This is a genomic window from Acidimicrobiia bacterium (genome assembly GCA_012959995.1).
GTDB lineage: Bacteria > Actinomycetota > Acidimicrobiia > Acidimicrobiales > MedAcidi-G1 > MedAcidi-G2B.
In genome coordinates this window covers 1-57,671 of record DUCC01000029.1, presented here as the reverse complement: position 1 = coordinate 57,671, position 57,671 = coordinate 1, and the positions used below count along the sequence as shown (strand labels likewise).

Annotated in this window: 45 protein-coding genes and 1 pseudogene (1 of these 46 running past the window's edge); 23 read left to right on the top strand and 23 right to left on the bottom strand. The window is 55.3% G+C overall.

What is annotated here, in order from left to right; genetic code table 11:
* On the bottom strand, nt 1-1,913 hold the 5' portion of the coding sequence (locus EYQ49_08365) for an aldehyde dehydrogenase family protein (protein ID HIG25886.1). It extends 1,342 nt beyond the left edge of the window; only the first 1,913 of its 3,255 coding nucleotides appear in the window; it begins with the start codon at nt 1,911-1,913; its stop codon lies off the left edge, out of view.
* 64 nt (nt 1,914-1,977) lie between these two features.
* Here EYQ49_08365 and EYQ49_08360 point away from each other — a divergent pair, with 64 nt between their 5' ends.
* Nucleotides 1,978-2,712: an AraC family transcriptional regulator gene (locus EYQ49_08360; protein HIG25885.1), complete on the top strand. Its 735-nt coding sequence runs from the start codon at nt 1,978-1,980 to the stop codon at nt 2,710-2,712.
* Here the strand turns inward: EYQ49_08360 and EYQ49_08355 are convergent.
* Both EYQ49_08355 and EYQ49_08350 read right to left on the bottom strand, forming a co-directional pair.
* Complete coding sequence (locus EYQ49_08355) at nt 2,709-3,335, bottom strand: GNAT family N-acetyltransferase (GenBank protein ID HIG25884.1); 627 nt, start codon at nt 3,333-3,335, stop codon at nt 2,709-2,711. The two genes, EYQ49_08360 and EYQ49_08355, sit on opposite strands and share 4 nt — an antisense overlap.
* Complete coding sequence (locus tag EYQ49_08350) at nt 3,328-4,422, bottom strand: hypothetical protein (protein HIG25883.1); 1,095 nt, start codon at nt 4,420-4,422, stop codon at nt 3,328-3,330. Before EYQ49_08350 ends, EYQ49_08355 begins: the two co-directional genes overlap by 8 nt.
* Nucleotides 4,423-4,549: 127 nt before the next feature.
* Here EYQ49_08350 and EYQ49_08345 point away from each other — a divergent pair, with 127 nt between their 5' ends.
* Complete coding sequence (locus EYQ49_08345) at nt 4,550-5,467, top strand: pseudouridine-5'-phosphate glycosidase (protein HIG25882.1); 918 nt, start codon at nt 4,550-4,552, stop codon at nt 5,465-5,467.
* On the opposite strand, the gene EYQ49_08340 is transcribed toward EYQ49_08345, so the two are convergent.
* From EYQ49_08340 to EYQ49_08330, 3 genes are read right to left on the bottom strand one after another with little or no spacing between them, the layout of a single operon-like run.
* On the bottom strand, nt 5,455-6,168 hold the full coding sequence (locus tag EYQ49_08340; protein ID HIG25881.1) for a sulfotransferase family protein: 714 nt from the start codon (nt 6,166-6,168) through the stop codon (nt 5,455-5,457). The two genes, EYQ49_08345 and EYQ49_08340, sit on opposite strands and share 13 nt — an antisense overlap.
* Nucleotides 6,165-7,079, bottom strand: coding sequence for an aminotransferase class IV (locus EYQ49_08335; protein ID HIG25880.1), 915 nt, complete (start codon nt 7,077-7,079; stop codon nt 6,165-6,167). Before EYQ49_08335 ends, EYQ49_08340 begins: the two co-directional genes overlap by 4 nt.
* A gap of 9 nt (nt 7,080-7,088) precedes the next feature.
* Nucleotides 7,089-8,732: a thiamine pyrophosphate-binding protein gene (locus tag EYQ49_08330; protein HIG25879.1), complete on the bottom strand. Its 1,644-nt coding sequence runs from the start codon at nt 8,730-8,732 to the stop codon at nt 7,089-7,091.
* 215 nt (nt 8,733-8,947) lie between these two features.
* On the opposite strand from EYQ49_08330, the gene EYQ49_08325 reads away from it, so the two are divergent.
* The 4 genes from EYQ49_08325 to EYQ49_08310 are packed head-to-tail and all read left to right on the top strand — an operon-like array spanning nt 8,948 to nt 12,911.
* The gene (locus EYQ49_08325) at nt 8,948-9,892 is read left to right on the top strand and encodes an acyl dehydratase (protein HIG25878.1); all 945 of its coding nucleotides are present in this window, start codon (nt 8,948-8,950) and stop codon (nt 9,890-9,892) included.
* The gene (locus EYQ49_08320) at nt 9,889-10,590 is read left to right on the top strand and encodes a gamma-glutamyl-gamma-aminobutyrate hydrolase family protein (GenBank protein HIG25877.1); all 702 of its coding nucleotides are present in this window, start codon (nt 9,889-9,891) and stop codon (nt 10,588-10,590) included. The genes EYQ49_08325 and EYQ49_08320 overlap by 4 nt, the downstream gene beginning before the upstream one ends.
* The gene (locus tag EYQ49_08315; protein HIG25876.1) at nt 10,587-11,621 is read left to right on the top strand and encodes a 6-phosphofructokinase; all 1,035 of its coding nucleotides are present in this window, start codon (nt 10,587-10,589) and stop codon (nt 11,619-11,621) included. The genes EYQ49_08320 and EYQ49_08315 overlap by 4 nt, the downstream gene beginning before the upstream one ends.
* A gap of 42 nt (nt 11,622-11,663) precedes the next feature.
* Entirely contained in the window at nt 11,664-12,911 is a 1,248-nt protein-coding gene (locus EYQ49_08310; GenBank protein ID HIG25875.1) for a cytochrome P450, read from the top strand.
* Nucleotides 12,912-12,932: 21 nt separating this feature from the next.
* On the opposite strand, the gene EYQ49_08305 is transcribed toward EYQ49_08310, so the two are convergent.
* The 5 genes from EYQ49_08305 to EYQ49_08285 form a co-directional block, all read right to left on the bottom strand.
* Complete coding sequence (locus tag EYQ49_08305) at nt 12,933-14,279, bottom strand: glutamine synthetase (protein ID HIG25874.1); 1,347 nt, start codon at nt 14,277-14,279, stop codon at nt 12,933-12,935.
* Nucleotides 14,280-14,285: 6 nt separating this feature from the next.
* Entirely contained in the window at nt 14,286-15,455 is a 1,170-nt protein-coding gene (locus tag EYQ49_08300) for an iron-containing alcohol dehydrogenase (protein ID HIG25873.1), read from the bottom strand.
* Between the two features lie 27 nt (nt 15,456-15,482).
* Nucleotides 15,483-17,240, bottom strand: a complete 1,758-nt coding sequence (gene xsc, locus EYQ49_08295; GenBank protein HIG25872.1) for a sulfoacetaldehyde acetyltransferase — start codon at nt 17,238-17,240, stop codon at nt 15,483-15,485.
* A 61-nt stretch (nt 17,241-17,301) separates the two neighbouring features.
* The gene (argE, locus tag EYQ49_08290; GenBank protein HIG25871.1) at nt 17,302-18,462 is read right to left on the bottom strand and encodes an acetylornithine deacetylase; all 1,161 of its coding nucleotides are present in this window, start codon (nt 18,460-18,462) and stop codon (nt 17,302-17,304) included.
* 2 nt (nt 18,463-18,464) lie between these two features.
* Nucleotides 18,465-19,646 carry a M24 family metallopeptidase gene (locus EYQ49_08285; protein ID HIG25870.1) on the bottom strand — a complete coding sequence of 394 codons (1,182 nt, stop codon included), beginning with the start codon at nt 19,644-19,646 and terminating at the stop codon, nt 18,465-18,467.
* Between the two features lie 165 nt (nt 19,647-19,811).
* Between EYQ49_08285 and EYQ49_08280 the strand changes: the two are divergent.
* Together EYQ49_08280 and EYQ49_08275 are read left to right on the top strand one after the other, a co-directional pair.
* Nucleotides 19,812-19,916 (top strand): annotated as a pseudogene (locus EYQ49_08280) (arylmalonate decarboxylase).
* Nucleotides 19,916-23,515 carry a 5-oxoprolinase gene (locus tag EYQ49_08275; GenBank protein ID HIG25869.1) on the top strand — a complete coding sequence of 1,200 codons (3,600 nt, stop codon included), beginning with the start codon at nt 19,916-19,918 and terminating at the stop codon, nt 23,513-23,515. Before EYQ49_08280 ends, EYQ49_08275 begins: the two are co-directional and overlap by 1 nt.
* Here the strand turns inward: EYQ49_08275 and EYQ49_08270 are convergent.
* Nucleotides 23,512-24,741 (bottom strand): M24 family metallopeptidase, encoded by a 1,230-nt coding sequence (locus EYQ49_08270; GenBank protein HIG25868.1) that lies wholly within the window; start codon nt 24,739-24,741, stop codon nt 23,512-23,514. The genes EYQ49_08275 and EYQ49_08270 overlap by 4 nt on opposite strands.
* 92 nt (nt 24,742-24,833) lie before the next feature.
* Between EYQ49_08270 and EYQ49_08265 the strand changes: the two genes are divergently transcribed.
* The 5 genes from EYQ49_08265 (at nt 24,834) to EYQ49_08245 (ending at nt 31,779) form a co-directional block, all read left to right on the top strand.
* Complete coding sequence (locus EYQ49_08265; GenBank protein ID HIG25867.1) at nt 24,834-26,420, top strand: glycerol-3-phosphate dehydrogenase/oxidase; 1,587 nt, start codon at nt 24,834-24,836, stop codon at nt 26,418-26,420.
* Between the two features lie 8 nt (nt 26,421-26,428).
* Nucleotides 26,429-27,838 (top strand): FAD-binding oxidoreductase, encoded by a 1,410-nt coding sequence (locus tag EYQ49_08260; GenBank protein HIG25866.1) that lies wholly within the window; start codon nt 26,429-26,431, stop codon nt 27,836-27,838.
* A complete protein-coding gene (locus tag EYQ49_08255) occupies nt 27,831-29,282 on the top strand; it encodes a hypothetical protein (GenBank protein HIG25865.1) in 1,452 nt (483 codons plus the stop codon). Before EYQ49_08260 ends, EYQ49_08255 begins: the two co-directional genes overlap by 8 nt.
* Nucleotides 29,279-31,018, top strand: a complete 1,740-nt coding sequence (locus EYQ49_08250; GenBank protein ID HIG25864.1) for an MBL fold metallo-hydrolase — start codon at nt 29,279-29,281, stop codon at nt 31,016-31,018. Before EYQ49_08255 ends, EYQ49_08250 begins: the two co-directional genes overlap by 4 nt.
* Nucleotides 31,019-31,212: 194 nt before the next feature.
* Nucleotides 31,213-31,779 carry a biotin transporter BioY gene (locus EYQ49_08245; protein ID HIG25863.1) on the top strand — a complete coding sequence of 189 codons (567 nt, stop codon included), beginning with the start codon at nt 31,213-31,215 and terminating at the stop codon, nt 31,777-31,779.
* Between the two features lie 15 nt (nt 31,780-31,794).
* Here the strand turns inward: EYQ49_08245 and EYQ49_08240 are convergent, their stop codons facing one another.
* From EYQ49_08240 to EYQ49_08225, 4 genes are all read right to left on the bottom strand, one after another.
* A complete protein-coding gene (locus EYQ49_08240; protein ID HIG25862.1) occupies nt 31,795-32,661 on the bottom strand; it encodes a tryptophan 2,3-dioxygenase in 867 nt (288 codons plus the stop codon).
* Nucleotides 32,662-32,753: 92 nt separating this feature from the next.
* Entirely contained in the window at nt 32,754-33,605 is an 852-nt protein-coding gene (locus EYQ49_08235; GenBank protein ID HIG25861.1) for an alpha/beta hydrolase, read from the bottom strand.
* The gene (locus EYQ49_08230; GenBank protein HIG25860.1) at nt 33,605-34,714 is read right to left on the bottom strand and encodes an acyl-CoA dehydrogenase; all 1,110 of its coding nucleotides are present in this window, start codon (nt 34,712-34,714) and stop codon (nt 33,605-33,607) included. The genes EYQ49_08235 and EYQ49_08230 overlap by 1 nt, the downstream gene beginning before the upstream one ends.
* Nucleotides 34,715-34,759: 45 nt before the next feature.
* A complete protein-coding gene (locus EYQ49_08225) occupies nt 34,760-36,238 on the bottom strand; it encodes a multicopper oxidase family protein (protein HIG25859.1) in 1,479 nt (492 codons plus the stop codon).
* 137 nt (nt 36,239-36,375) lie between these two features.
* Here EYQ49_08225 and EYQ49_08220 point away from each other — a divergent pair, with 137 nt between their 5' ends.
* Nucleotides 36,376-37,350, top strand: a complete 975-nt coding sequence (locus EYQ49_08220; GenBank protein ID HIG25858.1) for an isopenicillin N synthase family oxygenase — start codon at nt 36,376-36,378, stop codon at nt 37,348-37,350.
* A 195-nt stretch (nt 37,351-37,545) separates the two neighbouring features.
* Here EYQ49_08220 and EYQ49_08215 read toward each other — a convergent pair whose 3' ends face one another.
* Nucleotides 37,546-38,265, bottom strand: coding sequence for a pirin family protein (locus EYQ49_08215; protein ID HIG25857.1), 720 nt, complete (start codon nt 38,263-38,265; stop codon nt 37,546-37,548).
* 100 nt (nt 38,266-38,365) lie between these two features.
* On the bottom strand, nt 38,366-40,057 hold the full coding sequence (locus EYQ49_08210; protein ID HIG25856.1) for a GMC family oxidoreductase: 1,692 nt from the start codon (nt 40,055-40,057) through the stop codon (nt 38,366-38,368).
* Nucleotides 40,058-40,171: 114 nt separating this feature from the next.
* On the opposite strand from EYQ49_08210, the gene EYQ49_08205 reads away from it, so the two are divergent.
* The 3 genes from EYQ49_08205 (at nt 40,172) to EYQ49_08195 (ending at nt 44,117) form a co-directional block, all read left to right on the top strand.
* Nucleotides 40,172-41,704 carry a hypothetical protein gene (locus EYQ49_08205; GenBank protein HIG25855.1) on the top strand — a complete coding sequence of 511 codons (1,533 nt, stop codon included), beginning with the start codon at nt 40,172-40,174 and terminating at the stop codon, nt 41,702-41,704.
* Between the two features lie 91 nt (nt 41,705-41,795).
* Nucleotides 41,796-43,031, top strand: a complete 1,236-nt coding sequence (locus EYQ49_08200) for a YHYH protein (protein HIG25854.1) — start codon at nt 41,796-41,798, stop codon at nt 43,029-43,031.
* Nucleotides 43,032-43,160: 129 nt separating this feature from the next.
* On the top strand, nt 43,161-44,117 hold the full coding sequence (locus EYQ49_08195; GenBank protein HIG25853.1) for a hypothetical protein: 957 nt from the start codon (nt 43,161-43,163) through the stop codon (nt 44,115-44,117).
* A gap of 13 nt (nt 44,118-44,130) precedes the next feature.
* Here the strand turns inward: EYQ49_08195 and EYQ49_08190 are convergent, their stop codons facing one another.
* On the bottom strand, nt 44,131-44,802 hold the full coding sequence (locus EYQ49_08190) for an MgtC/SapB family protein (protein HIG25852.1): 672 nt from the start codon (nt 44,800-44,802) through the stop codon (nt 44,131-44,133).
* A gap of 41 nt (nt 44,803-44,843) precedes the next feature.
* The gene (locus EYQ49_08185) at nt 44,844-45,527 is read right to left on the bottom strand and encodes a pyridoxamine 5'-phosphate oxidase family protein (protein HIG25851.1); all 684 of its coding nucleotides are present in this window, start codon (nt 45,525-45,527) and stop codon (nt 44,844-44,846) included.
* A 95-nt stretch (nt 45,528-45,622) separates the two neighbouring features.
* On the opposite strand from EYQ49_08185, the gene EYQ49_08180 reads away from it, so the two are divergent.
* The 3 genes from EYQ49_08180 to EYQ49_08170 all read left to right on the top strand — a co-directional run bounded on the left by EYQ49_08180 (nt 45,623) and on the right by EYQ49_08170 (nt 47,943).
* Entirely contained in the window at nt 45,623-46,447 is an 825-nt protein-coding gene (locus tag EYQ49_08180) for a phytanoyl-CoA dioxygenase (GenBank protein ID HIG25850.1), read from the top strand.
* Nucleotides 46,448-46,513: 66 nt separating this feature from the next.
* Complete coding sequence (locus EYQ49_08175; protein ID HIG25849.1) at nt 46,514-47,083, top strand: class I SAM-dependent methyltransferase; 570 nt, start codon at nt 46,514-46,516, stop codon at nt 47,081-47,083.
* A gap of 47 nt (nt 47,084-47,130) precedes the next feature.
* A complete protein-coding gene (locus EYQ49_08170; protein HIG25848.1) occupies nt 47,131-47,943 on the top strand; it encodes a phytanoyl-CoA dioxygenase in 813 nt (270 codons plus the stop codon).
* Nucleotides 47,944-48,254: 311 nt separating this feature from the next.
* Here EYQ49_08170 and EYQ49_08165 read toward each other — a convergent pair whose 3' ends face one another.
* Nucleotides 48,255-49,271: a sugar dehydrogenase gene (locus EYQ49_08165; protein ID HIG25847.1), complete on the bottom strand. Its 1,017-nt coding sequence runs from the start codon at nt 49,269-49,271 to the stop codon at nt 48,255-48,257.
* Between EYQ49_08165 and EYQ49_08160 the strand changes: the two genes are divergently transcribed.
* Together EYQ49_08160 and EYQ49_08155 are read left to right on the top strand one after the other, a co-directional pair.
* Entirely contained in the window at nt 49,270-49,575 is a 306-nt protein-coding gene (locus EYQ49_08160; GenBank protein HIG25846.1) for a hypothetical protein, read from the top strand. The genes EYQ49_08165 and EYQ49_08160 overlap by 2 nt on opposite strands.
* A 215-nt stretch (nt 49,576-49,790) precedes the next feature.
* On the top strand, nt 49,791-50,651 hold the full coding sequence (locus EYQ49_08155) for a DUF1989 domain-containing protein (protein HIG25845.1): 861 nt from the start codon (nt 49,791-49,793) through the stop codon (nt 50,649-50,651).
* A 13-nt stretch (nt 50,652-50,664) separates the two neighbouring features.
* Here EYQ49_08155 and EYQ49_08150 read toward each other — a convergent pair whose 3' ends face one another.
* Together EYQ49_08150 and EYQ49_08145 are read right to left on the bottom strand one after the other, a co-directional pair.
* Complete coding sequence (locus tag EYQ49_08150; GenBank protein HIG25844.1) at nt 50,665-51,345, bottom strand: nitroreductase; 681 nt, start codon at nt 51,343-51,345, stop codon at nt 50,665-50,667.
* Between the two features lie 157 nt (nt 51,346-51,502).
* Nucleotides 51,503-53,035 carry a glucan biosynthesis protein gene (locus EYQ49_08145; protein HIG25843.1) on the bottom strand — a complete coding sequence of 511 codons (1,533 nt, stop codon included), beginning with the start codon at nt 53,033-53,035 and terminating at the stop codon, nt 51,503-51,505.
* Nucleotides 53,036-53,445: 410 nt separating this feature from the next.
* On the opposite strand from EYQ49_08145, the gene EYQ49_08140 reads away from it, so the two are divergent.
* Nucleotides 53,446-54,015: a hypothetical protein gene (locus EYQ49_08140; protein ID HIG25842.1), complete on the top strand. Its 570-nt coding sequence runs from the start codon at nt 53,446-53,448 to the stop codon at nt 54,013-54,015.
* The last annotated feature ends 3,656 nt before the right edge of the window (nt 54,016-57,671 follow it).

Sequence of the window (57,671 nt, the reverse complement as noted above, 5' to 3'; positions counted from 1 at the left end):
CAGCGAGGGGTTTCGGGTGCTGGTTTAAAGATCACTCCGTTTCCGGCGGCCAAGGCCGCCAGCACTCCGCCGGCGGGGATGGCTACCGGGAAGTTCCAGGGAGGGATGACCGCTATTACCCCTAGGGGGGTAAAGCGAGCGTGGTCTGTTTGTTCTAGTTCGCTGCTTTGTTGGGCGTACCAGCGCACAAAGTCAATGGCTTCGCTGATTTCCCCGTCGGCTTCAGCCCGGGTTTTTTCTGCTTCGTGGGCCATGGTGACCATGAGTTCTGCGTGGCGGGCCAATAGTTCTTCGGCTACGGCAGCCAATGTTTTTTTTCTTTCGCTTAGTGGCCGTGCTATCCATTCTTTTTGTGCATTTTTGGCGACGTCGATGATGCGCGTTATTTCTTCACGTTTCGTGGTGACTGGGGCTTGAACCGGTTGAGGTTGTTGGTCAACAAGTTGCTCTAACCATTTTTGGGTGGCCGGTAGTGACGGGTCAAGGTCGGGTTGGTTTACGAATGTGGCGTTTTGCCTTGGCTGCATGTTGGTGGCTCGTCGCGGGGCAGAACCTGCGTCGTGGCGTTGGGCGATGGCTTGGCGGAAGAGCTCTGCTTGTTGAACAAACTCTGGGCTTTGGGGGTGCAGGGTGAAGAGGTGGCGTAAAAAATTCTCGTCTGAGGCGTTTTCTTCGAGGCGGCGAAAGAGGTAACTGATGGCTACGTCGAAGTCTTTTTTACCTACTACTGGGGTGTAGAGCAGCAGTCCTTCGGTGTCGCTTTGTACTTGCCGGGCTTGGGCGGGCGCCATGCCTTGGAGCATTTCGAACTCTATGCGGTGGGCGACTTGCCGCTCTTGGGCCAGCAGGTGGGCCCAGGCCACATCAAACAAATTGTGGCTGGCTAAACCTATGCGTACTGCATCAAGTCGCTCGGGGTGGAATGCCCAGTCCACGCATCGTTTGTAGTTGGCGTCTACTTCTGCTTTGCTGGCGTAGGGGGCGGGTTGCCAACCGTGGAGCGCTGCTTCGACTTTTTCCATGGCCAAGTTGGCCCCTTTGACCAGGCGTATCTTTATGTCGCCGCCGCCGTTTTCTTTTCGTTGGGCGGCCCAGGTGGTGAGGTTTTGCATCACGGCGTAAGTGTCGGGCAGGTAGGTCTGTAAAACAATGCCGGCGTTAAGTGAACGTAACTCTGGTTCAACGAGCAGTTCGGTAAAGGCTCTAACCGTGAGATGTAGGTCGCGGTATTCTTCCATGTCGAGGTTGATGAAGGTGGGTGGCTGTGAGGCGGCGGCTTGGCGGTATATCTCTCGTAGTTGGGCTTTGATTCGCTCCAGTGTGTGGTCAAATGCCCACAGGTTTATTTGGCTGGTGATCGATGAAACTTTGATGGAGACGTAGTTGACTTCGGGGTCGTTTATTAACCCGAGGGTTTGTTCATAACGGTGGGTGGCTTCTTGGTCGCCCAGCACCGCTTCACCTAATAGGTTGACGTTGCAGGCATAACCTTCTGCGCTGCGAGCTTCGAGGTGGGCACGCATGGCTTCTGGTTCGGCGTCTACTACCAAGTGGCCCACCAAACTGCGCATGCGTAAACGGGCTAACGGTAAAACTATTCCTGGTAATACCGGGGCCAGGCGTGCCCCTATTTGTAGAAGCAGTCGATCGACCGGGCTCAGAAACTTGGGGAGTTTTTGTTCGGCAACCAAGCGGCGTAGTTGGATGGCTGCTGATTTGTTGCTGCGGTGACGGGCTACTCGGTCGACGAAACGCATGGTGAAGGCCACCCCGTCGGGGTCTTCGATCAGTGTGGCGAGGCGGGCGTTGAGTTTTTGTTCGCTTTTCGTTTCAGTTTTTTGTGCTGCGGTGAGCCACTGGGCGACCAGTTCTACGGCCTGGTCGGTAAGTAGGTCGATGCTCTGAGGCGACATTTTTTCTTCCATTTGGTAAGTTTGCTGAAATAACTTGCTGAGGTCTTGTACGATTTCCCTTGTTATGACGGACGAATTAAACAATCAGTCACTTTTTTCTGCCGGGTCTACTTCTGCTCTGGTTGAATTGTTTGATGCACTCCCCCATGTCATGTTTTGCATGAAGGGAGCCGATGATCGTTACTTGGCGGTTAATGACGCTTTTGTTCGGCGTTCGGGCCGAACTTCAAAGCGTGAGGTCATTGGTGCTCGGGCGATTGACCTTTTTCCTACTCAACTCGCCGAACGCTACGAAGAACAAGACGCACTGGTGTTGGCTACCGGCGAACCGTTGCGTAATGAGTTGGAGTTGATTCGCCGCCCCGATGGTTCGTTCGGCTGGTACATGACCGTAAAACTCCCGGTGATGGAGGGTTCGCAAGTTTCTGCTTTGGTGAGCGTAAGCCGAGATTTGGCGACGCCCAGCGAAGAGAGTATCTCTTTTGAGTCGCTCACCCGGGTGGTTGAGTTGGTGCAACAACGGTTGTCGTCCCCGCTGCGGGTTGCTGATTTAGCGGAGGCTGCTGGTTGTTCAGAAAAACAGTTAGAGCGGCGCATGAAAAAAGTGTTTGGGTTGAGCGCTACGCAATATGTGTTGCGGGTGCGGGTCGACCGGGCCACATCGTTGTTGTTGAACTCTGAGGAGCCGATTGCTTCGGTGGCTGTTTCTTGTGGTTTTTACGATCAGGCGAGCTTTACCCGGCAGTTTGCTCGGTTGGCCGGTGAAACCCCGGCTCGTTTTCGTACGCTGTCTGCTTAAGGCTGGTAGTCGGTGTTTTCCCAAACGATGAGCACAGCGTTGTTACCTACCGTGGGGTCGTCAAGGTAGTCGGGTATAGCCCCGCGGGCTTGAAAACCGTTGGCGATTTGAAAGCTTAAGGTTGGGTCGTGGAGGGTGCCGGCCACTACTTGGTCGATGTATTGGTCGGCGGTCATGTCGTGGAGGTGTTTGGCGTAGCCGGGTATTACCCCGCCGGCCACTATGCCTTTTTTGTTTAGCGTGCGTACTACTTCTTTGCGTAGTTCGTAAAGACGATTGCCGATGCCTTGTTTGCGGTATTGCGGGTTGACGGCGATGGTTACTCCGTAATACCAGTCGCCGTCGGGGTTGTGGTTGCCGCAGTCTTCTTCACCGGTCAGATCATCTAGTGAGTGGCTGGTGTCTTCGAAGTCGAAGTCCAGCAAAATGCCGAGGCCGAAACCAACTGGGGTGTCGTCGTCGAGAGCCACGAAGCCGCCTTCGGGAAACACCCGGCAATAGGCCTCCATGTCACGCAAACTGAGTAGGTCTTCAATGTCAATACTGGCGAACACGGTGTGCTCAATCTCGGTGAGTTGTTCGGCCCACTTGGGGTGAAGGTTGGTGTAGGTGAGGTCAGCCATGGAACGGGATGTGGAGGTAGTCGTTGTGGCTGGGTACTCCCCATACCGCCCAGAAGTCACCGGTGGAGGGCCGCATGATGGCTCCGCCGCTGGATTCCAGGTGGAAGGGTTCTGACGAGATTTGGCAGATTGCTTCGGGGTGGCGGGTTACGGCCATGAGGTCTTGGGGGGTCAGGTCGTGGCGGTCGAGGAGTTTGGTGGCTTCATGGTGTCGTTTTTCTGAGTTGGCTTTAAGCAATGGGTTTTTGGGCCCTTCGTGGTTTTGTGCCTCAAGCCATAAGGCGTGGTTGGTGTGGATTAAAGCGTCTTGGTCTAAGGACACGTAGGGTCGTTTAGTGGGCATGGCTTCGATCATGTAACCCACCCCGCTTTTGTCGAAGACCAGAAAACTATGGGCGCCGGCCAGGTCGGCGGTGAGTATTTCTTGCAATGCTTGATCGGCGGTTTCGGTAGCGAGGGCTGCCCGCACCACGGAGGGCCACATGACGCCGGGGCCGCCGTCAAGGGCGGTCAGGTTGTTGATGCCTATGCAGACTCCGGCTTCGTTCATGCCGATTTGTCCGAGGCAGCCCACGGTAGAAAAAACTAGGGCGGCGGGTGCGTCTTGGGGACGAAGACGCAGCAGCACAACGTGTTCGGTGGCTGTGTCGTGCATGTCCCAGGTTTGGCCGTAGAGGCCTTGGTCGTTGACGCCTCGCTGGTTGGGGACAATAAAGGCGGTGCAGTCGTCTTCGACTACGGGGTCGGGGTGGGCGCCGGTGACCACGCTGCGCACGGTGTCTACGAAATCGGTGAAACCACCAACCACTACTGCTTCGGCGGGGGTGATGCCGGCGCCTTCGGCTAGGGCGCACATTTCTGCGTAGAGGTCGGGTGAGTGGGTCTGGTGGGCGGGCAGGGTGGACTCGGCGATCTCTAAGACGGTTGCTTTGTCTATTTCTCCGCCGGCCCAGAATTCGGTGCCTGCTAAAGCGATGCGATCTTCGGCGTAGGCCTGTATTTCTTCAGCGTAGGTTTTTCCGTGGGTGTGGCCCATGGCTTCGGGGCTACCGGTGAGGTCAAGGATGCGCATGGGAGGTCGTTGCATAGAGCCATTGTTGCCGCTTTGCGCTCTTTGCACAACCAAGTTGGTCGCCGTTTTCTTTTTTTGCGACTAATTGCGTTGCTGCCTGAGGGTCGGTGGGGTCTGGCTGTTCGCCGGGCAAACTAAACGAGTGACCGCCTCTGACTTTTTACTGATTGCTCCTGAAGTAGCCGACGCTTTGGCCGAGCAACGTCCGGTGGTGGCTTTAGAGTCCACCATCATTAGCCACGGTATGCCGCATCCCCGTAATGTGGCCACGGCTTTAACGGTGGAAGACACGGTTCGCCAGCAGGGGGCGGTGCCGGCCACCGTGGCTTTGTTGGAAGGCTGTTTGGTGGTGGGTCTCACCGCCGACCAAATCGAGCGGTTGGGTTCTGCGCCCGACGTAGCCAAGGTGAGTTGGCGTGACGTGGGCGCCACTTTGGCCAACAAAACCTTAGGGGCCACCACGGTGGCTACCACCATGTTTGCTGCCCATCAGGCGGGTATTCGCCTTTTTGCGACCGGCGGTTTGGGTGGGGTGCATCGCGGCGATACCGGTGACGTTTCTGCTGATCTCACCGCTTTGGGTTCTCTGCCGGTGGCGGTGGTGAGTGCCGGGGTCAAAGCCGTGCTGGATTTGCCTCGTACGTTGGAAGCCTTAGAGACTTTGGGGGTTCCGGTTTTGGGTTGGCAGACCGAAATTTTCCCCGAGTTTTGGACGCGCGGTCTTGACTTGCCGGTCACTGCCTCGGTTTCTGATGCCTCTCATGCGGCGGCCATTCTTCATGCCCATTGGTCGGTTGGGCTGACCACCGGGGTGGTTCTCGCTGCACCGGTTCCGGCGGAATACGAAGCCGACCAAGTCATTATTGAGGCTGCTATTGAAGCGGGTTTAGCGGCGGCCCATGATCAAGGTGTTTCTGGGGCGGAGATCACCCCGTTTTTGTTGGCCCATATTGTGGAGACCACCGGCGGAGCCAGTTTGGATACCAACGTTGCTTTGGTAACCCACAACGCCACGGTGGCTGCCCAAGTGGCGGTGGCTTTAGCCGGTTACGAAGCGTAAGCGCAGAGCCGTTGGTAGAGCGGCTGTGCTTGGTCAATAACCGGTTGTAGGTGTTTCGCCACGGTGGCGGTGCTGGGTTGGTAAGGCAAAAAGCCATTGGAGGCATGCACCCCGGCGTACCAGTGTTTTTCCCATACCCCGTCTTCGGGTTTTGGGCCGGCGGGCCAGGCCAGCATTGCTTCGTCGAAGGGCAAACCCAGTTGGCTGCAGAACGCTTCTAATGCTTGGCGGGGGTTGCGCCGCAGGGTGGTGGCGTCCAGAACAATCGGGGTTTCTCCGTTGGCTAATATTTCTTCGAGCAGCATCACTTGGGCTTCTAGACCGGTATCGGCCAAAGTAGCGTCAGTCATTTTTACCGAATAAGAGGCCAACATTTCTGTGGGGTCTCGTACAAGCAACACGTTGGCGCATTGGGTCAAAAATGATCGATCCATTTCGATGAGGTGATGGGCCATTTGTTTAAAAAACACCACCGGGGTGCCGTGGTCACCCGACATTATTTCTTCAGTTACCTGGCCGGGGTCGGTGCTTTGACTGGCTAGTACTTCGTCTCGGCCGGGGTGTTGGCGCCCGGTGACCTTTAGGTAGTGGGCGTAGAAAGGTTCGTCAAAAACTGTGGTGTCGCTGCGTTGACGAAACGAATACATCAAAGCAGTAGAGAGGTTTCGGGGCCCCGAACAGCAGTTGATGCGCAGGGTCATTGCCCCACCGAAGTTGCTACCGCCTCGGCGTAGAGGCTGCGCAAGCGTTGGGTCATCGACCCCGGGGTAGGGCCGGGCACGGTGCGGCCGTCTATTTCAGTTACCGGGGTGAGCCCACCGAAGGTACCGGTAACGAACACTTCTTGGGCGGCGTACACATCGGTCAAAGTAAACGGTGCTTCTTTGGTAGGGATGCCCGCCGCCCGGGCTACTTCGAGCACCATCTGGCGGGTGATGCCGTTGAGGTTGTATTGACCGGTGGAGGTGTGCAGCACCCCGTTGCGGACAATAAAAAAGTTGGTGGCGTTACAGGTGGCCACCGCTCCGGTGGGGTCCAACATGAGTGCTTCGTCGGCGCCGGCGTGCACCGCTTGAATCAGGGCGATCACTTCGTGCAGTTTGGAATGGCAGTTAAGTTGTTGGTCCAACATGTCGGGAGCGGGGCGTCGCACGGTGGCGGTAAATAGGGTTATTCCTTGGTCGGCTACCGCCGGGTCGGCGGCTTTGTGTTCGGCAATGATCACCATGTTGGGCCCACCCACCACGTTGGAGGGGTGTTGAGAAGGAGTTTTTTTGTCGCCCCGGGTGATCATGAGCCGCACATGTACCCCGTCGTGCATGTCGTTGTGGTCCACCGTGGCTTGCAAGGCGGCCGTTACTTCGTCTTTGGTCAAGCCTAGGTTTATGTCGGTGGCCGCTAAGCCGGCGAACAACCGGTCAAGATGCAGGTCTAGAAAAGCGAACTTGTCGTGGTGGAGGCGTAGCCCTTCCCAAACCCCATCACCTACTAAAAAGCCACTGTCGAACACCGACACTTTGGCTTCGTGTCGGGGAAAGAACTCGCCATTTATATAAATCTCTACCGTGGCGTTTCGTTCGTCGGCTAAGGCTTGATGGGTGCTGCGGGTCATGGGCAGAACCTACTGGCCTTCACGCAACGATGCCACCGTGGACCACGGGGTTACCTGGTTGGGGTCCACCATAAGGTTCAGTAGCGCCCCGGTGGTTGAGGCGGAAGCTCGTTCAAATGCGCCAGCAAAATCTTGTGTGTTGGTTACTTGCTCGGCATAAAAACCGTAGGCCTGGGCCAGGGTCACGAAGTCGGGGTTGACAATGTCGGTACCCACCACCCGTCCCGGATGACGGCGCTCTTGATGCATACGGATGGTTCCGTAAGTGCTGTTGTTAACCACCAGCACTATGGGTTGCGCTGCTTCTTGTTGGGCGCTGCCGAGTTCTTGAATATTCATTTGCAAATCACCGTCACCGGCAAAACACACCACGGTGCGGTCAGGGTGCACCACTTTGGCGGCCACCGCAGCGGGCAGGCCATAGCCCATGGTGCCGTTTTGGGGGGCCAACAAAGTGGCCTCAGCCCCGTAGAGAAAAAACTTGTTGGGCCATACGGCAAAGTTGCCCGCCCCGTTGGTGATGATGACGTCAGCGGGCAGCACTGCTTGCAGGTGAGTGGTGACGGCTGCCATGTCGACCCCGGTGGCTGGGGCGGTTACTTGGTGGGTGCTTAAGAATCGTTGCCGGGCTTCGTTGCGCCAAATAGTTTTTGGCTGGTTTATTTTTGGTTCAGCAAGCAAAGCGGCCAGCAGAGCGTTGGGTCCGGCGTGCAAAGCCAGCGTGGGGACCACTACTTTGCCGAGTTCTTCTTGGGCGGCGTGGGCGTGCACTATTTTTTGATCAGGGTCGTTAAACAAGGTGTAGGCGCTGGTGGTCATTTCGCCAAAACGCACCCCAAGGGCCATCACCAGGTCGGCTTGGGCCAAAGTCTGACGTACCGGGCCGGGCATAGCTACCCCGGCTTCTCCGGCGTAACAGTCGCTGTTGTTGTCCATCAGGTCGTGGCGGCGAAAGGCCGCTACTACCGGGAGTTCGTTTTGTTCGGCCCATTGGCGCAGATGCTCCCGAGCCATGGTGGTCCATCCTCCCCCGCCAGCCAAGACCACCGGGCGTTGGGCTTGGTTGAGTAACTCTTGCCAGGCAGCAAGGTCTGCTGCGGTGGGCTGGGCTTGGTGAACTTCCAGAGGAGCCAGCGTGCTTACGGTGGTTTCGGCTCGTAAAACGTTTTCGGGGAGCGCCACCACCACCGGGCCGGGCCGACCCTCGGTGGCCACGGCAAATGCTTGGTTCATTATTTCTGGCAGGTCATCAACATTTTTTACTTCAACCACCCATTTGGCGAGGTCGGCAAAAAACGAGCAGTAATCCACTTCTTGAAAAGCTTCTTTGCCTTGATGATCGGTGGGTACCTGGCCGACGAGCAACACCATTGGGGTGGATCCTTGGTCAGCGGTGTGCACGCCGATTGATGCGTTGGTCGCCCCCGGGCCTCGGGTTACCAAACACACCCCGGGCCGGCCAGTTAGGCGACCGTAGGCTTCGGCCATGTAGGCGGCCCCTCCTTCTTGGCGGCAACCCACCAAACGAATGCTGGGCTGGTCGTGTAAAGCATCAAGTACTTCAAGGTATGACTCGCCGGGTACACAAAAGGCGGTGTCCACCCCGTGGGCTACTAAAGCGTCGACCACCAAACGGCCGCCATTAACTGTCATTTTTTCGTCCTATTAAATACACCACACATGCTGCAGCAAAAAGCCCGGCCGCGATGAGGTCTACAAGGTCGCCGTGACGCAGGGCCCCTAAAACAAAAAACCCAGAGCTCGCCAGAAACAGCCACCATGAAGTTCCTTCGGTTCGTGCACTCATTTCGTTAGTCTGGCACGGCCCAAACCACTTGAAGTGCTTCGCCTGCCCTAGATTTAACGTCATGACCGACGGCCCCTTTTTTGACGACCTGACTTCTGGAGACATCATTGCTCCGTTGCCGGCTCTGACGGTCACCCAAGCCGACAACGCTGTTTACCGGGCCATTACCGGAGACCAGCATTTAGCGACCGCCGACCATGGTCTTTATCAGCAAATGTCTGGCCGCTCAGCGGCCTTGGTCAACCCGGGTTTGGTTATGCAGATAGCTATTGGACAAACCACCAATGCCACACGAAAAGCTATCGCTAACCTTTATTACCGGTCGGTGGAGATTCTGCGGCCCGTTGAGGTCGGAGAAACCTTGGCGACCACCACCACGGTGTTGGGTTTACGTGATGCTTCTCCCAAGGGCGAACTCAATCGAGGCAAAGTATGGCTGGGCATTGAGACCCGGGCGGGTGCCGAGTTGGTGGTGCGCTACGAACGGGTGGCGTTGTTGCCTTGCCGAGCGGATGCTCCGGGCCACCAGGATGAAATCCCGGGCCCTGTTGACCCGGCTTCGTTAGATTCGTGGTCCAGCCTGGTGCCCGAGTGGGATCTTTCCGCTTTGCCGGTGACCGCTTGGGAGGTGGGCCAAGAGTGCATTGACCCACTGGCCGATCATGTTGATCTGGCTCCTGCTTTGGCTCGTTTGACCTTTAACCAGGCTGCTATTCATCGTGATGCGGAAGCCACAGTTTTTGACCAGCGGTTGGTCTACGGCGGGCACACCCAAGGGTTAGCTCAGGCTTCTCTGACCCGCATGTTGCCGGGTTTGGCCACCGTGGTCGGGTGGGATGGTTGCGACCATTTGGGCCCGGTTTTTGAAAGCGACCGTTTGGCTTTTCGCCACCGGTTAGTAGGTGCGCTGGATTTACCAGCCGGACGTTTATTGCGTTTTGAGGTGCGAGCCAGCCGCGACGGCGACGACCTGTTGTTGTGGACCCCTATCGTGGTGGCGGTATGACGAAACCACTTATTGGCATTTCTGGCAAGCAGGTCTTCGGGCGCGATGTGGCGGGCAATATTCCCAGTTTGTACGAGGCACCCGCCCACGTGTATTGGACAAATTATTCACAGGGCATCTTGTCCGCTGGAGGTATCCCGGTTTATCTGCCACTCAACATGGACCCTGCCGATGCCGTTGAACGCTGCGATGGTCTGCTCATGACCGGTGGTACCGACATTTCTCCTGATCTTTATGGCCAAGAGTCAACAACCGATGCCTTTGCCAAAGAACCACTCCGTGACTCGTTTGAGTTGGCTTTAATGGATGCCGCGGTGGAAGCGGCTTTACCGGTGTTGGGTATTTGCCGCGGGCATCAAATCATCAACGTGCACGCTGGTGGTTCGTTAAATCAGGACGTGCCCGAGCACGGGGCTTTCGACTTGCCCATAACTACCGAACGCCATGAGGTGGCTTTTGCTGAGGGTTCCGTTTTAGAAAGCATCTACCCGAAGCACCACAAGGTCAACTCGCTGCACCATCAAACGGTGGCTGATTTGGGTGATGGTGTGGTGGCTACCGCTTTTGACGAAGAGGGTTCGGTGGAGGGTTTAGAACGCCCGGGGTTACCGATTGTTTCGGTGCAGTGGCACCCGGAGATGATGACTACCCGCGATACGGACCCAGTTTTTGGATGGCTTATTAGCCGGTCCTCTTGAAGTTAGGCATTCTGACTGGCGGCGGCGATTGCCCCGGTTTGAACGCGGTTATTCGTGCTGTGGTGCGCAAAGCGGAGCGCGGCTTTGGCGACACCGTGGTGGGTTTTATGGATGGCTGGCGTGGGGTGATCGAGGACGACACCATGGTGTTAGATATTGAAACTTGCCGTGGCTTGCTGCCTCGTGGCGGCACCATTTTAGGCACCACGCGTCTCCAACCTTTTGGGGTGGATAATGGGGTAGAACGCTGCCGGGCCACCCTCCAAGCCCATGGGGTAGATGTCCTGTTGGTGATCGGTGGCGAGGGCACGCTTTCGGTTGCTCAAGGTCTTTACGAATTAGGTTTTCCGGTTATCGGTATTCCCAAAACCATTGATAACGACATTGGAGCCACCGAAATGACGTTCGGTTTTCAAACGGCGGTTGAGATTGCTACCGATGCCATTGACCGTCTGCACACCACGGCCGAGTCGCATGACCGGGTCATGGTGGTTGAGGTTATGGGCCGCCATGTGGGTCATATCGCTACCTGGGCGGGTATCGCCGGTGGAGCCACCGCTATTTTGATCCCCGAAGAACCGTTTGACATTGAAGAGATCAGTGCCGATGTGCGGGCCCGCCATGCCACGGGCCGTTTCGCTTCTACCATTGTGGTGGCCGAGGGGGCATTGCCGAAAGAAGGCACCTTGGAGGTTTCTCCCCCGGAGGTTGACCAGTTCGGCCATCAACGTTTGGGAGGTATTGCCAACGTGGTGGCGGCGGGCATTGAGGCTCGCACCAAGTTTGAAACTCGGGTCACCATTTTGGGGCATGTGCAGCGCGGCGGGACCCCCAATGCTTTTGATCGGGTGTTGTCTTCTCGTTACGGGGTGGCCGCCGTAGAGGCCGCTCATGATCAGGATTTTGGTTCTATGGTGGCTCTTCAAGCGAACCGCATGGTGCGGGTGCCTTTGGTCGAAGCGGTGGCCGAGTTGAAGTTTGTTGATGCCGGCTTGTGGTCCACCGCTAAAGATTTGTTCCGCGGTGCTTAGCCGACTTCTGATCGGCCTTCAGTTTCCGTCTACGCTGCATTTATGAAGCGTTCCCCTTTGGTCCACGATTTTGTAGATGTTGATTTGTGGGATCCCGCTACTTTTTCGGTGGGTCCTCCTTATGAAGCGTTCGCTGCCTTGCGTCAAAAAGCGCCGGTGGCTTTTCACCCAGAGCCGCCGCGTCGAGCGGGCGGCAAAGAGGGGCCGGGGTTTTGGTGCGTGACTCGCCATGCCGACATTGTGGAGATCTCTAAAGATGCTGGCACCTTTTCGTCGTGGGCCGGTGGTTTTACCGGGGCCGATATTAGCGGGGCGATACTTGAAGAAACCCGGTTGAACCTGATGGGTATGGACCCACCGGATCACACGGCTTTTCGGCGTTCTGTTCGAGCTCCTTTTGGTCCGGCGGTAACTCGGGACTTGGGTCAGCATGTGCAGCGTTTTGCTACCCAAATTGTTGATGCGGTGTCCGGCCAGAATGAAGTGGATTTTGTTGACAATGTTGCTTCAGAAATGCCTTTGTTGACTTTGTCGCACATGTTGGGGGTGGCGCCGGAAGATCGCCGCAAGTTTTATCATTGGTCAAACGCCATTATTGGCAACCATGACCCGGAGTTCGGGGGCACGGTCACCGATTTTTTAACGGCTAAAAATGAGTTGTTTGCTTACGGCCGTGAGGTCATTGCCGCCAAGCGTCAAAACCCTGATCACGGTTTGGTGTCTACGTTTATTTCTTCGAAAGTTGATGGTGTCCCTCTCGATGACGAGAAGATCATCTTGTTGTGGTTCTTGTTACTCATTGCCGGCAATGAAACCACTCGTTCGTCGTTAACTGGGGCTATGGAAATGCTGTCGGCCTTTCCCGAGCAGCGTGCCTTGCTGCTGAGTGACCTTGATGCCCACTTGCCGGGGTTCATTGAGGAGTCGTTGCGCTTCACTAACCCAGTGCTGCATTTTCGTCGTACCGCTACCAAAGATGTTGACCTCAACGGAGCACAGATAAAAGCCGGCGACAAGGTGATCTTGTGGTACCCGTCGGCTAACCGGGACGAAGCGGTTTTTGACCGACCAGAAGAGTTTGATTTAACTCGTTCACCGAATCTTCATGTGGCCTTCGGGTTTGGGGTGCACTTTTGTTTGGGGGCTCGGGTGGGCCGGTTGCAGATTGAAACCATGTTGCGAGAGTTACTAACCCGTTTGCCCGACATTGAGGTCAACGTGCCGGCGCAGCGTGCCCATTCCACTTTTTTGAACAGTCCGAAATCTTTAGGTGTTTGCTTTTCGGGCTAAAAACCTTTTCGAACTAAAAATCTAGATGCGTTCGAAGTAGCGGCGGTGTTCCCAGTCGGTTACCGCTTTTTGGTGGGCGGCGACTTCGCTGGCAAAAAAGTGGTGGTAGTGGTCGACTACCACGTCACCTAATAGTCGGCGGGCTTCGCTGCTGGCTCCAAATTGTGTATTAGCGGCTTCGAGGCTGTGGGGCACGGTGGGCAAATCGGTGGCGGCGTAAACGTCGCCTTTGAACTCATCGGGTGGCTCTATTTGGTTGGCTATGCCGTCGAGGCCGCTGGCTAGGGCCGCCGCAAACGCTAGGTAGGGGTTGACGTCGCCGCCGGGAATACGGTTTTCGATGCGTAGCCCTGAACCGGTTCCCACGATGCGAAAACCGGCGGTGCGGTTGTCGGTAGACCAGGCAATGCGGGTGGGTGCCCAAGAGGCATCTTGGTAACGCTTGTACGAGTTAACCGTGGGGGCGTAGCAGGGCATCAGGTCGGCGCAGTGGCGCATCCATCCACCGAGGAACCAGCGAAACAGGTCCGAGCGACCGTCGGGGCCGTCGCCTACAAAAGCGTTGGTGTCGCCTTGCCACAAGCTGAGATGCAGGTGGCAACTGTTGCCGGGTTGGTCGGCATCGGGTTTGGCCATGAAGGTCACGCTGACTCCTTGTTGGTCAGCGAGTTCTTTCATGGCTTGTTTCATGACTACGTGGCGGTCGGCCATGGTCAGCACGTCGGTGTAGCGAATGTTGAGTTCGTGTTGGCCAATGGCTGCTTCGCCTTTGGAGTTTTCTACTGGTACGCCCGAGGCGGTCAGTACTCGGCGGGCGGCTCCGACGTAATCTTCTACTCGGGCTCCTTGTAAGAGGTGGTAGTCCTCGACGTACCAGCCGGCGGCTTGTAGGTCTCGGTATCCCTTGGTGTGGGCTTCTTGGTAGGAGTCTCGGTAGAGAAAGAATTCCAGTTCGGAGGCGGCGGCGATGGTGAAGCCTGCTTGGGCTGCGGCGTCTACTTGGCGGCGCAAAATAGATCGGGGGGCTACTTCAACGAGTTGGTGGTCGTCGCCTTGGTGAATGTCGCACAATACAAATGCTGTGCCTTCGGTCCAGGCGGCTCGGCGCAAAGTGTCGAGGTCGGGCACTAGGTGAAAATCGCCGTATCCGCCGGCCCAGTTGGCGTAGTCGTAGCCTTCTACGGGTTCCATTTCCATGTCAACGGTGAGCAAATAGTCGCAGGCGTGGGTGCCGTCTTCGATGACTTCGCAGAAAAATTCGGCGTCGAATCGTTTGCCCATGGTGCGGCCGTAGTGGTCGGTGAAGCCCATTACTACGGTGTGGATGGTGCCGTCGGCTACGGAAACTTGGAGTTCGTCGGGGGTCATGGCGTTTTATCCTACGGCTAATGTGCCGTTACAGGCTGCGGTGAACACTTGGGCGGCAAATTCGGGGGTGCAAGGCAGCGGGTTGGTGCCCGCTGAGGGGTCTACGGCGGCCGCGGCAGAAATGGCGTCTACGGCGTTGGCGTCTACGCCGAGGTCCACCAAAGTGTGGGGCACGTCGAGGGCGGACCGCAGAGCCAAGAGGTGTTCCATGAACCCGTCGAAGCCGCCGGTGATGCCTGCGTAGGCGGCTAGGGACGCTATTTTTTCTTCTATGGCGGGTCGGTTGACTTCTAATACGTAGGGCATCACTACGGCGTTGGTCATGCCGTGGTGGGTGTCAAAGGTGGCGCCGATGGGGTGCGCTAAGGCGTGCATGGCTCCTAAACCTTTTTGGAAGGCCACGGCTCCCATGGCGGCGGCGGCCAGCATGGCGGTGCGGCTGTCGAGGTCTTCGGGGTTGGCGGCGACGCGGGGCAGGTGTTCGAGCACCAGGCGGCTGCCTTCGAGGCCGATGCCGTGAGCCATGGGGTGAAAGGTGGGGGCGCTTATCGCTTCGAGGGAATGCGAGAGTGCGTCGAGGCCGGTGCCGACGGTGAGCATGCGGGGTAGTCCGACCGTTAGTTCGGGGTCGCAGATGACTGCTTTGGGTAGCAATGCCGGGTGGAAGACAATGACTTTGCGGCCTTGAGTTTCGTTGATGACTACCCCGGCGCGTCCTACTTCGGACCCGGTGCCCGCGGTGGTGGGTACCGCTACTACTGGTGCGATGAGTTCCGCGTCGGCTCGAGTCCACCAGTCGTCGATGTCTTCGAAGTCCCAGAGGGGGCGGGTTTGGCCCGCCATGAGGGCCACTAATTTGCCAACGTCTAGGGCTGAACCACCGCCCAAGGCCACTACTCCGTTGTGGTCGCCACTTTTGTAGGCCGCTACGCCGGCGTCCACGTTGGCCCCCACGGGGTTGGCCCGGACATCGGTGAACACCCCGGCGGTTATCCCGTCGGCGGCCAGTGCTGCTTGGACCACGCCTAAGAGGGGTAGTTGGGCAATCCCGGGGTCGGTGACGATGAGTGGCCGGGTCATGCCAGCCGCTACACAGGCTTGGGGTAGTTCGCTAATGCGGCCCGCACCGATGCGTATTTGGGTGGGGAAACCCCAGGTTGCGTTAAGTTCAGTCATCCCCAAACGGTACCGGAGATAACTCGCCTACACGTAGTCGATGTATTGTTCGAGGTTGCGTACTGGTGTCGACAGGGCGTCTTTGCGAAACGGCGCACCGAGTTCTTTGGTGCACATGATTTCGATGACCGTGGTGACTCCGTCGTTCATTTGTGCTTCTATGGCTGCGGTGAGTGCGGGGCCTACTTCTTCAAGTTCGTTGACCCGTACGCCTTGGGCACCCATGGCTCGGGCGATTTCTGAGTAGTCTTCGCCGCCGTCGAGTTCTCCGGCTACGAAACGGCGACCGTAGAAGTCCACTTGATTTTTCTTTTCGGCGCCCCATTGGCGGTTGTGAAATACCACGGCGGTCACGGGAATGTCGTGGCGTACGGCGGTCATTAGTTCGCTCATGCTCATGGCCCAAGCTCCGTCGCCGGCGTAAGAAATGGCGGGGCGGTCGGGGGCGGCTGCTTTGGCGCCGATGATGGTGGGTAGGGCGTAGCCGCAGTTGCCCCAACTCATGGCGGCAAAGAAGGAGCGTGGTTCTTCGAAGCGCAGGTAACTGTTGGCTACCGAGTTGATGTTGCCAATGTCGGTGGACACCATGGCTCGGGCTGGCATGGCTTTTTCAAGTTCACGCAATACTTGGCGGGGGTGCAGCCAGTTGTCTGGTTCGTCGATGGCTTCTTTAATCATTTCGATGCTGAAGTCATCAGTTTCATGGGTCCAGTCGTCGAGTTCGGCTTCCCATGTTTCTTTTTCTTGGGCGGTGCGGGCAGCGCGTTCTTCTCGGGTGGCGTCGCAGGCCAACGTGCGGTCGGCTAAGCGATCGGTTAGTGCTCGGGCCGAGGCACCGGCGTCGCCGCAGATACCGACGGAGATTTTCTTTACCAGGCCCAGCATTTTTTGGTCGGCGTCCACTTGGATGATTTTGGCGTTGGCGGGCCAGTAGTCCATGTCGTGTTGGGGCAGGGTGCCGAAGGGGCCTAAGCGGGTACCGAGGGCCAGTACTACGTCGGCTTGGGCAATGAGTTTCATGGCGGCTTTGGAGCCTTGGTAGCCGAGAGGGCCACACCATTGTGGGTGGCTGGCGGGGAAGGAGTCGTTGTGGAGGTAACTGTTTACAACTGGGCAACCGAGGCGTTCGGCCAGCGCTATGGCGTCGTCCATGGCATCGCCCATCACTACCCCGCCGCCAGAAATAAGTACCGGGAATTCTGCTTGGGCCAAAAGGTCGGCGGCTTCGTTGAGGGTGCGTTCGCCGCCGGGGCCACGATCGAGGCGCATGGGTTCGGCGATTTCTACATCAATGTCGCCGTAGAAGCGGTCGCGGGGAATGTTGAGTTGGGTGGGGCCCATTTCTGACATGGCCCGGTCGAAGCAGCGGGCGGTTATTTCGGCCATGCGGTGTTCGTTGTTGATGTGGCCTTGGTATTTGGTGAATTCTTGAAACATGGGGAGTTGGTTGGCTTCTTGGAAGCCGCCCAGGCCGATGCCCATGGTGCCGGTTTCGGGGGTGACGATAACTACCGGGCTGTGGGCCCAGAAGGCGGCGGCGATGGCCGTAACGCAGTTGGAGATGCCGGGGCCGTTTTGGCCGACCACTACACCGTGGCGGCCGCTTACTCGGGCGTAGCCGTCTGCCATGTGGGCGGCGCCTTGTTCGTGCACTACGGGGACGAGGCGAATGCCAGCGGGGGCAAAAATGTCCATGGCGTCCATGAAAGCTGAACCCATGATGCCAAAGGTGGTGTCAACGCCGTTTGCCACCATGGTCTCGACGAAGGCTTCGCTGGGGGTCATTTTGGTCATGGGTTTCTCCGAGGTTGATCAACTATGTTGGCAAATCGCCGTAAGTGAGAGACTATAACGTTTTCGTGAGGATATCTAGTCCTAGTTTTTCTAAGGCCTCAAGGCACGCTTCGAGGTCACTCAAAGCCACCGATTCGTCAGGCTTATGGGCCACCTCAATGTCACCTGGCCCCCACACCACTGCCGGCACCCCCGCTGCTTGAAAAAGCCCTGCTTCGGTTCCGTAAGACACCACCTCAACCGGGTTTTCCCCCAACAACTCCCCCATAAGCAACAAAGCGGGGGAACCCTCGGCGAACTCCAACCCGCGCACCTCGCACACTGTTTCAGTTTCTATGGCCGCCTCAGGGTGCGTCTGACGCATCTCAGCCACCAATACTTCTGTAGCGGCCGCCAGTTCGGTACGCACAAAGTCGGCATCAGAATCTTGGATAGGGCGCATTTCCCACTCCACCACGCAGTCTCCGGCCACCGTGCAGCGGGCTATACCCCCAGAAATAACCCCCGCGTTTACCGTGCTCGAGGGCGGATGATAAGGGCTGTCGGTTGGTGCCAAGGCCGGCAAGGCTGCACCAAGTTCAAGAAGTCGAGCAATAAAGCGCACCGCATAATGCACGGCGCTGACTGCTTCGTCGGGCAGTGAACTATGGCCATTTATTCCGGTAAAGGTGGTGGTGTATTCAAAGCACCCTTTATGAGCACCAACCACTCGGAGGCCGGTTGGCTCACCAATGATGACCGCCGCTGGGGTGGGCCCGTTGCGCACCAATTCTTCTAAAAGGATGGGTGCCCCATGAAAGCCGTCTTCTTCGTCGAAGGTCAAAGCAATGTGCAGCGGTCGTTTTAGGTCCAATGCCGCATAGCGAGGCGCCATAGCCAACACGCAAGCAATAAACCCTTTCATGTCGGCCGTACCTCGCCCGTAAACACGGCCTTGGCGATAGTCGGTAGTAAACGGTGGGGTGGCCCAGTCGGCGGGGTCTACCGGCACCACGTCACTGTGCCCAGAGAGCACTATCCCTCCGTTGCCTTCTGGCCCCAAAGTGGCGAAGAGGTTTGCCTTGGTTTGGTCTGGGCTGTGCGTCAAGGTAAGGCGCGCCCCCAAAGGTTCAAGGTAGTTCACCACATAATCAATGAGATCCAAATTGGGGGTCAAAGCCACCGACTCAAAAGCGATCAAGTCATCAAGAATTTTTAGCGTGTCGTCCAGCATGGCTATTTCACAAAGAGTTTGCGCGGCAGGTCGGCAAACACTTCAGGGGCCCCTTCAGCAGAGACGGCGAAACTTTCGGTTATTTCTAGCCCCCAGTCGTCCATCCAGATACCGGGCATGAAATGAAAAGTCATGCCCGGTTTCAAAATGGATTCGTCGGTACCCCGTAATGAAATGGTGCGCTCTCCCCAGTCGGGTGGGTAACTCAAACCAATGGGGTAACCGCAGCGGGCGTCGCGCTCAATGCCGGCTTTGGCTAACTCGTCGTGTAGGGCATTCGCTATATCGCATGCCCGGTTGCCGGGTAGAGCGACTGCTAGCCCGGCTTCTAGCCCTGACACCAGCGCTTTTTCAGCTTCGACCATTTTTTGCGGCGGCGTACCCAAATACACCGACCGACACAGCGGCACGTGGTAGCGGCGGTGGCAGCCGGCCAATTCAAAAAAGGTCCCCGCCTCGTTTTCGAACGGTTTGTCGTTCCAGGTGAGGTGCGCTGCCGAAGCGTCAGCCCCAGTGGGCATGAGCGGAACCATGGCCGGGTAGTCGCCGCCAAATTCATCGGTGCCAGAGATTGCTGTGTGGTACACCTCAGCCACCAAATCGTTTTTTCGTAATCCAGGCTCAACCAGTTCAAGAATTCGGTTATGCATATTTTCGACAATGGTGGCAGCGCGACGCATATAAACCAGTTCTTGCGCCGACTTCACGGCCCGTTGCCAGTTAATAAGCGCCGTAGCGTCAACCACGGTGGCTTCGGGCAAACCAGCCAACAAATGGCCATGGGAAGCCGCCGAATAATAGTAATTGTCAAGTTCCACCCCAATGGTGGCCTGACTAAAACGAGAGGCGACCAATAAGGCCGCCAAGTGTTGGAAAGCGTGGCGTTCGGTGGACATCACGTGATCGTCGGAGTAAGCCACGATGTGACGTTCGTCCATGTAGACAGTGCGGAGTGCCCCTTTGGCGTCCATGCCTCGACCCCACCAGATGGGGTCATCGTCGAGGGTAACGATGACGGCTTGGGGCGTATAAAAAGACCAGCCGTCGTACCCGGTTAGCCAAGACATGTTGGAAGGGTCCGTGGTTACCACCACATCAAGGCCGTGGTTTTCCATGGACTGGCGTACCTTGGTTAACCGAGCGGCGTACTCTTCTCGGCTAAAATTTAGTTCAACATCTGGCATCGCTCTACCCCTTCGGCCTTTACCGGCAATCATGGCAACGTAGTGCATCCCCGTCAATATCGCCAGCAAAGACAAATATTCCGGTCAAACCAACCCGCGCTGACCTTCGTGCTTTTTACCTTTGTTGCACTTGTGCCCTCGGGATTGGTAACTCTGTGCGAGGACAGGCCTTGCGTGTCGTCTAACCAAGCCATGTTGTGGCATTGTTTACGCTTGGCCGGCATAGATGACCGGCTTGAGGGTTTAGGCGTTTTGTTTCGGGAGCATTGATGAGCGGTTGGCAATTTTGGATAGATCGAGGCGGGACCTTTACCGATGTGGTAGCGCGCCGCCCCGATGGCACCACGGTGACTCATAAGTTGTTGTCGGAAAATCCTCGTCATTATGACGATGCGGCTATTGCTGGCATTCGCCATTTGTTGGGTGTAGGCCACGGCGAACCCTTGCCCGCCGAAGCCATTGATGCCGTAAAAATGGGTACCACGGTAGCCACCAATGCCTTGTTGGAACGCCAAGGTGAGCCCACTGTTTTGTTTACCACCAAGGGCTTTGCTGATGCCCTGCGTATCGGTTACCAAGCGCGGCCTGAGTTGTTTGCCTTAGACATTGTTTTACCCGAAATGCTTTACCAAGAAGTTGTTGAAGTTGATGAGCGGGTGACGGCTCAGGGCGAGGTTCTTACGGCCCTTGATTTAGCTGCAGCACGTGTTGCCCTGCAAGCCGCCCAAGATGCTGGCTTTGACTCAATAGCTATTGCTTTGTTGCATGGCTATCGCTACACCGAACACGAAGCGGCGCTTGGAGCTTTGGCTCGCCAATTGGGCTTTAGTCAGGTGTCGGTTAGCCACGAGGTGAGCCCGTTGATGAAGCTGGTTTCTCGAGGCGACACCACGGTGGTCGATGCTTACTTGTCCCCCATTTTGCGTCGTTACGTCAACCAAGTTGATAGCCAACTGCGTCCCGATGGGCAAGGGCCGCGGCTCATGTTTATGCAGTCCAACGGTGGCCTGACCGATGCTCACCATTTTCAAGGCAAAGATGCTTTGCTTTCTGGGCCGGCGGGTGGTGTGGTGGGCATGGTGCGTACCGCTGAAGCAGCGGGTTTTGATCGACTGATCGGTTTCGACATGGGCGGTACTTCCACCGACGTGTCGCATTACGCCGGTGAGCTTGAGCGCACTCATGAAACGCAGGTGGCGGGGGTGCGGGTGCGGGCTCCCATGATTCACATTCATACGGTGGCCGCGGGTGGCGGGTCGATTCTGCATTTTGATGGGGCGCGCTTGCGGGTGGGCCCCGATTCGGCGGGTGCCGACCCGGGCCCGGCTTGTTACGGCAACGGCGGCCCGTTGGCTATCACCGATGCCAACGTATTGTTGGGTCGTTTGCGCCCAGAGTTTTTCCCACAAGTTTTTGGCCCGCAAGGCGACCAGCCTTTAGATGTCGCCACGGTGCGTCAACAATTTGATGCTTTGGCCGACACTATTTCTGCTGCTTCTGGGGTGAGGCAAACCCCTGAGTCCATTGCCGAGGGTTTTCTTTCTATTGCCGTAGAAAACATGGCTAATGCCATTAAGAAAATCTCTGTGCAGCGGGGCTATGACATCACTTCGTACACCTTGGTTTGTTTTGGTGGGGCGGGCGGGCAGCACGCTGGACTGGTGGCTGATCGTCTGGGTATTTCTCGTATTCACCTGCACCCTCATGCCGGGGTGCTTTCGGCTTTAGGTATTGGGTTGGCCGATATACGCCAGGTGGTTGACGGCTCGGTTGAAGCCAATTTGGATCATGATCTTTTAGCCGGTTTGGCTGCCCGTTGGGCACAAATGGAAGCTGATGGTCGGGCCACGGTGGCTAGCCAGGGGGTTGCCGAGGATCGCATTTCTGCGGTACGTCGTCTGGGTTTGCGTTACGCCGGTTCGGATACTGCGTTGTCGGTGGATGCTGGTTCGGTGGCCGAGGTGCAGGCCGCTTTTGAAGAGCAGCATCGGGCCCGTTTTGGTTTTATTTCGCCCGAAAAAACTCTCGTCGTAGAGTCCATGCAGGTGGAGACCGTGGGGGCCACCGATGCTGTGGACTTGGTGCCGGAGGCTGCTGCTCCCGGAGCCGGCCAGCAAGGAGTGTTCTCCACAGTCATGGCGAGCCAAAGCCGTGACACGGTGTTTGTTGATCGTTCTTCGTTGACTCCAGGGCAGCCTTTGGCTGGCCCGGCCGTGTTGTTAGAAGAAACCGGCACCACCGTGGTCGAACCGGGATGGGCCGCTACTGCGCAAACCAACGGCGACTTAGTGCTTGAAAGAGTAGAGGCGCTACCCGCTCAGGTAGCGGTGGGCACCACCGTTGACCCCGTGCAGTTGGAGATCTTCAACAACTTATTTATGAACATCGCCGAGCAAATGGGGGTGGTGTTAGAGAACACGGCGGCTTCGGTCAACATTAAGGAACGGCTGGATTTTTCGTGCGCCATTTTTGACCCCAGCGGCGAGTTGATCGCCAACGCCCCGCATATGCCGGTGCATTTGGGTTCAATGAGTGAATCCATTAAGTCAATTATTCGCCAGAACCCGCACATGAACCCGGGCGATGTGTACGTGATGAACGCTCCGTACAACGGCGGCACCCATCTGCCTGATATTACGGTGATTAAGCCGGTGTTTAACGATGCGGAAACCGAAGTGATTTTTTATGTTGCTTCGCGGGGCCACCATGCGGATGTGGGTGGCCGGGTGCCCGGGTCGGCCCCGGCGGATTCCACCACGGTGGACGAAGAGGGCGTGTTGATCGACAACTTGTTGCTGGTTTCGCAAGGTCGTTTTCTTTATGACGAGATTCATGCCGTGTTAACGGGTGGCCGTTGGCCGGCTCGTAACGCAGAGCAAAACATTGCCGATTTACAAGCCCAGGTGGCGGCTTGCGAAAAAGGCACCACCGAGTTGCGGCAGGTCATCGACCATTACAGCCTCGAGGTGGTGCACGCCTATATGGGCCATGTCAAAGATAACGCCGAAGAGTCGGTACGGCGAGTTATTGATGCCTTGACCGATTCGTCGTTTACTTACCGAATGGATGATGGCCATCAGGTTTCGGTGACCATTACCGTGGACCACGCTGACCGTTCGGCCTGTATTGATTTCACTGGTACCAGCGACACGCACCCCGGCAACTTCAATGCTCCTTCTTCTATTGCCCATGCGGCGGTGCTTTATGTGTTTCGCTGTTTGGTCAACGATGACATTCCTTTGAACGCCGGGTGCATGAAGCCTTTGCAGGTGGTTTTGCCTGATGAGTCGATGATTAACCCGTCGTACCCGGCGGCCGTGATTGCCGGCAATGTTGAAACCAGCCAGGTGGTGGTGGACACTTTATTTGGGGCGGTCGGGGTGTTGGCTGCGCCACAGGGGACGATGAATAACTTTATTTGGGGCAACGACGACTACCAAAACTATGAAACCATTTGTGGCGGTTCAGGGGCCACTGCTCGGGCCGATGGCTGCGATGCGGTCCATACCCATATGACGAACTCTCGGTTAACCGACCCGGAAGTTTTGGAGTGGCGTTTTCCGGTGAGACTTGAAACTTTTCATATCCGGCGAGGGTCTGGCGGGGCGGGAAAGCACCGGGGCGGCGACGGCACGGTGCGTCGAGTGTTTTTTGAAGAAGCCATGGAGGTCAACGTGTTGTCGGGTCATCGGGTGGTGCCGCCTTACGGGGTGGATGGCGGGTTGCCGGGGGCGGTGGGTCACACCCGGTTGATTGCTGCCGATGGCACGATCACCGAGTTTGGGGCCAGTGCTCAAACCAACGTGGTAACGGGCGATCGTATAGAAATAGAAACCCCGGGTGGCGGCGGTTTCGGCTCGCCGAGTTAGCCGTCGATGATGTTGTGGTCCGGGCCGTAGGGGAAGCCGGTAATATTTTCGGCATCTTGGTCGCCGATAATCAAAATGTCGTGTTCGCGGTAACCGCCGGCGCCGGGTTGGCCGTCGGGGATAGCGATCATGGGTTCCATGGAAACCACCATGCCGGGTTCCAGTATTGTTTCTACGTCTTCGCGTAGTTCTACCCCGGCTTCTCGGCCGTAGTAGTGGCTGAGCACCCCGAAGCTGTGGCCGTAACCAAATGAGCGGTATTGCAGCAGGTCGTAACTGCGGTAAATGTCGTTGAGTTCGGCGGCAATGTCGCAGCAGCGGGCGCCGGGCACAATGAGTTCGAGACCCCGTTCGTGCACTTCGACGTTTATTTCCCAGAGTCGAAGGTGTTCGTCGCTGGTCACGTGGTCGCAAAACAGGGTGCGTTCCAGCGCCGTGTAGTAACCGAAGATCATGGGGAAGGTATTGATAGACAATATGTCACCCGATTCAATCAGTTTGTTGGTGACCGGGTTGTGGGCGCCATCGGTGTTGATGCCCGATTGGAACCAGGTCCACGTGTCCATGAGTTCTACAAAGGGGAAACTTTGGGAGATCTCGCGCACCATGGCTTGGGTGGTAGCGAGGGCTACTTCGTGTTCGGGCACCCCGGCGGCCACTGCTTCTACGCAGGCGGCGGCGCCCAGATCGCAGATGCGGGTGCCGTGGCGAATCAGGTCGTGTTCTTCGGGGGATTTAATGGTGCGCATCCACATGGTGGCGGCGCCTATGTCGACCAGTTCTACGCCGTCGAGTTCAGTTTGTAGGGCTTGGAATTGTTCCACGCTGAGGTGGTCGAACTCGACGCCTAAGCGTTTGGCGCCTTTGAGTAGTGAGCGCACTGCTTGGTAGTAGTTGTCTCGTCGCCAGTCGGAGTACACCACGTTGTCGCCGTGGGTGCGTCGCCATGGTTGGCCGCCGTCGATGCCTGCAGAAATGGTGGTGGCCGCTTGAGCGTCGATGACCATGCCGTATTTACGCCCGAAGTAGCAGTACAGCCAACCGGAGTAGTAGCAGATGTTGTGAAAAGAGGTCAGCAGACAGGCATCAATATTTTCGGCGTCAAGGTGAGCACGTAATGCGTTTTGTCGACGGTCCATTTCGGCGGCCGAAAACGGTGACCATTCTTTTTCTCCCCACGCCCATCGGGTGACGTGGACCATGTCGTCGGTGTTTGGTTGCTTCATGCGGTTCCTCTCGTTCTTATTTGGTGCAGATTAGCAAGGGTTTTGCCTGTCTTGGATTTTTCTCCTTCTGGTTCGTGCCCTAGAGTGAGGCCATGGTTTCTTTGTTGCCGGTGGGGCGCCCCCAAGATTTGGATAACCGCCACCGGGCTGCCCTGTTTGCTCGGGTCGAGGAGCAAACCTTTGACATAGTAGTGGTCGGCGGGGGCATTACCGGGGCCGGTATTGCTCGGTCGGCAGCCAGCCGGGGGCTTTCGGTGGCTTTGGTGGAGGCCCAAGATTTAGCGTCGGGCACCAGCAGTCGGAGTTCCAAGATGATTCACGGCGGGGTGCGTTATTTGGCCCAGGGCGATTTGGGCTTGGTCCGTGAGGCGGCTCAAGAGCGTCAGGTGTTGCGCCGGGTGGCTCCGCATTTAACACGGCGTATCGGTTTTTTGTTACCTACCCGTTCGGCGGCTGGGCAGGCCAAGTTTCGTAGCGCCATGTGGACCTTTGAGAAACTGGGCAAGGTACCGAACGAAGATCACCATGAAGTGTGGAGCCTTGATGACCTTCACCAGCAAGAACCTTTGGCGGCTATTGAGGGCAGCAATGGGGCGGTGCGGTATTTTGAGTTCGTTACCGATGATGCCCGGTTGACGCTGGCTAATGCTCGGTCAGCGGCCCGAGACGGAGCCTTGATTCTTACTTACGCTCCGGCCGTTGAGTTTTTGCAAGAAAATGGCCGGGTGGTCGGCGTGCGGGTAGAGGGTGCGCTGCCTCAAGAATCTTTGGCGGCCACGTTGCGGGCTCGGGTAGTTATTAACGCTGCTGGCCCTTGGGTTGATGCGGTGCGGGCTTTAGAAGATCCTGCGCAGGCCCCGCGTTTGACTTTGACCAAAGGTATCCATTTGGTGGTGCCTCATGAAAGGTTGCCGCTCAACAACACGGTTTTGATGACCACCACCGATAAGCGCAGTGTGTTTGCTGTGCCTCGAGGGGCGGTTACTTATTTGGGCACCACTGACACTTTTTATGCCGAAAATAACCGCTGGCCTGAGGTAACCGCGGAAGATGTGGATTACCTTTTGGCGGCCGCCAACCGTAGTTTTACCGGCCCGCCGCTTCAGCGTTCTGAGGTCATCGGTAGTTGGGCCGGGTTACGGCCGTTGATCGCCGAGGCCGGTAAGAAGCCTTCGGAGATTTCTCGCCGTAACGAACTGTGGACCGGCCCCGGTGGGGTGTTGACCATGGCCGGCGGCAAGTTGACTGCTTATCGTTCTATGGCAGAGCGGGTAGTTGACCAGGTGGTGGAAACCTTGGGGGTGACTGCTCGCCCCGACGACACCGACCAGCAGTCCTTAGTGGGTGGCGATGTAGCGATCGCTGAGCGGAACCGCTGGCTTGACCTCTACGGCGATGAAGCCGCCGCGGTACTTAACGATGGCGGCGATGTGGCCGCTGAGGTGCGCCAAGCGGTGCTGCGTGAAGGTGCTGTCCGGTTGGAAGATTTTTGGGTACGTCGGGTGCCTCGAGCTTTTTTTGCTTTGGATGGCGGGCAAAGCATCCTGGCATCAGCGGCAGCCGAGATGGGCCGCTTGCTGGGTTGGTCTGGTGAACGCCTTGACCAGGAACTAGATACTTGCCTTCAACGTCACACCGCCGACCATGCTTTGTTCACCGATTCTTTACCCACCGACTAAGGACTCCCATGCTTGATTCTTCGCTTATAACTTCGCTCACCGACTTGTTGGGCGCCGACCAGGTGCTAACTAGCGATGAGCAGGTAGCCGACCGGCGCCATGATTACTGGGTGCTTAGCCATCTGCGCTCTTGGGCCGGGGTTTTTGCGGGCCGCCCGGGTGCGGTGGTGCGGCCCCAAAGCACTCAAGAGGTGCAGGCCATCATGCGTTTGGCCAGCAAAACCAACACTGCGGTGGTTCCTTTTGGTTTGGGCAGCGGGGTGTGCGGCGGGGTGCAACCAGACCAAAGCGTGTTGTTGCTTGACCTCTCGATGCTCAACCAAATTCATGCCATAGATAAGGTTAATTTGACCGCTACTTTTGCTGCGGGGGTCAACGGTTTGGTGGCTGAAGAGGCCGTGGCCGCTAAGGGACTTACCATTGGGCATTGGCCACAGTCCATTGCCGTGAGCACGGTAGGCGGTTGGGTTTCTACCCGTGCGGCGGGCCAGTTTTCTACCGCTTACGGAAACATCGAAGACATGGTGTATTCCCTTGAGGTGGTGTTGCCCAGCGGCGAGTTGGTGACTTTGGGTTGTGCGCCACGAGCGGCCGCCGGGCCCGATTTGCGGCATTTGTTTTTAGGGGCCGAAGGCACCATGGGGGTAGTAACCCAAGTAACTTTGGCTTTGCATCGCCAAGCTGAGCAGCGCACTTACCGGGTGTTTCATACCCCGTCTATGGCGGCGGGCCTAGAAGCCCAACGGCTGATTATGCAAGCCGGGTGGATGCCGCCGGTGGTTCGCCAATACGACGCTCGAGAGACCCGACGCAACTTCAAAGAATGGTCGGTTAAAGGCGACGGCATGTTGATGATGGTTCATGAGGGGCCGGTGGGTCGGGTAGCCGCTGAGGTGGAGGCCGTTGATGTGCTGGCTGCTCAGTGCGGCTTGACTCGGGCCGATGACCAAGTGGCTGCACATTGGATGGAAAACCGTAACCATGTGCCTTCTTGGACAGAGCTTTTTGACCAAGACTTGGTGGTGGACACCATTGAGATTTCGGGATCGTGGTCAAATATTGAGCTTATTTATGATCAATCCATTGCTGACGTGTCGGCAGTGGAGGGCGTGGTGGCGGTATCTGCTCATAGTTCGCATGCTTATCGCACTGGGGTGAATTTGTATTTCACTTTTGCTGGGCTCAGCGACGACCCTCAGGTTTTGGAAAACATTTACTTGGCTTGCTGGCATGCGGTGATGGAAGCTACGGCGGCTCATGGCGGTGGGGTGGCGCATCATCACGGCATTGGTCGGGTGCGCAAGCCTTACCTGGTACACGATTTAGGCGAAGCCGGGGTGGCCTTGTTGCGAACCGTCAAAAATGCTGTTGATCCGGAGGGGTTAATGAACCCCGGCAACTTAGTACCCGATGCCTGAGTTGCTGCTGGGCCTCGATGTAGGCACGTCGAGCGCCCGGGCCATGGTGTTCACCCCTGCTGGGGTATCGCTGGGGGCGGCGCAAGTGGGTTTGGTGAGCAGCCACCCGGAGCCGGGTCGGGTGGAACAAGATGCCGCCGTGGTGTGGGAGGTCGTCCAACAGGTTCAAAAACGAGCCTTGGCGGCGGCCGGTTGCGCCCCAAATGATTTGGCGTCGGTAGGGGTGGCCACGCAGCGTTCCAGCGTGGTTATTTGGGAGCGGGCTTCGGGCCACCCAGTGGCGCCCATGGTGGTGTGGAACGATCTTCGGGGTGACGAGCGGGCAGCCCAATTGCAGGCTGAGGGTTTTCCGGTGATGAACATTACTGCTGCCGCCAAACTTGAGGGGGTGCTTGCTGCCCTTCCCGATGGGCGGCAACGGGCCCATGCTGGGGAGTTGGCGTGGGGAACCTTGGAGAGTTACTTGGTCTACCGGTTAACGGGCGGGAAGCGCCACATCACCGACCGATCGTGCGCTTGGTCGACGGCTTACTTAGATTTTTTTAACCCCACCCAGTGGAACGAAGCGCTCATCGCCCATCAAGGGTTACCGCTGGAGTTTTTCCCTACGCTTTGTGACACCACCGGGTTTTTGGGGGTTACCGAGGCCAAGACTTTCGGGGCGGCAGTGCCAATTGGTGCGGTGGTGGCCGACCAGCAGGCGGGCATGTTTGCCCATCAAGCCCTAGAGCAGGGGCGGTGGAAAGCCACTTTTGGTACCTCGGGGGTATTAATGGTAGCTACTGGTCAACACCTCGATACGTCTTCGGGTTTGGTGCCTATGGCTTTGGCGGGTTGGGGCGACAAAACTTTGTTGGCGGCGGAGGGCATGGTTCGGAGTGCGGGTGAAATGCTGCCTTGGGCGGTAAGTCAAGGGTTTGCTCCTTCTGTTGAAGAGCTCTGTTTGCAGGCTGGCCAAACACCCGATGCGGGCGGGGTAAGCGTGTTGCCTGCTTTGCACGGGTTAGGTACGCCGCATAACAATCCAACAGCATCGGTGGCGGTGCGGGGCCGTTCAGCGACCACCACGGCAGCCCACTTGGCGCGTGCAGTGTTGGAGGGGGTAGCCCTTCGCATGGCCGAGATCGTACATCTTGCCGCCACCCACCACCCCATAGGCCCCACCACCGCGTTGCCTGTTGATGGGGGCCTTACCCGCAGCGATGTGTTTTGCCAAATATTGGCTGACTTGTTGGCTCGACCGGTAACGCGCCGCCACCAGGTAGAGGCCACCGCTTGGGGAGCGGCACGAGCCGGTGCTCAAGGCGTGGGAGTGGAAACATCTGACTCGACTGATTTTTGCCAACGGTTTAACCCGACGTTAACCCCAACCGAAGCAAGGCAGCGGCTCCACCAGTGGCAGGCTCAAACCTTAAATTTTTCTCAAAAGAAAGATAAATCATGACCAACTCCATTCCGTCTAGTTTTACTCACAACGATGCGCTGGTGGTTACCGGCCCACAAGGGCAACGGGCCCATAAGCAGCAGTTTGCTCACCTGACTCGCCTTAAGGAACATCTTTATACAGTTGCTGATGGGGTGTGGTGTGTGGTGGGCAATGGCTTGTCGAACCAGACGTTCGTTGAGGGCCCCGAGGGCCTCATTGTTATTGACACCGGTGAGTCAGTAGAAGAAATGGAGGCGGCCTTGCAGGCCGTGCGGGTTTACACTTCGGCGCCGGTGGTGGCGGTTATTTACACGCATTACCACTATTGCAGCGGCACCCAAGCCGTTGTTGATGAAGCGGGTGGCGAGGTGCCGATTTGGGCGCACCATGGGGTGGCCGGCAACTTACAGGCCAGAGGGGCTGAGGTAGGACCGACCGCCGGACGGGGGTTGGTTCATCAGTTCGCCATGATGCTGCCCACCGAAGGGCCTGATGGTGTTACCCATGTGGGGTTGGGGCTTCATTATCGTCGGGCTGAACACGCTCCTTTTACCCCCGGGTTTCTTGCGCCAACTGAGGAAATTACTGAGGCTACGTCAACCACCATCGCTGGTTTGCGCGTTGAGTTAACGCTGGCTCCTTCGGATGCTGACGACAACATCACTATTTTCTTTCCCGACCTTTCAGTGTGTGTCAACAACTTGGTCTGGCCGGCTTTATTTAATGTGTTTGCTATTCGGGGTGAGGCTTACCGTGACCCACAAGTTTTGGTTAGGGGCCTTGATGAGATTTTGGGTTTGGGGGCGGAGCATCTAGTGGGGGCCCATGGCCCGCCGTTGAGTGGCGCAGATGAGATTGCCGCCGGGGTAACCGACGCGCGTGATGCTCTGCAGTTTCTTTGGGATCAAACGGTGCGGGGGGTCAATAAGGGTCTTACTCAAGGTGAGTTGATTTCTTTTGTTCAGTTGCCGCAACGTTTTGATCGGTCGTTTCTTACCCACCAGAACTATGGCTTGGTTGAGCACCATGTGCGGCAAATTTCTACTGGGTTGATCGGCTGGTTTGATGGCGACGAGGCTTCTTTGTTTCCGCTTCCCACGTTGGAGCGTTGTCGTCGACTCATTAAAGGTTTTGGCGGTCGAGTTGAAGTAATTCAGCAAGCACAGGCAGCTCTTGAGGGTCACGACCTTCGATGGGCGTTAGAACTGGCTTCTTGGCTGGTGCGCAGCGAAGAAGAAGCGGGAACCGGCCGGGCCGATGGGGGTTCAACCACTGAACGGGCGTTACTGGCTGCGGTGTTACGGGCCTTGGGGCAGCGATCCACTTCGGCCAACATTCGAAATTGGTGCCTTACTCGTGCTTTGGAGTTAGATGACCAACTTGATTTGTCTCGTTTTCGGAAACACCGGTTTGGGCATCGGCAAGTGCTCGCCGGAGATCCGGTTTCGTTTATTCACAGTTTGCGGGTGTTGCTTGATCCTTCTTCGGCAGAAAACACAGATGGCCACTTACGGTGGTGCATCACCGATGGGCCAACAACAGGTTTACGCATTCGAGGCCAGGTTGCGGTGCCTACTGACGGGAAGGGAGCCGACTTGGAGATTGTTTTGACTCATGCCGCCTTGGCTGATCTTTTCTCGGGTCGTATCGTTTTCTCTGAGGCTGTTGCATCGGAGGTAGTTGCGGTCAACGGCGATTTAACCTCGGTTAAGAAACTGTTGGCCTGTTTTGAACACTCGGCCTTACGCGGTTAATCATCCATGCGGGTGTGTACTGCCCACAATTCAGGAAGTAGCGCTGACCGGGCGGGGCAAGCCGTCTCCCATCGGGTTCGTAGAGGCTTCCTCCGCAAAGGTTTCTATACTTAACCGATCGTTGATCTCCTTCATTCACCAACCTGATTGGACGCCCTGTGACTGCCATCTCGCATCTTTCCCCTCCGTTAACTTTGTTGGATTTCATTCCGCGTTCTCGTCTCCGTGATCTCCTCGCAGTTTCTAGCTTTGCTTTATTCACGGCTGCTGCGGCACAAATCACTATTCCATTAGGTTTCACCCCCGTTCCGCTCACCGGTCAAACTCTGGTGGTGTTGTTGGCGGGCGGTGTTCTCGGCGCAAAACTTGGTGCCGCTGCGCAAGGCCTCTACGTCATTTTGGGAGCTGTGGGCCTTCCTTTCTATGCCGGTGGTCAGGGGGGTTGGGAAGCAGCGACCGGGTCGACCGCCGGTTACCTTGTCGGCTTCGTGATGGCCGCCTTTGTGGTGGGTGCCATGGCGGAGCGTGGACATGACAGGAATCTTGTTACTTCGCTTCCTGCCTTTTTGGCGGGCAGCATCATCATCTACGGTATGGGGGCTTCTTGGCTTGCCTACCGCCTCAACATTCCGCTCACTGCGGGGGTTGGCGAACCTAGTGCCATTGCTTATGGCGTCGCCCCATTTTTGGTGGGCGATCTGTTGAAGGTTGCGGCCGCCGGTGTGTTACTGCCGGGAATTTGGCGCTTTACCACACGCTAAATTTTTATATTGCCTCTACCCCATGCGGGTGCGAATGGCCCAGAGTTCCGGAAAGTAACGCAGGTCGGCGGTGTGTTTGAGCCATTCCACGCCTGCTGACCCGCCGGTGCCGGGCTTGTAGCCAATGGTGCGTGCTACTAACACGTAATGACGCCAGCGGTATTGTGAGATGAGGTCATCAAGTTGAACCAGGCTTTCCCCGACCTGGTAAAAAGTGTTGGCGGTGGAAGGGTCTTGGTAAATATCAAACCACGCTTGCTCAACGGTGTCGTCTGCTTGGTAAGGCTCTGTCCAGTCATGATTTAAGGCCTGGGCAGAGATGCTGCTTCCCTGACGGGCCAGAAGGGCAATGATTTCGTCATAGAGGCTAGGGGTTTCTAAAGCATCTTTCATGGCTGGCCATACATGGGGCACGTTGTTGTGGGCGCTAGCTAACCGTTGGTTTTTGTTACCCAACACGAACTCTACGTGGCGGTACATGAAGGAGAGTTGGCCCGAGGCTTGGTCAAGGTAGTTGCGAAACTGGTTGAATCCCTCAGGGGTGATGGTGGCCACCACATCCCATGTTTTGATGAGTAACCGCACAAATTCTTTAGCTCGATCCAAAATCATGAGGGCATCATCAACGGCATCTTCCTTGATGCGTTCACGAGCGTTGTAGAGCTCGTGATGTAAGCCTTTAAACAAGAGTTCTTTAGTTTGCCCCATGATGAAAAAACTCATCTCGTCATAGGCGTCGCTGCGCGGGTTCTGCAATGAGAGAAGCAAATCAATGCTTTGATAAGCAATGTATGGGTTGGTGTCGCTGGAGAACTCAACCCGAGGCTGGCCATCAGTTTCTTTTACTTCTTGAACACGCTCAGCATCAGATGAAACGTTCATGGGGCGTGGATCAATACCGAGTTCTACGCCTTCGGGGTCAACGATTCGTGGGGTGACTGGCTTGAAGTTGGGCACGATAATGCTCCTATTTCTTATGGCTTCAGTAGCGAGAGGGTTTGTCGAGCAACTGGTGTGCTGAGGTCGGCCAGTTCGAACACTACGTCAAAATGGTTGCGTCCTGTTACCTCAAAATCCGTGCATGGGGTGCCCAACTCTTCAAGAGTTGCCGCAAAGGCTTGGCTTTGTGCCTTAAACTCGGTGGTTTCGTTTTCTCCCCAACACACGATGCTACGAGGAAACCCTGCTTCAGGCTGTGGGCTCAAGGCACGGGCCTCAGTTTCGGTGAGGCCAAGCGCTTCATTGATGGATGTTCCGACAAGAGGGGCTAGTTCAAAGATCCCTGAAATCAACATGGTGGCCAACACCGGCACTTCGTAGGCCACCATGGCGGCCAAATAGGCGCCGGCCGAGCTGCCCACCAGCACGATGCGTTGTGCATCAATCTGAAGTTCTGCGGATTGGGTAATGAGGTGGCGAATTGCTTGGCGGCTTTCTTCCACGATTTCGGCCAGTGTTGCTTGGGGGGCCAGCGTGTAGTCCAGAGCAGCAAAAGCCACCCCTTGTTTGACCCAAGCCGGTGCGGCAAAAGAAGATTCACGCTTGGAGAGTTCTTGCCAATATCCGCCGTGGATAAAAACCAGTAGGGGGGCTTGCTGGCCTTCGGGCAATGCCGGTAAAAAGAGATCCAAGGTTTGGCTTGGTGCTGGCCCGTAGGCGATCTCTTGACCTTCGCCAATTTTGGCTCGAGTTGCCGCGCTTTGCGTAATGTAGGCCTCTATGAAAGGTAGGTAGTCGCCGCCAATGCACGAACTGGGCGAGTAGGCCTCTTCGCGTTCGGCCAAGGTCATGGCAGGCCATTGCAGGGGATATTCGGTTGCGGACATTATTTGCGGGGCTCGCGAGGCAAACCGAGCACCCGTTCGCCCAAGATGTTGCGCATAATGTTTGATGTGCCGCCCATGATGGTGTAACCGGGGGCGTAGACCAGCCCTTTGACATCGTCGTTCCACAGGGTGGCTTGCGGCCCCAAGGTTTGGAAAACAAACTCTGCCACCCGTTGTTCATGTTCGGTGCAGTAGGCCTTGGTGGCGGCGCTAAACCCAGCCGGGGCTTGGCGTTTCACTTCGCGATACACCAGCAGGCGGCCCAACCGGTAGCCGGTTTCCAGACGGGCTATTTCTTGTCGCACCCGAGCGTCGCTTCGATCGGCGTGTTCAAGAGCCAGGTCGTACAGCGGTCGGTTAGAGACCAGGCGGTCAATGCCCCCGCGCTCGAACTCCAGTTGTTTCATGGTTTGGCTAAAGGCGCTGCCTTCCACCCCCACCAGGTTTTCAATAGGCACCTCAACGTCGGTGAAGTAGACCTCGCAGAAATGCCGGTTGGTGGTCATGTCAGTAATGGGGCGTACTTCAATGCCGGGCAGGTCCATAGGGACCACTATTTCGGAGATGCCTTTGTGGGGCGGCCCTTCGGCGGTGGTGCGACAGATGAGGTAGATGAAGTCTGCTCGGTCGCCGAAACTGGTCCAAATTTTTTGACCGTTGATCACCCAATGGTCACCGGTGTGTTGAGCAAAGGTTTTGAGCGAAGCCAAGTCGGAACCGGCATCGGGCTCGCTCATACCGATGCACCAAGTGCTTTCGCCGCTCAGCATGGCTGGCAAATATTCGACTTGTTGTTCGGCAGTGCCGTGGGCGATCAGGCTGGGCCCCATTTGCCGATCGGCGAACCACATGCCGGCAATGGGGGCACCGGCGGCGATCATTTCTTCGGCCACGATGACCCGTTCTAATGGAGGGCGTTGTCCCCCACCGTGTTTTTTAGGCCACCCCATGCCTATCCAGCCTTCTGCGGCCATAACTTGAGAGAATTCGGGGCTGTACCCGTTTATCCAACTATCGGTGTGGCGGCCAAATTGGGCAACCCCGGCGGCGGCTACTTCCGCGGCGTGATTTCTGAGTTTTTCTAATTCTGGGGTGAGAGAAAAGTCCAGCACGCCTTAGTTCTACACGCTGAAGGGGGTTTTACCTTCACCCGCTTAGCGAGCAGTGGTTTCAAAAATGCCCATCATTCCTTGGTCTTCGTGGTCCAAGATGTGACAGTGATACACCGCTTTGCCGGTGAAGCCGGTGATATGAAGAACAAACTTGACCCATCCGCCAGCTGGCACTACCACGGTGTCTTTAAGCCCAGGTGAGATGAGGCGCTGGTCGCTGGCGTCAGTTACTTGAAACTGCCAAATGTGGATATGGAAAGGGTGGTCCATCGTGGAGGGGTTGGTGATGGTCCACTCTTCAACATCGCCCAGAGTGAGGTGTTGGTCAACTCGTTCGTGGTCAAAGATTTTACCGTCAATGGTCAACGACATGCCGGACATGTTTAGTTCCAACGTTCGTTGGCCGGTGAAGGCCCGCGGTTTGGCGATTGCTGCTTTTTCGATTCGTGTAGGCATAGCGGCTTCTTTTGTTAACCCGGTGACTTCCAAAGCTAAGAGGTCAATGGGCTCATTGCTGTCTGAGCCGCCCATACCGCCCATACCGCCTCGGTCGTAGTGGGTGGTTTGCAAGACAATGGTTCCTGGTTCGTTTGCTGCTACCAGCAACTCGGCTCGTTCGCCGGGGGCCAAAAGCAGTGAGTCAATTTGCTGTGGTGTTTCCATGAGACCGCCATCGTTACCGGCCAACACCGTGGGGGCACCAACTAAAGCGAGATTGTAAAAGCGTGAAGAGCTGGCGTTTACTAATCGCCACCGCTCAAGGGAGCCCGTTTCGGCGGCCATGACGGGTTGGTGTACACCGTTTATAGTGACGAGGTCGCCTTCTCGGCCCATCATGCGATCCATCATAGAGACAGAGACAATGCCATTGTCTTGGCCAATAGCGGGGTCGCTGAGCACCATGATTCGTTCGGTGGCGGCGGCCAGCACGGGGTCGCTGTCATAGTCACCTTCCACGATGATCATGCCAGCTAAGCCTGCTGATACTTGTTCGGCGACGTAGCCGTGGCGATGCGGGTGATACCAGTAGGTGCCTCCTCGATGGTTTTCGGGAAGTTGTATTTCAAAAAGAAATTCTTCACCGGGGGCGATGCTGACGAAAACGTTGTCGCTATTGCCTTCGGGGGAAACATACAGACCGTGGGTGTGCAGATTAGTGGGGCTTCCGAGTTGGTTCACTACCCGTATGCGCATGAGGTCACCGGGGCGAACGCGCAGGGTGGGTCCAGGGGTGGCGCCGTTATAGGTGTAGGCCCAGCGTTCGCCGTCACCGAAAGGCACCATGGCCGCCGCCATAATCAGAGAAGTTTCGAGCACCCCATCGGTCGAAATGATCTCGGTAGGAGTCAAAAAAGTTGAAGCGCTCCCCAAGGCGGCCCCAAGCGGAGCAACCTCTTCATCACTTCCACAACCCAAAAGTGGGAAGGCACTTGCCCCAACTACGGCGCCAGCACCGAGTATTAAAAATTTTCGTCGATTAAGGGTGGTCATAACAGGTCTTCTTGGTCGGGGTTCTCGCATTATTTTGGGAAGAGTTTGTTAAGGCGACATGAAGAGTTGGTTTGTCATTGTTGCTCGCTAGGGCGCCAACCCCAAAGCAAGATTTCATGGTAACACCTTCTAACACGGCCATTTGAACGGCAACCGCTAGCCGACACGTGGCCAGAAACTATGCTTTGGGGGTGGCAGGAATCCCGGTGATTAACCTTCAAGGCGACAATGCTGGACGGTTACTGGACCGGGCGTGGCGTGAGGTTGGTTTTGCGGCGGTAACCGGCCACAGCGTCGATCTTGGTCTTTTCGCCAAGATGCGCTCGCTGACTCAGGAGGTTTTTTCGCTGCGTGAAGAAACAAAGCAGCGCTTTCAGATCACAGCGAAGAACTACCGTGGTTTTGTTCCTTTCGGATTCTTTAGCCCGAACCGGGGTGAGGTGACCGGTGTTCTCCCAGATGCTTACGAAGCTTTCAAGCTCCATTGGGAGTGCCCGGTTGAACACTCGGTGCGCCAAGAGTGCGCCCTTTACGGAAACAACCAGTGGTTGTCTGAAGTTGCGGGCATGGAGGAAACCGTTTTGACTTATTGGTCGGCTTGTGATGACTTGGCCAATCTTTTGCTGGCCTTGAGTGCGGCGGCGCTTGATCTTGACCCGCTATCTTTGTCGTGTTGTTTTACAGCACCGTTGACCAACATGACGTTGCTGCATTACCCGACGCAACCCGCTGGTGCCGATTTTGGGATCCATCCGCATAAAGACACCAACGTTTTTACTTTGTTGCATCCTGACCCAGTAGGTGGGCTCGAGGTGTTGGGCCGTGATGGTTCTTGGATTTCTGTGAATTGCCCACCTGAAGCCCTACTCATTAACACCGGAGAGATGATGGAGGTCTGGTCGGGTGGGCACTACGCCGCCACTCCTCATCGGGTTATCAACCGGGGCCCGGATCGTTTTTCGTTTCCCTATTTCATGGTGCCTAACCATGATGTAGTGGTTAAACCGTTGGTACCGGTAAAACCTAGTTTTGTTGCTACCCCGATGCCCGTAGGGGTTTTAACCGCCGAAGTGTGGCGCACCAATTGGCGTAATCAACTGCCCGTTCCGCACACCTTTGCTCTCGGTTCTTTACGCCAATAATCAAACGCTCAAAAGGCACCTGAGACCGTACCCACGGGGAGAGGTCGCTCACCAGGTGATGGGCATCAGTACAGGTTGATGCTGTTGCGTTGGCTCAGCACGATTAACAAAATCACCGTATGTTCTGGCCAGAGATGCACCGAAAAACCCCGTAATCTTTTAGCACGAGAACAGCGCGAAGTGACAGACCTCTTGTTAACGGTTGGCTTCCTGTTGAGTTTCCCAAATAATGACTTCGCTCTCCCCGACACTGGTCACCAGTTGGGTACCGGCTTGAACCAACCGAGCCGCATCACCTTGTTCAAAAATTGAACTGTTTAATTCCAGCGTGCCTTTGGCAACGAAGAGATGCACAAAGGGCGCGTCTGGTATCTCTACTGTCTCGTTATCAACGAGACGCCCAACCCACATAACTGCTCCTCGCTGGCAAATAGGCATCGCTCCCCCATGACCTTGGCCAGAGGCCACGGCGATCAGCCCACGGGCAGTCAAATCCTCTGAGAAATCACGGTCTTCGTAACTTGGTTCAATACCTGTGCTATCCGGCACCACCCACATCTGTACAAGATGAACTGGCTCGGTTGTGCTGGCGTTCGTCTCGGCGTGGGTGATCCCGCTTCCCGCTGACATTCTCTGGGCCAGACCGGGGCGCAAAACACCGTGGTTTCCCTTTGAGTCTTGATGTTCGAGAGCGCCTTGCAGCACCCAGGTCACGATCTCCATGTCGGCATGCGGGTGAGGCCCGAAGCCTCCTCCTGGGGCAATCCGATCCTCGTTGGAAACGATCAGTAGCCCATGGCCGACGTTGCCGGGGTCGTAATGCGAACCGAAACTAAAGCTATGGCGGGCTTGGAGCCAATCCAGTTCTGTGGAGAACCGATCAGCGGCCCGGTGAATTTCAATCGTCTCGTTCATGGCCATGAAATGATTTAACTTTCAAGTTCAACACTCACTTTGTTACTGATAAACATACCGCAAACAAAAGGCGTATTGAAGTACTCCTCATCAACGTTTGTTACCAGTCCAGCGCGGCCGGGGCATCGGCGGGAACGACCGGCGACCGGGGCGACACCGGGGTCACCTGCCGGTAAGGGCCCCCTAACTGTGGGCGAGGATCGGGGTCGCCTTTGTTGGGCCACAGCGCCATGGCCCGTTCGGCTTGGGCGGTGATAGTCAGCGAAGGGTTGACCCCCAGGTTGGCGCTAATGGTGGACCCGTCGGCGATATGGAGGCCGGGGTGTCCGTACACCCGTTGGTAGGGGTCTATGACTCCGTGTTCGGCATCAGCACCAATGACGCACCCGCCCAGAATATGAGCGGTCACCGGGGTGTCTCGTAGAGACTCATTGAGTGAGCCAAACGGCTGACCTCCCATGATGTCGGCGGCTTGGCGGGCCGCTTCGGATGCTTGAGGAATATAGGTGGGGTTGGGTTGCCCGGTGCCTTGTTCGGACCGCAGTTTGACTCCTCGGCGTTTGCGGCGCCAACGCAAGTTGATGCTGTTGTCATGGCTTTGCATCACCAACAAAATCACTGTTCGTTCCGACCACCGTCGAACTGAAAGGCTGCGCAGAAATCGCAACGGATGTCGGAGGGTTTGACCAATAAAACGAACCAGCCGCGGTACTCGTCCTCCTCCATCTACCAGTGGCACCGAAAGCAGTCCCATTGCGTTGGAACCTGCTGGATAACGCACTCCTTCAATATGAGTATGTTCATCTGGGTAAATAGACGAACTGATAGCGATGCCCGTGGAGTAATCGGTCTCGGTAACTCGGTTGGTGCCCGCCCCCAAAATGGACTCCGAGTTGGTGCGGGTGAGTTCACCCAACCGGGGCGATAAATGTGGCAAAGAGCCGGCTTCTTTCATCTCAGCTAATAGCCGTACTGTGCCGAGCACCCCGGCAGAGAACACCACTTGTTCGGCACGATGTTGCTGTACTTTTTTGTTTCGTCGAGGGCCAGGACGTTCGGAGGTCACCAGGTAGCCGCCTTCGCTAAGGGGTCGCACTTCGGTTACTTGGCGTTCCGGTAACACGGTGGCTCCCGCTTGTTCGGCTAAAAACAAATAGTTGCGGTCCAAAGTGTTTTTTGCGTTGTGTTGGCACCCCACCATGCACCCGCCACATTCGATGCAGCCGGTTCGGTCTGGCCCCGCGCCGCCAAAAAATGGGTCGCTTACTGTCTCTCCGGGTTGGCCAAAATAAACCCCTACCTCGGTGGGCCGGTAGGTGTCCGCTACCCCGAGGCGCTCTCCGAGGGCTTTAACCACCGCATCGTTAGGGGCAGTGGTTGGAGCGGTTACCACACCGAGCATGCGGGCGGCTTGGTCATAAAAGAGGGCAAGTTCACTACGCCAGTCAGTTATTTTTGCCCACTGCGGGTCAACATAAAAAGCGTCAAGAGGCTGGTAAAGGGTGTTGGCATAAACCAAAGACCCGCCGCCTACCCCCGCGCCTGAAAGTACCAGTGCATCGCTAAGAACGGTGATGCGCTGTATGCCGCGTAGCCCCAAGCGAGGGAAGTACAAAAACTTGCGAAGATTCCAATTAGTTTTTGGAAAGTCCTTAGCCCCAAACCGTTTACCGGCTTCTAACACTCCAACTCGGTAGCCCTTTTCGGTTAGACGAAGAGCAGTAACGCTGCCCCCAAAGCCGCTACCAACCACCAGCACATCGAAGTCATAATCAATATTTTTTTCGTTCATAAAGAAGGCTCCTTAGCCTTTAAGGTAGCGGTGTTTTTACGGTGTGACGAGTGACCAACTGAATAGGGACCATGGTCCCTAGGGAGGTCTTTTTCTTATTTCTACTGTTGTGGCATGGGTTGCTATGAGGTGGCCATCGTCAACAATTGGAGCAAGGTCATGTTTTCCAAACACCGAACAATTCACCGGCTGGTGGCGATCGCTGCATTAACAGCTTTTGTTGTCTCTGCCTGTGGAACCGATACCGAAACTACCCCTTCTGTCTCGGGTGAAGTTTTGTCGCCCTTTGCCACGAATGATTCAAGCACTCGGGAATCAATATTGCCCATCCTTAGCCCCGCTGCTGGTCTTAAAGCAGCCGATGCTAGCGAAGTACATGTGGCCTATGCCCCGGAAGTTCCGGCTCCTATAACCCGTACTGATCAGCGCACTTTCAGCATTGAACTTGAAGCCATTGAAGGGATGTGTGACCTTGACCCGGCCAACGGAGTCACCACCGAAATGTGGGGCTTTCGTGTAGCGGGCGACACCAACACGATTTGTGGCTCGCCAGGCCCGGTCTTGCGTGGCCGGGTGGGTGACATGGCAGTCATCACGCTGACCAACTTGGCCAGCAACGAACACCCGCACAACATTGACTTCCATGCGGTAACCGGCCAAGGCGGCGGGGCGGCTGGATTGGTGGTTGCTCCTGGAGAGTCAGCCACTATTTCGGTGCGTTTGTTGTTCCCTGGGGCCTTCATGTATCACTGTGCTTTCGGTGATGTGCCCAAGCACATTGCTCACGGTATGTACGGAATGTTCATCGTCGACCCAGAAACTCCTTTGCCAGAAGTTGATCATGAGTGGGCAGTTATGCAGTCTGAGTGGTACGTCAGCGAAGCTGATGCCGACGGCGTAGCCACCTATGACCCAGATTCTTTGTGGACTGAAACCCCTCGCTACGTGACTTTTAACGGTCGTACCGATGCGCTGACCGGCGACAACGCTCTGGAAATGCAGGTCGGTGAGCGTTCGCGGATTTACATGGTGAACGAAGGCCTCAACCTGGACTCCAACTGGCACCCCATCGGGTCGCAGTGGGATGTGGTTTATCCCGAAGCAGCAACTCACCCGCTTAATTCGGTCATCCGAGGTTCGCAAAGCACTTTGGTGGTAGCGGGCGGCGGCACGGTGACCGAGCTAATTGGTTTGGTACCTAGCACCGTGATTTTGGTGGACCATGCATTGATTCGCACCTTCGCTAAGGGTGCTATTGGCCTGGTCCATATCACCGGTGACGCCAACCCAGAAATTTATGCGGATGGCCAAACGGTTGACCCCACGCCAGCTGAGCCACCGGCAGATGAGCCGGGGGCTATTTCTATCCCGGATGGAGCATGGGATCCAGGGGCCTCTGACTTCTTTTTACCTGGGTCTCCCATCATTGCTGTGGGCACCACAGTGACTTGGACCAATAACGATGCGGTGGCGCACACCGTTACTTCGGGTTCTTCCACAGGCACTGTGGCAAGCCCTGACGGGTTGTTTGATTCGGGTGACATTGCGCCCGGGGAAACATTTTCGTACACCTTTACCGAGGCCGGAACGTTTGATTACTTCTGCACCCCTCATCCTTGGATGATGGGCACGGTGATCGTGAGTTAGCCGACTTGCGGCGCAAGAAGCCCGGGCTTCGGTCCGGGCCTTTTTTGCGTTTCTTAACTTGGTTCTAACTTGGTGCCGCTTTAATGGTTCTATGAGAAATGCTTTGCTGAGCCTTTTGGTACTGGCCGCGGGGTGTGGCAGTAGCCCGTTGGCGACGCCGCTTACCACTAACACCACCGCTACCCCGGGGTCCAGCACTTTTGTTTTGACCACTACCTCAGCGATACCTCAAACAACTACAACATATGGCCACGGGTTAGTTGGCGATCACGATATTACCGAAGCAATTTTGACCAATACCAGCCCCGATTGTGTTGACTACAACGTTACTTTGCGGGCCACGGTAATCGATCTGACCCGCCAAGTCATGTTCAATTCGGGGGTTTCACTAGAAACTGGCGGCACCACCTGCACGCTGACCTCTAACAACATTCCCAACCATAATTTCAATGATGCATCGGCACATTTTGCTACTGATGTTTCGGAGCAGTCACAGGTTTTTGAACTAATTCGCGACCCGCAGCGTTCAAGCCAACTCAACGCCTTGACTCAGGCAACCTACGACGGGGTACTGCTTAATGGGGTACCGATTGATTTGCTTTCGGCGGGCTGTTATCGGCCAGATGATCCTATGGCTAATCATGAGGGCATTGTGCCTATCGGGTGCGCTGCCACCGAACCGTGGCTCGCTAACCCTTTGGGTACCGAAGATTCCTTTGGGGCCGATACCCATAATGCTCATACCCAACCCGATGGCACTTACCATTATCACGGCAATCCAGAAGCTTTGTTTGATGATTCTCCGGGTCTGGGTGGTTCGCCAGTGATTGGTTTTGCTGCTGATGGTTTCCCTATTTATGGGTCGTATTTTTTAGACTCCGCTACCGGGCAGGTGCGTAAGGCACTGTCGAGTTACGTTTTGAAATCTGGGCAGCGGCCGGGCGGGTCGGAGAATCCTTCGGGTGTTTACGACGGTACTTATTACGATGACTATCGGTTCAGCGAACTTGCCGGCGATTTAGACCAGTGCAACGGCATGGTGGTCAATGGGCAGTACGGCTATTACGTGACCGATGCTTTCCCTTATCTGATGTTTTGTTTGTGGGGCACGGTTGATGCTTCGTTTGACAAAAACCAGGGCGGGGGTGTTCCCGGCGGGGAAGTTGAGGAGCCTGCTGGTTTTGCCGAGGCGGCAGCAACTTTAGGGGTCACCGTTGCTGAACTTCAAGCGGCTTTGGGCCCTCCCCCACCAAACCTAGAAGCGGCGGCCTCCACCTTGGGAGTCACGGTCGCTGAACTTCAAGCGGCTTTGCCTCCCCCGCCGTAGCCGGTGGCTTGGTAGCGAAGCCCAGCGTGCATACCTCACCATTGCCGGCCGGTGTGTTTTCGAATTGACCTGAGGATTTTTTCTCCCTAGCATCATTATTGAACAGCGCCTTTAGAGAGTTGAGATATTGTGGCCCGTTCTCTTACTCGGTTTCAAGGTTCTCTGGTCATCTTGGCTTGTGGGGTCATGTTTAGTTTCGGTCCGCTTACTTTTCGGGCTTTGCAAGAGGCCGACACTTGGCAGTATCTGTTTTTTCGCAATGTTTCGGCCGCCGGGGTGTCAGCGTTAATCATTTTGTTGGTCCGCCGTAACCCCTGGCGGGCGGTCGTAGCGGCCGGACGGCAGCAGTGGTTGGCTGGTTTTTTGATGGCCGCCATGTTTACTCTTTATGTGGTGGCCCTTAGCCGGGTAACGGCGGCCTTTGTTTTGCTTATGCAATGCGCCAGCCCGTTTTATGCGGCGTTGTTTGCCCGTATTTTTTTGAAGGAGCCGGTGGGGCGCCCCACTCTGGTGGCCATGGTGGTTTCGGCGGTTGGGGTGATGGTCATGGTGGGAGGCAACTTGGCCGCCGGCGATGGGTTAGGTATTGCGCTTTCGGTGGGGCTCTCAGTTGCCTTAGGGGCTTATAGCGTGTTGATTCGTAGTTCTCCGGCGCAAGACCCGGGGGTGCCGACGCTTATTGGGGGCAGCGTGGCGGCGATAATTGCCTTGGTGGTGACAGGGGCGGGCCCCGGGGTGGTGGTTCCTGCGCACGACATGTTTATGGGTTTCATGGGTGGTGGTTTGCTTATTGGTTTGGCTACTCCCTTTTGGAACTACGCCCACCGTTTTGTGCCTCCGGCTGATGTGAGTTTGCTGTTGATTTCTGAAATAGTGGCCGCCCCGTTGTGGTTGTGGCTATGGATGAACGAAACGCCTTCGTCGAGCACCCTGGCTGGTGGGGCCATTAGTTTGGGGGCGGTGTTGTGGCTCACCGCTTCGACGGCTCGTGGGGGCCGGCAAGACTTTCCCCCTGTTTCACGGCGTCGCCGGGGTTTACACGTGGGGGTGGCTCCGCTGTTTCGTCGTACGAAAAATGGTTCCTAACCAAGGGCCATCACTAGCCGCCCACTTGGTCTACTTCTTCCACTTCGTCTCGGTCGGCCAGGCGGCTGAGTACTTTTGCTAAGTCAACTTCGGCAATGCCTCGTATTTCCACCGTGGTTTGGCGCAGTCGTTGGCCTTCCACTTCTTCTTTGGTGGTCCAAACCCCCATGATGCGTCCGCCGCTTTCTTCGAGGCTAGAGAACAATGATTCAAGAGTTCCCCGACCGGCGTGGTAGCGGACCATAAAGCGGCGTTTGGAGCGGCGAAACATGACGTAGGGCTTTAACGGGCCGAAGGTGATTACCACCAGCAAGGTCATGGCTCCAGAAACGATGGCCACCGTGTAGAGGCCCATGGCGGCGGCCACCCCGAAAGCGGCGGCCATCCACAAGGTGGCCGCCGTGGTGATACCAGTGACGTTGACCCCGCTGCGCATCACCGCACCAGCGCCAATGAAGCCAATGCCGGTTACCACTTGGGCAGCTACCCGTGAGGGGTCATTTTGGTCGCCGATAACTGCATAGGCCCCAGCGATGGTAAACAAGGCTGCGCCGAGCGCCACCAAAGTGTGGGTGCGCAGTCCAGCCGTTTTGTAACGAGCTTCTCGTTCGAGGCCCAGCACGGCGCCTAAGGCCAAGGCCAAGGCCAAACGGCCAATGAGTTCAAGGGAACTTGGGGTATCCATAGAGCCAGTCTGCCAGAAAAGCAGATGGTCGGTGCTTTGGTCTAAAGTTCTCGGCCCACCAAGGCTTTGACATTGTCGGGGAGTTCAATGCCCTCAGTTAACTTTGGGTCGGCAATGGGTTCGCCAATGGTGGTAGTTACGGGGAGCACCCCGGCCCACATGGGGTAGGCGTAGTCGTCATCTTCGTCAACTGGTGGGCCGGTACGGACTTTTGCTGAGGCTTGAGCCAGTGAGAGGCGAAGCACTTCGGTGGAACGGTTTTCTTTTTCGGTGGTGGCTCGCAGGTCGGCTTGACGAGTGGGTACCAGTCTTTCCAATATGGTGACCAATGCTTCTTCTTTTTCTGCTGGGTCGGTAATGGCCACAGCGGTACCGATTACCACCACGGAGCGGTAGTTCACCGAGTGGTGCAGGCTTGAGCGGGCCAGCACTAGCCCATCAACGAGCGTCATGGTGACGCAGACCTCCGTGCCTTTACCGCGTCGCAGGGTGCCAGCGGCCGGAGCCCCGTGGAGTAGGAGGTGGTCGCCGTGGCGTACCACGAACATGGGGATGACCACCGGAAGTCCGTCTCGTACCGTGCCTACGTGGGCTACCAGCGAAGCGTCCACAATGGCATTTACTGCCTCAGTTTCGTAACTGGCTCGTTCAGCAGCTCGGCGAACTCGAATGGTTTCCGAGATTCTTGTTTCTGGGGGGCTTTGTTCTGATGGGTGATCTTCCATGGCCGTGTGTTTAACAGCACGGCCAGGCTTTTTGCAACAGTGCACAGACCAACCACATCAGCCAAGTATTATTTTCCCTCCATTAACCTCACAACATGGCGACCTCCTGGAATTCTGTTCTCACCGATCAGCAGCGGCAAACCTATGCCAGCGACGGTGTGGTGCACCTACCTCAGGTAGTTGCCCTCCATTATCTTGAAGAAATATCTACCTTGGTGGATCGCCAACTCGAAGAACCCGGGCCGTGGGTGACCGATACCGGCGCCGAGGCGACTACCGGGCGCTTGTTTACTTCTCGTTATATGTGGCGCACCGAACCGATTATTAACCGTTTTGTTTTTAACTCGGGAGTTGGGGAGTTAGCGGCAGCACTGATGGGTTCTTCTTCGGCCCGCTTTTACTTTGATCATTTGTTGGTCAAAGAAGCAGGTACCGAATCGGCCACCCCTTGGCACCAAGACATTCCTTATTGGCCTTTTCTGGGTTCGCAGATTTGTTCGGTGTGGGTGGCTTGTACCGAAACCAGCGTGAACGAAAGCTCTTTAGAGTTTGTTCGGGGGTCACACCGGTGGGACAAATACTTCGCTCCCGAGTCGTTCACCGGCGAGAGTTCTTGGACCGCCGATTTTGAGGGTGAGCGATGCCCAGACATTGAGGCGGCTCGTCCGGACTACGACATCATTGGTTTTGATGTGCAGCCCGGCGATGCCATCGTTTTTTCGGCTTGGACAGTTCGTGGAGCCCCCGGTAATGCTGGCCCTAACCGTCGGGTGGCCTTGTCGACGCGCTGGTTGGGCGACGATGCGCTTTGGTCACCTCATCCGGGCAGCGACCCCAGCGTGACCCAAGCCGACACCATTGCCGTAGCGGGCCAATACCCTGCCGACGATGATCGTTTCCCGTTGGTTTGGGCGCGTTAATTGAGGCCCGGTTGTTAAGCCAAAGCCGGCCGAGGGCCGCAAAACACTTCTTTAGTTGGGGTGCCCATGACCACTGATCAAGACCGCTGGAACGCCCGCTGGAAGGTGAGAGGCCTTGCCTCTTCTGGCTCGTCGTCGCTGCTTGAGTTGGTGGGGCCTTGGTTGCCGGCGGCTGGCTCAGCACTTGATGTAGCGGGCGGTGGTTCTGGTGATGCGGTGGCTTTGGCAGTCGCTGGTTTGACAGTAACGGTGGCCGACGTTAGTGATGCTGGCTTGGCCTTAAACCGCAAGCGGGCCGCTCAATCGGGGGTTGCGATAACCACCGTGCAAGTTGATTTAGAGAATGATGCCCTTCCGCCTGGGCCTTGGGCGGTCATTACTTTGGCCAATTTTTCTCATGGCCCGCTGTTTGGCTGCTTGGCCAGCGCTTTGGCTCCCGGGGGGATTCTGGCCGTGGTTATTGCCACCACCACCAACCTGGATCGCCATGCAAAGCCTTCCTTGTCTTTTTTGTTGGAGTCCGAAGAGATTCTTGGTTTGGTGGGCAATCTCGAGGTTCTTCATCACAGCGAAAGTTGGCGAGTCAACGGCCGCCATGAGGCGTGGCTGGTGGCTCGCCGCTCGGTCTATTCTTGATTTTATGAGCGTGGACTAATCAGGTCGAACTGTGCTTAACTTGAGACATGAGCACAACGCTGATTAAACCTGAAATGGCTACTGCTTTTGCTGCTGACGGGGCAGTGCACCTACCTGGTTTGTTTGCCGACTGGGTTGAGGTTTTAAGAGCCGGGGTGGCTCGTAATGAAGCCGACCCCAGCGAGTTTTTTGACGACAATGGAACTACCGATGATGCCGGACGTTTTTGGGATGATTACTGCAATTGGCAACGCATCCCAGAGTTTGAGCGTTTTGCTTTTGAATCGGGCATCGGTCAATTGGCTGCAGCGGTGATGCGGTCGAAAACAGCGCAACTGTTCCATGAACACGTACTGGTAAAAGAACCTGGAGCATCTCGCCCTACCCCTTGGCATAGCGATGCACCGTACTATTTTGTGGAGGGCCCTCAGACAGTGAGTTTTTGGATTCCCCTTGACCCGGTGCCGGTGGAGTCAACCTTGCGACTTATTCGCGGCTCGCACTTATGGGATTCTTCGGTACATCCAGTGAGCTGGACTACCGGTGATGGTTTTTACGGAGATGATGCATCAACCCACAGTGCCGGGTTTCGCCCGGCCCCTGACCCGGACGCTTCATCAGAAGAGTTCGAGATTTTAGAGTGGGCCATGCAACCCGGCGATGCGGTGGCCTTCAATTTTGGCACGGTGCACGGGGCGCATGGGTCGGCTAATTTGCGGCGAGCTTTTTCTTTACGCATGGTGGGCGACGACTCCCGCTACGTGCAACGTAAGGGCCGTACTTCTCCCCCGTTTGATGGCCACAACATGACCGACGGCCAACGCTTGCGTGAAGATTGGTTTCCGTTGTTGCCGGTTTAGTTCTGCCCTTTGGCTTGAGGGTGAGCGATGTAGGTGACTTCACGTAGAAACGGGCTGTCATCGGGGTTGATAGTTTCACCGAGGTCTTCGGCATAGCGGCGGCCATCCCATACGGCGGCGTTTGGCCGACAACGGCCCTGCTACTGGGGTGGGGTTCGGTACTGAGGGCGGGTTGTTGGCGGGCGTGTTTTCGGCACCCATCACGATTTGTGGTCGGGCCATATTGCTGATGCCCATCAGCCCAACGAGTACGTGTCGCTGGAGCAACTCAACCGGTGCGCACAGTTTGTGTCATCGGTCGCTCAACAACTTTAGCGGGGAACAATTTTGTGGACTTCGCCGGCCAGGTTAAAGGTGTAAAGTTCGCCGTCTCGGTCTTGGGCAAACGAGGTAAGTTGGCCTGCAGAAATACCGAGTGATCGTTTCGCCTCTACTTCACCATCTACTTGGGTCAGTGCACGGATTGTTCCATCGCAAAAGTCGCCGTAAATGTACGCGCCCACAAGTTCAGGGATAGCGGTGCCTCGGTAAACGAACCCACCCACCACGGCGCATCGGCCGTCGTCATGGTTGTAAAACGAAAGGGGCGGCGAATGGTCTGCTGGGTTTGGCCCCCGGCTTATCGGGCCTTCCCAGCGGGCCCAACCAAAATTGGCGCCGTTGGTTTGGCCATCAATCCGGTTTATTTCTTCCACGACGTATTGCCCTACATCACCTAACCAAAAATCGTCGTTGGCTCTATCAAAGGAGAACCGCCATGGGTTGCGTAGTCCGTAGGCCCAAATTTCTTCTTTGGCTCCCTCTACCCCAACAAAAGGGTTGTTCTCGGGAATGGTGTAGGCGGGTTCATTCCCAGGCTGCGGATCGATTCTTAAAATTTTGCCGAAAAGTGTGTCGAGGCGTTGTGCACGGTCTTCTGGGTCGTTGGCTGGCCCGCCGTCGCCAAGAGCGAGGTAGAGATACCCGTCGTAGCCAAAACGTATATGGCCACCGTTATGAATATTCTCGGGTTGGTCGAGCGCAAAAATTATTTCTGGTTCTTGAGCAGTGGGGAACCCCTTTTGGTCAACGGCATAGGCCGAGACACGGGTGTCGTTTTCTGCGTTGATGTAACTGACATAAAGGTAGGTGCCCGATGGGTTGTAGGTAAGCGAAAGCAAACCACTTTCTCCAACCATAGAAAGGTCGGAACGGAGGTCAATAACGACTTGGCCGGTAGCGCCTCCGGTAAATTCAAGCACCGTTCCGGTTCGTTGGGCCAACATTGCGGTTTCGGCCACCGGGTGAAATGCTAAATCAACTGCTTGCTCTGCGGTACCTATCAGCATGGTCGAAACGGTAATACCCTTAAAGATCTCCCGGTTTGGGCCTGGGGTGTTAGGGGGTCGGGTCGGGGCACTAATTACTGGTTCGGTGGTGGTGGTTGGTGGAGAAGTCGGTGGAGTGGTTTCGGAAGTAGTTGAAGTTATTTGTTCGGTTTGGGCGACCGTTGTGATGGTTGCGGCTTCGGTCGAAGTAGTCACTATTGAAGTTGCCGATAATTCGTCTGGGGCGGAATCATTTTGGGCGCAGCCAACAACCAGAAACCCACTGATACAAAAAAGCCAAGTTAAGCGCATCCCAGAAACTTAGTAAACCTTGCACCGTTGTACGTAGCTATTGGCTTTAGTCGCGTGATGCGCCGACTGGGCAAAGCTGTGCCGGCCATGGCAAACAGTATGGCTCTCCAGAAGAATCTTGCGGCGATAGTAAAGTCCGGTTCGGGTGGCGGCCCCATAGATGTGCTTTATCACAGTGCCGAAAAACGGCGGCCTCTTCAAGTAGTCTCGCTCCAACCAAGGAGTGCCATGTCTATCACTGCGCAAAACCCAGAGCCGTCAGATGCGACTGAACGCCGAGAGGTGGAGCCGATAGTTGTTTACCAGGTTGATGCCGTGCCGGCCTTTGATCAAGATTTCTACGACTTGGTGCACAGCGACATGGCCTGCATTGATGAGGTGATTGTGCCTCCCCGCGATGCTCGGACTTTTCGAGTGCCTGCAGGGCACGTTTTTCGTATTGTCAGTGTGGAGGGCCCGCAGGTTGGCGACCTTAATCTTTGGCATGCCAACGATTTATCAGAACGATTTTACAGTGGCAAAACCCGTGCTTTGCATGCCACCCATGTCAGCACCGGCGATCGTTTGTGGAGCAACCTGCCCTTCCTTCGCCCGTTGGCCACCATTACCCACGACACCTTAGATTGGTACGGTTTTGACGAATTCGGTGGCGGCATTCACGATGTCATCGGCACCCGTTGTGACCCCCATACCAACCATTTGCTTACTGGCCAAGACTACGACTACTGCTGCCATTCCAACCTGACCCGGGCGCTTGTTGCTGCTACCGGTATGACGGTGGCCGAGGCAGAAACCCATATCCACGATGTTCTCAATGTCTTCATGTGCACCGGCTTCACCCAAGACACCAAGCAGTATTTTATGAAGGCCAGCCCGGTTCGGCCCGGTGATTTTATTGAGTTCTTTGCTGAGGTAGATCTTCTCGGTGCTTTATCTGCTTGTCCGGGTGGCGATTGTGGAAGCAGTCATTCTGATGATGTCGCATCTTGTTATCCCTTACTGGTGCAAATTTTTAAACCGAAGCAAGGTCGCCTTGCCGGTTGGCAAACGCCGGCTACTTCTGGTTACGCCGGCCACCACGGCATTTAACGGTTTCGAAACTTCAGTCTTCGAATCCGACATAAGAAGCAACATCGTGGTTGGCGGCTCGCCGGGACACCACGTCGTTGGCCACAAAGTCAGGGTCAGGCCAGCCCATGGCCACACAGGTCATGATGACTTCGTCTTCGGGGATGTTCCCGTGCTCGCGCACTACTGATGACTGCATGATGCCTTGACCGTTGATCACGCAGCCCAGGCCTTTCGAGGTGGCGGCCAGAACCAACCCGTAGGTTGCGGCGCCACAGTCAAAGTGAGCAATGGTGTCGTCGCCGAGTTCTTTATCGAGGGTGACCACCACCGACACCGGTGCGTCAAACTGGCGGAAGCCGCGCATCACCCAGTCTTGGCGGCGTGTTTTGTCGTCACGCTCAATGCCCATGGCTTCGAAGAGTTGCACCGCTATGCCAATCTGACGCTCTCGATGAATGCCCTGATAGCCATGATCGGCCATCTTGATCTCGCGGTCAATGGCGGCACCGGCCAGCATTCGCTCGGTGTTACCGGTTCGCACCTCTTCAAGCGGCGCTCCAGTCAGGACATGGAAGTTCCATGGCTGGGTGTTCATTGACGAGGGTGCCCTTTGGGCCAGGTCAATGATTTCAACCATGAGTTCTTTGGTTACCGGCTTATCTAAGTAGCCGCGAGTGCTGCGACGCGCTCCAACTATTGCTTCGAAGTCCATTGGTTTGTTTACGCCTTTCGTTGGTTTTCGTCAAGGACATTACTTTTCTGGCTGGCACGGTGGCAAGGCGAGGAAATATGGTTCGGGCCTTGACGGCTCAGCCAAATGGGGGCAAATGGTTTTGGGGCTACTCGTGAAAAAGTTGGTTACTCGTGTATCAACGCGTTCGGACACCATTGAGAAGGGTGCCGATAGCGGTGTACCGCACAAAATAACGATAAGTAAGTAAGAGCAGGCCGCTTACAACCCAACAAATCAGGAAGAACTTCGGTATACGGGGAATCCCCCAGTTGCGTGTCCAGTCTTGGAAAAGAAGCACCAAGGGGAGGTGAGCGAGGTACATCCAATAGGAGGCGTCGGAGAGATACCGCACCCAATAGCGTTCGCTGGAGAAAAAATGGCGGAATAGCCCGATTAAACCAAAGGTCATTCCCCATGTGTACAGCGTTTGCAGTAGGGCTGCCGCTGGCCAGCCTCCTCCCTCGTAAGTAAACCCAGCGGCGAGAGGGAAAGTCACCAGCACAGACACCGGCAGGGTCACCTTCCAATGCTTTCCAAGACGATCAATAAGGGGCTCCCTGGCGTCATCGTAAGTACTGAATACTCCCGCCCCGTAGCCAAAGAACACGGCGTAGTAGAATAAGACATGGGCGGTAGGTAGCAACCCTGTTGAGGTATCTGGCCCGAAGGTTCTGAACTCTCCGCCGCCTCCCATCTTTAATTGGAAAAGAAATGTCAACGGGAAGGCCACCCAAAGCATGCGGGTGCGTGCAGTATTTGAGGTAACCCGACGCCCTAACTGTGTTGCTAAAGGTGCGATTACGGCAAACCCTGCGACCAACCAGCAGAGAAACCACAGGAACCAGAGATGGTGAAACTGATCAACCCACGATTTGACGCCTGTTTCGTTGCTGGTATCAGGTGTGTTGAAGGTGGCCTCAGCAATTTCAGAACCATCGGCAAACCAATCAATGTCTTGCCATTGCTGACCATTTATCCGAATGTCTTGAGCACCACCCTCTATCAACACTTCGGCGGTGGCTGCGCTGCCAACCCAGACGGCGACATCTAACGGCGTTAACCCGTCAATGTTTTTTATTTCATAATCAGCACCAGACTCGAGCAACACTTGGGTCACCTCAGGCAGGCCTAGAAAAGCCGCTAAATGTAGGGGGGTGGCTCCGTCTTCGCCTTGCACGTTCAAATCAGTGCCGTCGGTGACGACCAGAGAAACCACATCAAGTTCGCCCGTGAGGATTGCTGACCAGACATCTTCCGTCTCCGTTGCTACCTCTCCCCTGTCTTTGCTGCCTGATTCGATCGATCGTTCAGCTACCCAGTCAAACGCAGGAACGATCGTTAAAAGACCTAAAGCGAGAGGCAAGCCAACTCTGCATACGCGGTGAACAACAAGTGCCTTCATGCCTCGTCGTTGCCAAAGCATCGCCGTAAAAAACCCGCTGAGGAGGAAAAATAACGGCATGCGGAACCCATGAACAGCAATTAAGAACTCGTCAAAGGGCCCGTTAAAGCTGGATGCTTTATCTTGCGCAGGCCAAAACGAGGGGAAGAAAGAAAGGGAAGCGTGTAGGCCGATGCCAAGCAGCATGGCGAAACCTCGAAGAGCGTCAAGGTCGTTCCACCGCCGTGCAGTGGAAGAACTCTTGGCAGTCTCTATTTCTTCAGCCATAGGCTCAGCCCCAAGTTTTTGATTAGCAAAACCTACCAGAAAAGCCCGGCCGCAAAGACCGGGCCTTCTACTTGGTGGCGGGGGCAGGATTTGAACCTGCGACCTTCGGGTTATGAGCCCGACGATCCACCAGACTGCCCCTAAGAAACAGCGTGCAACTATGCGCTATGACCGATATTTCCACCTTTAGATAGGAAATATAGCTAGACATAGTGAATAGTCGGATGGAATCCGGATGGAATTTCTAGACAAATATTAGACATGTCGAGTTGTCACGGCGCGCTTGAAGAGCGCACTCATGTGACTTCTCAGCGAACATATTTTTAGCTCGTGAAGAGTATCTCGCATTGCCCTTAAGATGAGGAATGATCCACAATTAGAGCCATGGTAAAGGACTAGCATATTAGGTGATGCCCTTCTCAAAGCACGGTAATAAGCAGAAACGTATTAGGCGGCTAGCGGTTTTTCTTGCATTTGCTATAGTTTTGCCGTTCGCTGAAGCTCTCTCATCAGGTCCTGAGGATGATGTTGTTAGTCAGGGTCAAGAAACCCCTTCGCAAGTTGTAGAACCTTCGCCCAGTGTTCAAGAAGTAGGTAGTGATTCTAGTAAAGTCGCTCCTACGGTGCTTCCTTTTATTATCGAACAAGAACCGCAGAATCAAGCCCCAGTGATAGGTATTGATGGGCCTGAGTGCTTTAGTTCATTGTTTGAAGGGGGTTCAATACCTGTCTCTATATCGGTTTCTGATGAAGATGACTCTTCGGTAATTCTTGATCTTGCGACCCAAATTGGGGATGATGTTCTAGATTTAACTGAATATATCGTTGGTGGAACTTCTCTCATTGTCCCAGGTGTTTCTGAAGTTTCTTTCCCTATCCCTGATGAAGCAGGCGCCTATTTGTTATTGATCGCTCACGCTACGGATAGTGATGGAGCTAGTTCGGAAGCTGCTCTAGTGATTTCAAACCGATGTCCTTGAACTGAGTAGTTAAATTTAGTTTGGAGCATGAGTTGCGCTAGCTCCGGATAATTTTATTGCTCCTAGAGGAGCTGGGTTTGAGTAGCGTTTGGTCTTGAATGGGGAATTCGCTACGACTCGACAATATGTTGGGATTTCATAGTCTTCATCGGAATCTATTTGCCCTTCAGTGATTTGAGAGATTTCAGTCCATTTGCCATCAATTTCAAATTCTAGTGAGAACGTTATTCCTAGGGTTCGCTTTGCTTTTATTGACCAGATGATTTCAGATACTAATCCGCCGATACTGACGACTTCAGGCAATGCGTCTAGTTCTAATACATGTAATTGCAAATCCTCGCTATTCGTATATGACTGCTTTGTCATTCCGTATTTAAGTTTTCCTGAATCCAAGCGAATAGCGAATTTTATGTCCGTTTGACCTGGTGCGTCAGAGAGGAACTCTATTTCTGAATCTTGCATTAATTCACCTGTTGCTTCAGTTCCAGATCCCTTTCTTATCTCGTAGCCATCATCCGATTCTGAAATTGCGATGTGGGTAATAATTGGTGACCGTCGTCCGAGATATCGGAGTACGAATATTCGAGCAGCTATCAGAAGCGCTATTCCTGCAACTATGACAATCCACCATGGGAATGAACTGCTTGGGCTGTCAGTTTCTGGTGCAGTTGGATTTGGTTTTTCAAGATCCGGAATGGTGACCGTGGGTGTTTGGATTTCTTTTCCGCATTCTAAATCAGGGTCAGTTATACACTCAGGGGCAACCTCATCTGGGTCAGGTATGCCATCATCATCGCAATCAGGATCAGTTATACACTCAGGGGCAACCTCATCTGGGTCAAGTATGCCATCATCATCGCAATCAGGATCAGTTATACACTCAGGGGCAACCTCATCTGGGTCAAGTATGCCATCATCATCGCAATCAGGATCAGTTACACACAGCTCAGATGGCTCTTCACCATCAAGTAGCCCATCATCATCGCAATCAGGGTCAGTTATACACTCAGGGGCAACCTCATCTGGGTCAAGTATGCCATCATCATCACAATCAGGATCAGTTATACATAGCTCAGTTGGCTCTTCACCATCAAGTAGCCCATCATCATCGCAATCAGGATCAGTTATACACAGCTCAGATGGCTCTTCACCATCAAGTAGCCCATCATCATCACAATCAGGATCAGTTATACACTCAGTTGACTCTTCACCATCAAGTAGCCCATCATCATCGCAATCAGGATCAGTTATACACAACTCAGATGGTTCTTCATTATCTCGTATTCCATCACCGTCACAATCAGGATTATCCGGGCAAGGATCGTCGGGATCTAGAATGTAATCGTTATCTCGATCGGCTTCATCATCAAAGTTGCTTACTCCCACTCTTTGATTCTCAACATCTGCGAATAGAACGTCTGAATCGGTGTCAGAGATTGAAACTATGATGAATGGGTATTGTTCTTTATCTATAATCGTGTCGTCTACCCCAGTGACAGTAACGATTTGTGCTTCATCCCAGTTTTCGGGTGTAAAGGTGAGTGTTCCAGTAACGGTTGCCTCGCCTGTATCGCTTGAAGTAAGCAAGAGGACAACATCTGAGAGAGGTTCTGCTGTTAGGACGATATTGAATGTGGCAGTAGTCCCTGTTTCATTAACTATGACGTAAGTATCATTTAAGGTTATTTCAAATCCGGCAACGTCATCATCAAGGTTTGTTCCTATCAAAATCTCGCTGTCAACATCTGCGAAGTCAGGATCTGACGTTGCATCATTAATCTCTGCGAGTATTTCAAATTGAATATCCCCATCAATTAGTCCATCATTTTCTGGGTTCACTGTTATTGCTTGCGGAGTATCCCAGTTCTCAGGAGTAAAGATTAAAGATTGTATTGAAATTGTTGCTTCGTCTGAAATATTTGCATTTAATATCAGGTTTCCATTTGAGTTTACGTCTGTTGGTTGACTGAGCGTTATTTCAACGTCGCTTGTTGGTTGAGCTGTGAGAACAATAGAGAATGTGTCAGTTGTTCCATCTTCACTGATGACTGTGTCTCCACCAGTTTGAATAATTGTGAATCCTGCCTTGTCATCATCAATTGTTTCAACAGAAATTGTTGTATCCAGTAGTCCGTCGAAATCATCATCTGTATTCTGAGAGTCAACGGAGATTGTTATGGTTGAGTTTTGGTTGCCATCAATTAAGTATTCGTTAAATGCTTCTACTGGAATTGTTTGCTCGGTATCCCAGTTGTTGGTGGTAAATGTGATGCTCCCGATTACGGTGACTTCCTCAACATCATCTGAAGTGACTGTGAATACAACATCAGTGACTGGCTGAGCTGTTAGGACGATCGTAAATGCATCAGAGAAGCCGTCTTCTTCAACTATTGTCGCACCGTCGGTTTCAGCCGCTGCATATCCTGGTGTGTCATCGTCTGTGGTAGATGAGGAGATAGATTTTGGCGAAGTGAATGCAAAGTCTTCATTTGAAGCGTCCACGTTAATACTTACAGTGATTGTGCTAGTAACTGTCCCGTCAATTAGGTAGTCATCCACACCTGTGACTGTGGCTGTTTGTGGCACATTCCAATTTGAAGTAGTGAATGTCAGCGAACTTGTTACTAACGTTTCGGTACTATCAGATGAAACGATGTCCATAACAACATCGGTTTGTGGTTGTGCATCAAGGACAACAGTGAATGTATCAGTCGTTCCGGATTCAGCGACCTCTGTTGAACCGTCAGTTTCTGTGACTGTGAATTCGGGTATATCGTCATCAGTGGTTGTGACGACTACTGTCTGATCTTCTAGTGAGTCAAAGCCATCATCAGAATTGGCATCATCAATACTGACTATTACCATTGTGTCTTGATTGCCGTCGATCAATGTCCCGTCATCAATTCCTGTGACGGTGATGGTTTGTGGGGTGTCCCAATCAGCAGATGTGAAGGTAACAGATGCTGGCACAGTTGCTTCACCCGTGTCATCAGAAGCAATGGTGAGGACTACGTCTGAAGTTGGTTGGGCGTCTAGAACGATCGTGAATGTGTCAGTAGTCCCGGACTCATCGACTTCAGTGGATCCGTCGGATTCAACAATAGTGAACCCGGCTACATCATCATCGGTCGTGGTCGCTGAAACTGTTTGATCAGCAACAGAATCGAAGTTGTCGTCGGATGCTTCTTGCACGATTGCAACTGTGATATCTGAGATTTGCGACCCGTCAATGATTCCTACGTCATCAGTACCGGTTGTTGTAATCGTTTGTGGGGTGTCCCAATTTTCATTTGTGAAGGTTATTGATCCTGGGTTTACAGTTGCCTCTGTTTCATCACCTGAAGTTACCGAAAGAACTACGTCCTCTGTAGGTTCAGCGTCAAGAACAATCGTGAATGTGTCAGTAGTTCCAGACTCGTCAACTTCGGTAGAACCGTCGGATTCAACAATAGTGAACCCAGCGACGTCATCATCGGTCGTGGTCGCTGAAACGGTTTGATCAGCAACAGAATCGAAGTTGTCATTTGAGTTGGCATCGTCTACAGCGACCGTGATCGTACTGGTGATAGTTCCATCAATAATGTCATCGTCAACACCGGTGACGGTAACGGTTTGTGGCGTGTCCCAGTTAGCGGAAGTAAAGGTCAGTGGGCTGT

What these genes read in the sequence shown, in the direction of transcription:
- EYQ49_08155 (HIG25845.1), top strand. Translation starts at nt 49,791, where the DNA reads ATGTCTATCACTGCGCAAAACCCAGAGCCGTCAGATGCGACTGAACGC.
- EYQ49_08260 (HIG25866.1), top strand. Translation starts at nt 26,429, where the DNA reads ATGCTTGATTCTTCGCTTATAACTTCGCTCACCGACTTGTTGGGCGCC.
- EYQ49_08225 (HIG25859.1), bottom strand. Translation starts at nt 36,238, where the DNA reads ATGCGAGAACCCCGACCAAGAAGACCTGTTATGACCACCCTTAATCGA.
- EYQ49_08350 (HIG25883.1), bottom strand. Translation starts at nt 4,422, where the DNA reads ATGCAACGACCTCCCATGCGCATCCTTGACCTCACCGGTAGCCCCGAA.
- EYQ49_08250 (HIG25864.1), top strand. Translation starts at nt 29,279, where the DNA reads ATGACCAACTCCATTCCGTCTAGTTTTACTCACAACGATGCGCTGGTG.
- EYQ49_08320 (HIG25877.1), top strand. Translation starts at nt 9,889, where the DNA reads ATGACGAAACCACTTATTGGCATTTCTGGCAAGCAGGTCTTCGGGCGC.
- EYQ49_08265 (HIG25867.1), top strand. Translation starts at nt 24,834, where the DNA reads ATGGTTTCTTTGTTGCCGGTGGGGCGCCCCCAAGATTTGGATAACCGC.
- EYQ49_08310 (HIG25875.1), top strand. Translation starts at nt 11,664, where the DNA reads ATGAAGCGTTCCCCTTTGGTCCACGATTTTGTAGATGTTGATTTGTGG.
- EYQ49_08305 (HIG25874.1), bottom strand. Translation starts at nt 14,279, where the DNA reads ATGACCCCCGACGAACTCCAAGTTTCCGTAGCCGACGGCACCATCCAC.
- EYQ49_08190 (HIG25852.1), bottom strand. Translation starts at nt 44,802, where the DNA reads ATGGATACCCCAAGTTCCCTTGAACTCATTGGCCGTTTGGCCTTGGCC.
- EYQ49_08200 (HIG25854.1), top strand. Translation starts at nt 41,796, where the DNA reads ATGAGAAATGCTTTGCTGAGCCTTTTGGTACTGGCCGCGGGGTGTGGC.
- EYQ49_08325 (HIG25878.1), top strand. Translation starts at nt 8,948, where the DNA reads ATGACCGACGGCCCCTTTTTTGACGACCTGACTTCTGGAGACATCATT.
- EYQ49_08360 (HIG25885.1), top strand. Translation starts at nt 1,978, where the DNA reads ATGACGGACGAATTAAACAATCAGTCACTTTTTTCTGCCGGGTCTACT.
- EYQ49_08300 (HIG25873.1), bottom strand. Translation starts at nt 15,455, where the DNA reads ATGACTGAACTTAACGCAACCTGGGGTTTCCCCACCCAAATACGCATC.
- EYQ49_08185 (HIG25851.1), bottom strand. Translation starts at nt 45,527, where the DNA reads ATGGAAGATCACCCATCAGAACAAAGCCCCCCAGAAACAAGAATCTCG.
- EYQ49_08205 (HIG25855.1), top strand. Translation starts at nt 40,172, where the DNA reads ATGGGTTGCTATGAGGTGGCCATCGTCAACAATTGGAGCAAGGTCATG.
- EYQ49_08270 (HIG25868.1), bottom strand. Translation starts at nt 24,741, where the DNA reads ATGAAGCAACCAAACACCGACGACATGGTCCACGTCACCCGATGGGCG.
- EYQ49_08285 (HIG25870.1), bottom strand. Translation starts at nt 19,646, where the DNA reads ATGCCAGATGTTGAACTAAATTTTAGCCGAGAAGAGTACGCCGCTCGG.
- EYQ49_08175 (HIG25849.1), top strand. Translation starts at nt 46,514, where the DNA reads ATGACCACTGATCAAGACCGCTGGAACGCCCGCTGGAAGGTGAGAGGC.
- EYQ49_08240 (HIG25862.1), bottom strand. Translation starts at nt 32,661, where the DNA reads ATGAACGTTTCATCTGATGCTGAGCGTGTTCAAGAAGTAAAAGAAACT.
- EYQ49_08160 (HIG25846.1), top strand. Translation starts at nt 49,270, where the DNA reads ATGGTCGAAACGGTAATACCCTTAAAGATCTCCCGGTTTGGGCCTGGG.
- EYQ49_08210 (HIG25856.1), bottom strand. Translation starts at nt 40,057, where the DNA reads ATGAACGAAAAAAATATTGATTATGACTTCGATGTGCTGGTGGTTGGT.
- EYQ49_08215 (HIG25857.1), bottom strand. Translation starts at nt 38,265, where the DNA reads ATGAACGAGACGATTGAAATTCACCGGGCCGCTGATCGGTTCTCCACA.
- EYQ49_08275 (HIG25869.1), top strand. Translation starts at nt 19,916, where the DNA reads ATGAGCGGTTGGCAATTTTGGATAGATCGAGGCGGGACCTTTACCGAT.
- EYQ49_08255 (HIG25865.1), top strand. Translation starts at nt 27,831, where the DNA reads ATGCCTGAGTTGCTGCTGGGCCTCGATGTAGGCACGTCGAGCGCCCGG.
- EYQ49_08340 (HIG25881.1), bottom strand. Translation starts at nt 6,168, where the DNA reads ATGACCCTGCGCATCAACTGCTGTTCGGGGCCCCGAAACCTCTCTACT.
- EYQ49_08330 (HIG25879.1), bottom strand. Translation starts at nt 8,732, where the DNA reads ATGACAGTTAATGGCGGCCGTTTGGTGGTCGACGCTTTAGTAGCCCAC.
- EYQ49_08145 (HIG25843.1), bottom strand. Translation starts at nt 53,035, where the DNA reads ATGGCTGAAGAAATAGAGACTGCCAAGAGTTCTTCCACTGCACGGCGG.
- EYQ49_08150 (HIG25844.1), bottom strand. Translation starts at nt 51,345, where the DNA reads ATGGACTTCGAAGCAATAGTTGGAGCGCGTCGCAGCACTCGCGGCTAC.
- EYQ49_08180 (HIG25850.1), top strand. Translation starts at nt 45,623, where the DNA reads ATGGCGACCTCCTGGAATTCTGTTCTCACCGATCAGCAGCGGCAAACC.
- argE (HIG25871.1), bottom strand. Translation starts at nt 18,462, where the DNA reads ATGCTGGACGACACGCTAAAAATTCTTGATGACTTGATCGCTTTTGAG.
- EYQ49_08335 (HIG25880.1), bottom strand. Translation starts at nt 7,079, where the DNA reads ATGACCCGCAGCACCCATCAAGCCTTAGCCGACGAACGAAACGCCACG.
- xsc (HIG25872.1), bottom strand. Translation starts at nt 17,240, where the DNA reads ATGACCCCCAGCGAAGCCTTCGTCGAGACCATGGTGGCAAACGGCGTT.
- EYQ49_08170 (HIG25848.1), top strand. Translation starts at nt 47,131, where the DNA reads ATGAGCACAACGCTGATTAAACCTGAAATGGCTACTGCTTTTGCTGCT.
- EYQ49_08235 (HIG25861.1), bottom strand. Translation starts at nt 33,605, where the DNA reads ATGTCCGCAACCGAATATCCCCTGCAATGGCCTGCCATGACCTTGGCC.
- EYQ49_08355 (HIG25884.1), bottom strand. Translation starts at nt 3,335, where the DNA reads ATGGCTGACCTCACCTACACCAACCTTCACCCCAAGTGGGCCGAACAA.
- EYQ49_08165 (HIG25847.1), bottom strand. Translation starts at nt 49,271, where the DNA reads ATGCTGATAGGTACCGCAGAGCAAGCAGTTGATTTAGCATTTCACCCG.
- EYQ49_08140 (HIG25842.1), top strand. Translation starts at nt 53,446, where the DNA reads ATGCCCTTCTCAAAGCACGGTAATAAGCAGAAACGTATTAGGCGGCTA.